This window comes from Flavivirga rizhaonensis (assembly GCF_004791695.1).
In the GTDB taxonomy this organism is placed as follows: Bacteria; Bacteroidota; Bacteroidia; order Flavobacteriales; family Flavobacteriaceae; genus Flavivirga; species Flavivirga rizhaonensis.
Genome location: NZ_SRSO01000020.1, coordinates 57,672 through 103,837, shown reverse-complemented (window position 1 = coordinate 103,837; position 46,166 = coordinate 57,672). Strand labels below are relative to the sequence as shown.

Genomic DNA, 46,166 nt, shown 5'->3' with positions numbered 1-46,166 from the left:
GAAAGATTACAGGAGAAAATTACAGAAATGGTTAACCAACTGAACCCAAAACTCATAAAATCTATCGCAGCTAATTCTTTATTCTCTAAAATGTTTTTTGAGTATTTTTAAATCAGAAATGGTATTATATAGACTTGCTTAGTTTTAGGATCTGTTTGTAATGTATTACCATAGCTTGAGGTAAATTCGTTTGGTTTCATTTTATGTCTTTATTATTTAACGAATCTAAGTTCTGCTTTTGTGATCAAAATGATAAACACATATGTGTGCTATTTGATTTTGGTAAATATCCAAGCAAAATCATATAAAAACTATTATAATACAAAAGGGCGTCTTAACATAAATTAAGACGCCCTTTCCTTTAAACTAAACTAAATATATTTAATGCTCATTCATTCTAAAATCAGAGTAAGCACTCATACCATGTTCATGACCATCTAGTCCTTCTAATTCTTCTTTTTCAGAAACTCGTATTCCAACAGTTTTCTTAAGTGTAAATATGATAAGGAATGATGTTACTATACAAAATCCTGCATAACATGCAACACCTAATAATTGTACTAAGAAACGATGCTCTGGGTTGGTTGAAAAAATACCAACAGCAAGCGTACCCCAAATACCACAAATTAAGTGAACCGCTATAGCTCCAACTGGATCATCTAATTTAATAGCGTCAATAAAGCTTACTGCAAATACTATTAAAGCACCAGCAATAGCACCAATTATAATAGCACTTTCTGGAGTCATAACATCTGCTCCTGCAGTAATACCTACTAAACCACCTAAGATACCATTTAAGAACATCGTTAAATCTAAATTCTTATATCTTAAGAATGATACAAAAGCAGCTACCACACCACCTGCCGCCGCAGCTAAACATGTGGTTACTAAAGTTAAAGACGTTAATTCCGGATCTGCAGAAAGTACAGAACCTCCATTAAATCCAAACCACCCTAACCAAAGAACTAAAACACCTGCAGTTGCTAAAGGAATGTTATGTCCAGGAATCGCCTGTGGCTTACCATCTTTAAATTTACCAATTCTAGATCCTAGCAACCAAACAGCTACTAAAGCAGCCCATCCTCCTACAGAGTGTACTAGTGTAGAACCAGCGAAATCATAAAATCCTAATTCATCTAAGAATCCACCACCCCATTTCCATGATCCGGCAATTGGATAAACCAATCCTACATATATTACCGTAAAGATCATAAATGGTCCAATTTTCATACGTTCAGCAACAGCTCCAGAAACAATAGTTGCAGCAGTTGCAGCAAACATCCCTTGGAATAAAAAGTCTGTCCACCATGTATATCCTCCATCTGCATATTCTGGAGTCATACCATTTTCTGGTGGTGAAATACCAGGAACTATAGATCCTATATATCCGTTAAATTCACCTGGATACATTAAATTAAACCCTATTATATAGTATAATAAAAGTCCAATTGTAATAATAAAAATGTTTTTAAATAAAATATTGATTGTATTTTTTTGTCTGGTCAATCCTATTTCTAAAAATGCAAAACCCGTATGCATAAAGAAAACCAGTGCTGTACAGACCATCATCCATACATTATTTGCCGTAAATAATTCCATAATATAAATTTTTTAAATGATGATTGTTATTTTAAAGTGTCTCCACCTTTTTCCCCTGTTCGTATTCTGTAACATTCATTAATATCTGATACAAATATTTTTCCATCTCCCACTTCACCTGTTCCAGCCGAATTAAGGATTGCCTGAATTGTTACTTCTTCAAAATCATCATTTACAACGATTGATAAATGTCTACGTTGAATATCACTTGTACTATACGACACCCCTCTATATACATGTCCTTCTTTTTCATTTCCTAAACCAGTAACATCCCAGTAAGAGAAAAAGTTCACTCCAACATCGTGCAATGCCTCTTTAACAACACGATATTTAGATTTTCTAATAATTGCTTCAATTTTCTTCATGATTGTATTATTTAGTTTTGTTAGAAAGAATAAATAGCAGCCAATGTGAAAGCAGCTAAGCTTTTTGTTGCCTCTAAATCTGAATCAAAATAAACCTCTTCAGAATTGCTATCTAAACGTAATTCAGGTTTTATGATTAAGTTTTCTAAAGTATAACTCCCCGTTAAAGTAACTGCAAATACATTTGGTTCGTCTGTTGCACCATCGATCATCCAGTTAAAATACTCTCCTCTTAAACCAATTGAGAAATTATCACACGTTGCAAGTTGTGGATATAAAGCAGCACCGTAAAACCCATTTCCATCATTATCTGCATAAGCCCCATTAATACCTAAGAAGAAATCATCAGACAAATCAAATCCTCCTGTATAATCAATTTCAAATCCTAATTTAATTCCAGAATCATAATAGAAATTTAAAAACTGGCCTGCATATCCTAATTGAGCTCCCAAAGCATAATCGCCAGTAGTATTGCTATCAATATCTGTAGCATTCATTACAGCTAACATTAAACTAAAGTCATCAGATAAAGCAAAATCTGCTTTTAAACCAACATGAGAGAATGGTCCATTAGAGAATAAATAAGACGTACTGTAGTTAAAGTTTGCTGCTGGCGAAATAACTTCGTATCCTAAATACGTATTAAATCTACCTAAGGTTAATGTTGTTCCTTCAGTTACATTCCAGTAAGCATATAACTGATTAATGTTATTTCCTGTAATTGCAGAATTTCCTCTTGGTCCAAAAACCACGTCTGCAACCACCCCTGTTTTTTCACCTTCATAACTAGCTATAATATTTGCCATACCTAAAGCAAATCCAGTCTCATCGGCAAAAGAAGTTCCAAAAGACTGAAATTCATCGCCTGATCCAAATATAGCTTGATCTGAAGATGTTAAGTTCGTTTTGTAATAAGTATCAACTGTACCGCTTATAGATACTTTCTTTTTAGAAGCCTCTTCTTCTTGTGCAAATAAAACTGTTGCCATAAAAAGCATCGAAAGAGTAATTAATTTTTTCATAATTGTTTTCATTTTAGTTATTGACTTTTTAGTGTTTATTTTCTAATTCGAGAGGCTAAACTATGTAAAAAACATTTATACCCCATAAAAAATAGGGGTATATGGTTTAATTTTATCAATATTTCATTTTTTACCCTATTTTTTTATAGGTATTATGTTTATAATGTAATTTTTTGGATTTTTAACAACTCATTTATTTAAGTGATTGTCAGTATTTTCCAAATTTTTATGATATTATTTACATTAATTTGATTATTTGTTAGTATTAATTCACATATCTGTATTTATTCATAAAAAATCATAGATTGAATATTTATTAAAAAACACCTTTAATATTGATATATAATTATTTTTATCTCAACTTCGTTTATATAATCGGAATAATGAAATAGGCTCTATTGTAATTCAAATCTTAGTACATATCTTAGCTCTTCAACTCGATTTTTAAACCAAAGTTTGTTGATTATGCTGAAGAAACAAGGACTGTATTTACCCGAATTTGAACACGAAAATTGTGGCGCAGGTTTTATTTGTAATCTTAATGGAGAGAAAACAAATCAAATTATTCATGACGCCTTAGAAATTCTCGTAAAGCTAGAACACCGTGGCGGTGTAAGCGCAGATGGAAAAACCGGTGATGGAGCTGGTTTATTAATTGATATCCCTCATGATTATTTTAAAAGAGTTTGCGATTTTAATATCCCAGCTCAAAGGGAATATGCCGTAGGTATGGTATTTTTACCAAAAACATCAAACCAATATCAATATTGCAAAGACACATTTGAAAATAAAATAAAGGCTCAAGGACTTTCCATCTTAGGATGGAGAGATGTTCCTGTTGATTCGACACAATTAGGGCAAATAGCCTTGGCTTCAGAGCCTAATATTGAGCAGCTTTTTGTCGGCAAAACTGAAGCTATTAGCGAAGCCGATTTTAAAGCTAAATTATACGCTGCACGTAAGATTACCGAGCACACCATTAGAAAGTCAAAAATTTCTGAAAGCACCTATTTTTATGTGCCAAGTTTATCAACCACGACCCTAATATATAAAGGTATTATAATGCCCGAAGATATTGGCCCTTATTATACCGATTTACAACAGCAGGATTTAGTAACACGTTTAGCATTAGTACATCAGCGTTTTTCTACCAATACGATGCCTACTTGGGAATTGGCACAACCATTCCGTTTTATGTGTCAGAATGGTGAAATTAATACACTTCGTGGTAATGTTAGTAGAATGCGTGTTCGCGAAGAAATCATGAAAAGTGATGTTTTCGGACATCAAATAGACAAGTTATTCCCTATCATATTACCAGGTAAGTCAGATTCTGCCTCTATGGATATGGTAGTTGAATTATTAACACACACAGGAAGATCATTACCAGAAATTATGATGATGATGATTCCTGAAGCATGGGAAAAACACAAAACCATGTCTGAGGAAAGAAAAGCATTTTATGAGTATAATGCTTGCTTAATGGAACCATGGGATGGCCCTGCTTCTGTGCCTTTTACGGATGGTGATTACATAGGCGCATTGTTAGATAGAAATGGACTAAGACCTTCTAGATACACCGTTACCAAAAGTGGTAAGCTAATTATGTCGTCAGAAATTGGTGTGGTTGAAATTGACGCTGAAGATGTAGAAAGACATGGTCGATTAGAACCTGGAAAAATGTTCCTGGTAGACATGAACAAAGGCCGCATTATTGAAGATGAAGAAATTAAGAGTAAAATTGTTTTAGAAAGACCTTATAAAGAATGGTTAGATAAAACGAGATTGCATTTAAAAGACGTTCCTTATACAAACGAAACGTGTCCAATTGAAACTATAGACATTAAAACACGCCAACGTTTATTCAATTATACGTTTGAAGACATTCAGGAGGTTATAACCCCTATGGCTGTTGTAGGTAAGGAAGCTTTAGGTTCCATGGGAATTGACACGCCATTAGCTGTTTTATCAGATAGGCCCCAGTTAATTTCAAACTACTTCAAGCAATTATTCGCACAGGTTACCAATCCTCCGTTGGATGGTATTCGTGAAGAGATTGTAACCGATATTAGTTTAAACCTTGGTAAGGACAGAAATATTTTCAGCATTACAGAAAGACAGTGTAGAAAACTTAGAATTCAAAACCCTGTTATTTCTAATGCCGATTTAGAAAAAATAAGAAGTATTTCAATTGAAAGCTTTAAAGCTGAAACCATTGAAATCTTATATCCAAAAGCACAAGGTCTTAATGGTCTTGAGGATGCTTTAGAAGATATTATCAAACAAGTTGAAAAAGCACTAGAAAGAAAAACAAATATCATAATTCTTTCAGACAGAGGTGTCAATCAAGAATTCGCTCCTATTCCTGCTTTATTAGCATGTTCTTATGTAAACCATCAAATGAACCGTTTACGTAAGCGTTCTTACTTCGATATCATTATTGAATCTGCAGAACCTCGTGAACCTCATCATTTTGCTACCCTATTTGGTTATGGTGCTAGTGCCATTAACCCATATATGGTGAACGAAATCATCAGAATGCAAGTAAAAGAAGGCTTCATTGTTGATATGGACGAGCAAAAAGCGGTTGATAATTTTAATAAAGCAATCGGGAAGGGGATTTTAAAAATCATGAACAAAATTGGAATCTCTACACTACATTCCTATAGAGGTTCACAAATTTTCGAAATTGTTGGTTTCAACTCGCAATTTGTTGAAAAATATTTCCCTTATACGGCTTCTCGAATTGAAGGTATTGGTTTATATGAAATTGAAAAAGAAATTAATGAACGTTACAAGCAAGCATATCCTGATAACACAATTGATAAACGCTTAGGTTTAAATATTGGAGGAGACTACAGATGGAGACGTAATGGCGAAAGACACTTATTTAACCCTACCACTGTTGCTAAATTACAACAAGCTGTTAGGCTGAGTGACCAGGCGAGTTATGACGTTTACTCAAAAGCAATCAATGAACAATCGGAAAACTTAATGACCATTCGAGGGTTATTTGAGTTTGATAATTTAGACCCTATTCCTCTGGAAGAGGTAGAGCCTTGGACAGACATTGTTAAGCGCTTTAAAACTGGGGCAATGTCTTACGGGTCTATTTCTAGAGAAGCTCATGAAAATTTAGCGATAGCCATGAACAGAATTGGTGGTAAATCAAATTCTGGTGAAGGTGGGGAAGATAGAAAACGTTTTCAAAAAGATATAAACGGTGATAGCCGTAACTCAGCAATAAAACAAGTAGCATCAGGCCGTTTTGGAGTGACCTCACATTATTTAACTAATGCGAAAGAAATTCAGATTAAAATGGCTCAAGGCGCAAAACCTGGAGAAGGCGGACAATTACCTGGAGAGAAAGTACTACCATGGATTGCCGCAGCTAGAAACTCGACGCCTTTTGTTGGTTTAATTTCGCCACCTCCGCATCACGATATTTATTCTATTGAAGATTTAGCACAATTAATTTTCGATTTAAAGAATGCCAATCGAGAAGCAAGGGTTAATGTTAAATTAGTATCAGAAGTAGGCGTAGGAACTATTGCTGCAGGAGTCTCAAAAGCTAAAGCCGATGTCGTTTTAATTTCAGGCTATGATGGTGGTACTGGAGCATCTCCTTTAACATCATTAAAACATGCTGGGTTACCCTGGGAGCTTGGTTTGGCAGAAGCACAACAAACACTAGTATTAAATAAATTAAGAAGTAGAATTGTTGTAGAATGTGACGGACAATTAAAAACAGGCCGTGATGTAGCAGTTGCCGCTTTATTAGGTGCCGAAGAATTTGGATTTGCTACAGCTCCGTTAGTTGCATCTGGTTGTATTATGATGCGTAAATGTCATTTAAATACGTGTCCGGTAGGCATAGCAACTCAAGATAAAGAGTTACGTAAAAACTTTAAAGGCACACCAGAACATGTTATAAACTTCTTCTTCTACATCGCTGAAGAATTAAGAGGCATTATGGCACAGTTAGGTTTCAGAACCGTAGCAGAAATGGTTGGTCAAACACATAAGATAAATGCAAACAAAGCCATCAAGCACTACAAAGCTAAGGGCTTAGATTTATCTAGCATTTTACACAGGCCTTCTGTTTACAGTCAGCTTACTATAAGAAACACAGAAATACAAGACCATAACTTAGAGAGCGTTTTAGATCATACTATATTAAAAGACTCTCATAGAGCTTTATATAGAAAAGAGAAAATGAACTTAGCATATCCAATAAAGAATGTTAATAGAACCGTTGGAGCTATTGTAAGTAATGAGATCTCAAAAATTTATGGCCATTTAGGGTTACCTGAAGATACGTTAAACATAAATTTCACAGGTTCTGCTGGTCAAAGTTTTGGCGCATTTGGAGCCCACGGATTAACATTTACTGTAGAAGGAAACACCAATGACTATTTAGGCAAAGGATTATCTGGAGGTAAATTAATCATCAAAAAACCGGCAAAAGCAGATTTCATAGCAGAAAACAATATTATTGTTGGTAATGTTTGTTTATTCGGTGCGGTTCAGGGAGAAGCTTACATCAACGGAATTGCTGGTGAACGTTTCGCAGTACGAAATTCTGGAGCAACTGCGGTTGTAGAAGGTGTTGGTGATCACTGTTGTGAATACATGACTGGTGGAAAAGTAGTTGTTCTAGGTAATACGGGACGAAACTTTGCTGCTGGTATGAGTGGTGGTATTGCTTATGTTTATGATCCGGAAAATAAATTTGCAAACGGTTTATGTAATACAGAAACTATTGAATTTGAAGATATTTCTGCGGAAGATGCTGCAGATTTAAAAGCATCTATAGAGAAGCATATACTTTATACAAACAGTAATAGAGGTAAAGATTTATTGGCAGACTGGGATACCAGTTTAGGTAACTTTGTAAAAGTAATGCCAATTGAATACAAGCGTGCCTTAAAACGTTTAGAGACTGAAGAACAAATGGTAGAAGAACTAACAACAGCATAGTGTCATGGGAAAAGTAACAGGATTTAAAGAATTTGAAAGACAAGATGAAGCATACACGCCTGTAAAAGACCGTGTAAAACATTATAAAGAATTTACAGTTCCTTTAAGCGAACCAGAAATAACAAAACAAGGATCACGTTGTATGGATTGTGGTATCCCGTTTTGTCATAGTGGTTGTCCATTAGGAAACTTAATACCGGATTTTAACCATATGGTGCACCAAGGCGAATGGCAAAAAGCTTCTTGGCTGTTACATTCAACAAATAATTTTCCTGAATTTACAGGTCGTTTGTGTCCAGCTCCTTGTGAAAAGTCATGTGTATTAGGTATTATTGAAGATCCAGTATCTATCGAAAATATTGAAAAGAATATTGTAGAGCGTGCTTTTAAAGAAGGTTGGATTAAACCACAACCACCAAAAACACGCACAGGAAAAACCATTGCTGTTGTAGGTTCAGGGCCTGCTGGTTTAGCAGCTGCTCAACAATTAAACAGAGCCGGACACACAGTAACTGTTTTTGAAAGAGATGATGAAATTGGAGGCTTATTACGCTATGGTATTCCTAATTTTAAAATGGAAAAGGAAGTTATAGACCGTCGTTTAGCTATTTTAGAGGCTGAAGGCATCACGTTTAAAACGAATGTAAATGTTGGTGTTAATTCTGATGTTAAAGAATTAAAAGCTTTTGACTCGGTTGTTCTTTGTGGAGGTGCCACTGAAAGACGAAGCCTACCTACTCCAGGTATTGATGCTGATGGTGTGGTGCAAGCTATGGATTTCTTAACACAACAGACTAAAGTATTATTTGGGAAAGACGTTAAAGATCAAGTATTAGCAACCGATAAAAACGTTATTGTTATTGGTGGTGGTGATACAGGATCAGATTGTGTAGGAACATCAAATCGTCACGGGGCGAAATCGGTAGTGAATTTTGAAATTATGCCAAAACCTCCTGGACATCGTTCACCAACCACGCCTTGGCCTTATTGGCCATTGCAGTTAAAAACATCTTCTTCTCATCAAGAAGGTGTTGAAAGAAACTGGTTGATCAATACTAAGGAATTCATAAAAGATAAAAACGGTAAATTAACAGCTTTAAAAACGGTTAACGTTGAATGGAAAATGGTTCCTGGAGAGCGCCCTCAACTCATAGAGATTGAAGGCACTGAAAAAATATGGCCTTGTGATTTAGCATTATTAGCTTTAGGATTTACTGGCCCTGAAAGTACTTTAGCTGATAAATTAGGTATCGAAAAAGATGCACGCTCTAATTATAAAGCTGAATACGGAAAATACCAAACAAACATTCCAAATATTTTTGCTGCGGGCGATATGCGTCGTGGACAGTCACTAATTGTTTGGGCTATTTCAGAAGGTAGAGAAGCTGCTCGTCAAGTAGACCTTTATTTAATGGGTAAATCAAATTTACCATCTAAAGATATGTCTGGTGACTTGGTTGCTATGTAACAATTAGAAAAAAATAGTTTAAAGAGGCTGTCTGAAAAGTCAAGACAGCCTCTTTTTTATACTTATACAATTCTTTAACCTTTCTACCTCATTTTATTGCTTCTACCGTAAATTAAGATTAATCTAATCTAACTCAAATTAGTTGATAATAATTTAACAGTACTTCTCTCTCTTTTAATATAGGTTTTATATATTTACAATCCCTTCTCAAATCTTCATTTTCTAATTTTCTTATTTTGTGCATTTTTAATCGCTATTAACCAATAAAACCAACCACCTTAATGAATACAAAAAAAGTACTTGTATTTTTTTTAGTGTTTTTACCTTGTTGCATCATCTTCTCTCAGGAAAACACTATTGACATTAAATACAAAAGAAGCTCTCTTCACACATTAATGATAACTGATGATACCAGAGAGCATAGTGCGGTAATACAAGATATATTCACAAATGCACCTTTAATAGATAAATTCAACAATCATATTGTTAATCTTAGAATGATTCCTAAAACGGACTCTGCTTTCATCTACACACCTCCACCGGTCGAAACTCCTAAGAAAAAAGGGTTTATGTCAAAAATAACTAGTGAATTAAATGTTGGAGGTAATAAAGAAGAAAAAGAATTTCAGCATTTAGCAGCTTTAAACTACTTAAACACCAACAATATTGCTAAAGCCATGGTTGCTAAATGGTTTAACAGAAGTGAATCTGGAGGGTTCAATATGAATTTGATAGCTGAACGCGGATATTATAACGCATCAGATTTAGATGTTAAAATAGCTAATAATAGTGAACGTGGTTCTGCACTATTAGCAGATGCCGGAGAAGCTCTTATAAAAAGTACATTTGTAATTGTAAATGATTTTAAATACACAAATAAAGAAGAAGTAGCAAAAAAGGCTAAAGGTATTCTTGCTAGTGTTTCTACCGCAGCCTCTAATTATGGTAATAGCGATGTGGCACTCATAGCAGATGCTACTGCTCAAGGTGCCGATACTTTTGGAAAAGGATATGTTATAAAAACAAGAGCTCATTTATATAAACTTGTTTGGAATGAAGAAACTGCTTCAATTTTCTATAATGATTTCTGGAATGAAGAAGGTAACATAGACATAGAAAAGAAAAAAGCTTTTGATGAAACGGACATCTTTAAATTAGAATATATAGGTACTGAAACTTCTTGGGCAGATATACAAAGTACTTCGTTAAGTAAAAAAACAAACGAAGAATTAATAAGCAATGCAACCATAAAGGCCATAGACCATGTTATTGCTAAACTGCAAAGAAAATATGAAGTTTTCAGAACAAAAACACCTCTTATAAGTTCAGAACCTTTGGCAGCTAAAATTGGTTTAAAAGAAGGCTTAGAAAAAGGTGATAAATATGAGGTTTTAGAGCAAATACTAGATAAGAACGGGGTGACAGTGTTTAAACGATTGGGTGTTATAAAAGTAGAAAAAGACCTTATATGGGATAATAGACACAACGCCAATGAAGAAAACCCATCTGATCTAGAATACACAACATTTAGTGGTGGTAAGAAAAAATACTATGCGGGTATGCTTATCAGACAAATAAATTAGTTCATCGAATTTTAAACAATCACAAATAATATGAAATTTAAAAACATTTTAATGCTGGCTGTATTGCTGGTCCTAGGAACGAATGTCAACGCCCAATGGAAAAAAAATAAAGCCAATGAGGACACTAAAATATGGCGATACGATTTAGAATGCGAAGGTATCGCAAAACAAGGTTCTAAACTTGTAAAGGTATGGTCGTATTCAAAAAACCCTAAACATGCTATTTCCAGAGGGATGAAAAATGCCGTTCACGGTATTATTTTTAAAGGTTATGCAGGTGGTGGCCAAGGTTGTACACCTTTAAAACCATTAGTAAAGTCTGTAGATAAAGAAGAAAAATTTAAAGCTTTTTTTGATGCTTTTTTTGCAGATGGAGGTGAATATTTAAAATATGTTTCAGCAGCAACAGACGGTAGCATTGCGCCAGGAGATCGCTTAAAAGTAAGTAAACGAGAATATAAAATAGGGGTTATAGTAAATATCCAGTTTGACCAACTTAGGAGACGTCTTGAAAGTGAAGGTATTTCTAAAGGTTTAGCATCTGGATTCTAATTAAAAAAAACAAATCATGAAAAGAATATTGCAATTAGGAGTTTCAATTACATTTTTACTAATAAGTGTTACTGTTTTTAGTCAAGCTAAAAAACCAACACTTATGGTTGTACCAAGTGATGTTTGGTGTGTTAAAAATGGATATATAATGACTTTTGACGACCAAGGTACTATTGTTAAAATACCTGATTATAAAAAAGCACTTCAGGAAAATTCAGAACTTCTACAAGTTATTAGCCATATTAATGGTATGATGGCAGAAAGAGGTTTTCCTCTTAAAAACATGGAATCTGCTATAAAAACTCTAAATTCTAACGCTGCCGAAGATAATCTACGTACATCTAAAAATTCAGGCGCAGGGATTAATGAGAGTCCTATTGATGCTTTTAAAAAAGTAGCTAAAGCAGACATCATTATACAACTTACTTGGACAGTTAATAAAACAGGCCCTAAAAAGTCAGTAACATTTAACCTTCAAGGCTTGGACTCTTATACAGATAAACAAGTAGCAACAGCTGTTGGTACTGGCGCTCCTTCTTTTTCTGCAGAATTACCAGTTTTACTTTCTGAAGCTGTTTTAGCTCACATGGATACCTTTACTGCATCTTTACAAACACATTTTGACGATATGTTTGAAAACGGAAGAGAAATTATTATTCGCATTCAAACATGGGATGATTGGGATGGCGATTTAGAGACCGAATATGACGATGAGGAACTAGGTATTATTATTGAAGATTGGTTAGCAGACAATACCGTTAAAGGTAGATTTAGTACCACAGATATCACCGAAAGCATGGCATTGTTTGAGCAAGTAAGAATCCCTCTTTACAATGAAAAGGGTAGAGCTATTGATGCAAGAAGATACACCAGTAAATTGAGTAAATTCTTAAAGAATGAACCGTATAACATTCCTAACAAATTAGTTATGAAAGGTCTGGGTAGAGCAACCATAATTTTAGGTGGTAAATAATATAAAAAAATAATCATGAAAAAAATAATATACACCTTATTCCTTATTTGTTCGCTAACATTGGTAGCTCAGGATAACACCAATTATGATGGTATTTTTATGGGTTCATATATCCCAGAACAAATGGAATACATTCCTTCGTCTGCAAAAAGAATGCTGGGAAACAAACTAACTCAAATCATCACAAATAAAGGAATTAGCGATAACAACTATAATTCACGGTTTATTATAACACCCAATATAGCCGTGTTAACTAAAAATGTGACACCTACCGCACCACCTAAAGTTGTTTTAAACCTAGAAGTTACGCTTTATATCGGTGACGGTATTGAAGGGACTATGTTTACAAATGAAACTCTAGAAGTTAAAGGAGTTGGTACGAATGAAAACAAAGCATATATCGCTGCTATAAAGCAAATAAAACCAAAGAGCCCTGTAGTACAAGCATTTGTAAAAAAAGGAAAAAAACGAATTATTGAATATTACAACGATAATTGCAATCTGGTTATTAAGAAAGTTGATGCTTTAAATGGTCAAAATAAGTTTGACGATGCTTTAGCAATTTTAGCGGGAGTACCAGAAGCAAGTTCTTGTTTTAATAAAATAAAAGCAAAAATGCTTACTACCTATAATAAAAGTATAGAGTATGATTGTAAAACTAAGTTAGCCGAAGCACAAGGTATATTGGCTGCTAATCAAGATATTGATTCAATTAATGAGGCAACAGCTTTATTAGCGTCAGTAGAACCTAATGCACCATGCTTTAGCAAAGTTAAATCGGTATTCTCAAAAATAGCTGCTAGAGTACAAGAATTAAATGATAGAGATTGGAATTATAAATTAAAAGTTTTAGATGTTGAAAAATCTAGAATTAGAGCTGCAAGAGACGTAGGGGTTGCTTATGGAAAGAACCAAAAGCAAACTACTTATAATGTAAGAGGCTGGTATTAAATTATTATTAAGATATCTACTTAATTCTTATATAGATATTTAAATTAAAAAATGCGAACTTTTCAGTTCGCATTTTATATTAATCTACATTCTTTAACTTTTTTAAAAAACCCGCTTTGTTACTTAAAGATACTTTAACACGACTTCCATTACTTAATATAAGGTAAGCTAGTTTTCCTTTTGTATATTTTTTAACATGCTCCAAGTTAACTAAATAAGATTGGTGTACTCTATAAAAATCATTTTCTAAAAGCAAGTTTTCGTATGTTTTCAAAGTTTTAGAGCTTGTTATTTTTCCACTCTTAATAGTATGGACATAGGTGTAATTAACATCGGCTTCACAGTATAAAATATCTAAAACATTCAATTAATGACTGCTATGGCTAAAAAAGTCTTTGACAAATTCTTTGGAGATAAAGGCTATATTCTAAAGCCCTTTCTGAACTTTTGTTTCAAGATGGTATCCAACTCATTATAAAAGTTAGAAAGAATATGAAAACACAAAATTTATCTGATGTGGATGCTTTCCTTTTAAGAAAAAGAGCTTTGGTGAAATCTGTCAATGATGAACTTAAAAATATGTATAAAATAGAACATACTAGGCATCGCTCTGTAAAAGGGTTTTTGGGCAATATTGTGGTAGCATTAACCACCTATTGTTTCTTTCCTAAAAAACCTTCGCTTAATATAACGCCTATAGAATCTAATCAATTATGTCTATGGGCAGCTTAAACATTATTCACGTACTTTTAACAAGATATGTCAATTAATAAAAATGATTGGATAAAATCAAAAAAGCATTATTCATCACGTTAATTAACTAAATGCGATGGGTTTATTCGTATTTACAGTGCAACTAAGAAGGTATTTATCCCTGTTTTACTAGAGATTTAGTTTTGAAACCTGCGATTTGTTTGATGTTAAAGGAATAGACTTAAGCATTAAGAATAGTATCATCTTGTCTTTTTTCAATGCTTCTCTAATTTTATTGAATGCTATACGCATTTGTGACTCTACAGTTTTTATAGATATACCCATTGAGTCTGCTATTTCGCTATATTTTTTGCCTTCAATTTTATTAAGTTGAATTATTTTTTTACATTTTGGAGGCAACAAATCAATAGTTTGCTTCATTTTTTCAATGCGTCTTTCTAAAAATTCATTATCTTCTGAAATACGAGATCTTAAAGCCCTTTCCCAAACAATATCCAAAAGTTTTTCTTTTCGCTTTATTTTTTTAATGCTGTCAATATACCTATTATAAGCTATGGCATAAAGATAGCTTCGAGGTGATTTTTTTTCATCTAGTTTTTCGCGATCCTCCCAAAGATTTATGAAAGCTAGCTGAACAACATCTTCAGCTTGCATCTTGTCATGACAGAAGGTTATTATATAAGCCACAAGGCGATCGTAATAACATTCAAATAATAATTTAAATGCCTTTTTATCTCCTTGTTTTAATTTCGATACTAAGACTAAATCGTCCATAAATTTTAAATACTTGTGTTTGAAGACTAAATGGATGTGAGGCGAAAAATAATAAAAAAATACAAATTTCTTTAAGGGTTTTTTAAGATTTAAAAGCATTAGCTATAAATGTAATAAAAAAAACACTGTCATTTTCTTAATATCATAATATGAAAAAACTTTTCTCCAAGCTTCTTACTCAGACAATTACGGATGAAGAGCTAATTGAATTACAAATTTGGTTAAACAATCCAAAAAACCAATCAACTCTTGAAGAATTTGTTCAAGATTATCATGATTTAAATTTAGCGACGATAAAAAATAGGGTGAATGAAGCCTATGGCAAAGTATTAATTAGACTTGAACATAAAGAAAGATCAGCAAAAAAGATATTTTCTCTGTGGCCTGTATATGCAGCTGCAGCATCATTAGTACTTTTTATTTCAATCTCATTTCTTTTTAGCACTGATAACAATGTAATTCATGAAATTGAAGTGCCAACAACAATTGCCGATAATGAAATTTTAATAGGCACAGATAAAGCCATTCTTACATTAGAAGATGGATCTAGTATTGCGTTGGAAAAAGGTCAAAGCTATAATTCTTCTAATGTAAAAAGTAATGGGAAAACATTAGTTTATAAACCTGAAAATACTAAAAAAGCTGAAATTACTTATAATTATTTAACAATACCTAGGGGTGGACAATACCATATAAAACTATCTGACGGAACTGAAGTTTGGTTGAATTCTGAATCGAAACTAAAATACCCTGTAACTTTTGTTAAAGGAGAAACACGTCATGTAGAATTAATATATGGAGAAGCTTATTTTGAAGTATCTCCCAGTTTTAATCATAATGGGAGTAAATTTAATGTGCTTACGAAACTTCAAGAAGTTGAAGTTTTAGGAACAGAATTTAATATTAAAGCGTATAAAGACGAAGATTATATTTATACAACTCTAGTTGAAGGTAAAGTAAATATAAATCGTAATGATAAATCACAAATGTTATCTCCAAATCAACAAGTAACTCTAAGCCTCAAAGATCATAATATGAGTGTTAATCAGGTTGATGTCTATAGTGAAACATCTTGGAGAAAAGGGCTCTTTAGTTTTAAGAGTATGCCATTAAAAGATATTATGGTTGTTTTGTCTCGCTGGTATGATGTTGATGTCGTATTTGAAAGATCTGATTTGGAGAATATTAGATTTAATGGTGTGCTGAAAAAAAATCAAAAATTAGAAGATATATTAACAATTATCCAAGAAACTAAATTTATTAATGCCTATGAAATAACAAATAAAACGATTATGATAAAGTAAAAAAGAAGGGAATAAAGTTTATACCTCCACAGTACTCCACTTTTTCCCCCTTAAGATTATTAATTAATTAAAATGTTTAATCAACTAATACACAAATTTATGAAATTTAAATTTACTAACTACCTTTTCTTCAGAAGAAAAGAACTCTTACAGTTTATTATGAGAACGTTTGTTTTCCTGTTTTGCACAACAGTTTTTAGTTTTTCTCCAATCGATATTTTTTCGCAGAATACTAATATTACAATCGAACAGGATAAGAAAGTAACAATCGACGAAATTTTTGACCTCATTAGGAGTCAAACAGACTACACATTTCTCTATCAAGAAGACTTATTTAAAGGAGTTCCTAAGGTCCTTCTTAAAAAAGGGAAGATTAGAGCTAATAGATTATTAAAAACAGTTATTTCTAAAAAAGACTATAATGTTGAACTTACCGATAAAAACACAATAATAATAAAGGAAGTCCCTGTCATTGAAACACCTCAACAATACAACATTACAGGTACTATTTTAGATGCAAATGGGCAACCATTACCAGGAGCAAATGTTCTTGAAAAAGGAACCACAAATGGAACACAATCAGATTTTGACGGGAGGTTTAAGATTACAGTTAGTGGTGAAAACGCAGTACTGGTCATTTCCTATGTTGGTTTTGGAAGTAAAGTGATTTCTATTAATGGTCAAACTACAATTTCAGTAACATTATTAGAAGACACTGCCAGATTAAATGAAGTGGTAGTAGTTGGTTATGGTATACAGAATAAAAGAGCAGTAACTTCAGCCATTGCTACTGTAACTGCTGAGGATTTGGGAGAAAACTCTAGTGATTCTTTTACAAGAGCTTTGTCTGGTAAAGTTGCTGGGGTACAAATTCAACAAACTAATGGGGCGCCCGGTGGAGCTATTAAAGTTCGTGTTAGAGGAACAGGGTCTTTAAGTGGTAATGATCCGCTTTATGTAGTGGATGGCTTCCCTATTGAAAATTCAGATATTGGTAATTCAGATCAAGGTTTTAACTCATTATCAACAATTAACCCTGATGATATTGAGTCTATTCAAATTTTAAAAGATGCCGCCGCTTCTGCTATATATGGATCCAGAGGAGCTAATGGCGTAGTAATAATTACAACAAAGCGCGGAAAAAGTGGAAAACCTCGGTTTAATTTTAGCTCGTCCATATCGACACAATCAGTACATAACAAAGTAGATTTATTAACTGGAGACCAGTTTTTAGATTTTCTAAGAGAATCTTGGACAAATGCATCGGCAACAACACAACCTGGTGTGCCACTACTAAACTTACTTAATAATGAAAGTCAATATAGAGGCGTTAATACAGACTGGCAAGATGTTATATTCCGAAACGGTTTAGTACAAAACTATCAATTATCTGCCTCTGGTGGTACAGATAAGTTTCAATACTTCGTTTCAGGTGGTTATATGGAGGAAGAAGGTATTATCATTGAATCTGGTTTAAAAAGGTATTCATTACGAGCTAATTTAGACGCACAAGTAACAGATAAATTAAAAATGGGTGTTAGCATTACACCAAGTTTTACGCAAAATGATGAAGTAAATGCCGAAGGGCACTGGGCAGGGAATGGCGTTATTCTTTCTGCTTTAATTGCATTTCCGTTCTTACCTGCAGATGCTAGTACAGAAGAATTTGTAAATAACCAATCAGATTTAGCGTGTTGTGGTACGCCCAATCCAGCATTAATTGCTAGGGAAAGAGATACAGAGAGTACAGCTCTTAGGTTATTAGCAAATAGTTATTTGGAATTTGAAATTATAGATGGATTAAAAGTAAAGACGTCTTTAGGTTTTGATTATACAGATTTTGAAAGAAACGATTTTAATCCAGCCAGAGCTATAAGAAATGGTAATAATACTAATGCAAGTTCAAGAAAGCTAGGTCAGAGAAGTTGGCTGTCGGAGAACACATTAAACTACACGAAATCTTTTGATAAACATAATCTGAATATACTCGGTGGATTTACATATCAGGAATATAGAGACCAGAATAACTTTATATCGGCTTCAGGTTTGCAGAATGAAGCGATAAGAACAATCACCGCATTTGATAAAGTAAATAGAGCTGAGTCATTTGTACAGGAATGGAGTCTGGTTTCACTTTTAGGAAGGTTAAATTATTCTTATGATGATAAGTATTTTTTAACTGCTGCCATTCGTCGTGATGGTTCCTCTAGATTTGGAGCAAACAATAAATATGCTACTTTCCCATCAATATCTGCTGGATGGTTAGTATCTGATGAGGATTTTTTACAAGATTCTGAAAAAATTAGCCTATTAAAATTAAAAGCCAGTTACGGGAAAACCGGAAACAATAGAATTGGAAATTATGCTTCTCTAGGATTGTTAGGAGGCGGTGTTAATTATGTTTTAGGTAGTGGTAATGGAACTAACATAGGAGGGTTAGTGCCTGCATCTGTTTCAAACCCAGATTTAACTTGGGAAACCACAAAACAATATAATATAGGTGTAGAATTAGGGCTATTTAAAAACAGAGTGGCTTTTACTGTAGATTATTTTAATAGTGAAACGGAAGATTTATTATTGAATGTTCCTATTCCAGTTAGTTCAGGATTTGGATCATCTTTACAAAATATAGGAAGAATAGAAAATAAAGGTTGGGAATTTTTAGTGCTAACTAAAAATTTTACAGGAGATTTTAGTTGGAGTACAGACTTTAATATAACATTCACTAAAAATAAGATATTAGAACTGGGTCCTGAAGGTGATCCTATTCGATCTGGTAGTGGACGTGGTGCTCTTTTCTTAAATGAAATTGGAGGAGAATTAGGAGCTTTTAATGTGTATAAACAGATTGGAATTTTCCAGACTCAAGATGAAGTAGATAATAGTGCTACTTTTCCAAGGCCTACATTTCCTGGTGATATAAAATATCAAGACACCAATGGAGATGGCACTATTTCTGATGCCGATAGAGTTGTGATTGGTAGTAACAGACCCGATTATATTTGGGGATTGGTAAACAATTTTTCTTATAAAAATTGGGATATGAGCATTGTTATTAATGGATCACAAGGTAATCTGGTACATAATGTACAAGGTGCTTTCGTCCTTGGTTTGCAAGGTTATATGAATCAGTTTGCCAGTACACTTGGTCGCTGGAAATCGGCTAGTGAACCAGGAGATGGCCGTACACCTCGTGCCACTTTTGATACTACAGGAAACAATTCTGTTGCAGAAACTTCAAGATTTGTTGAAGATGCTTCTTTTACGAGAATACAGAACATCACTATTGGCTATAATTTTCCTTCCACTGTTACCGATAAGTTAAAATTAAACTCGTTAAGATGTTTCTTCTCAGGAAACAATATTGCAACTTTTACAGATTATCAAGGATATAACCCTGAGGTGAGTTTTGCAGGAGGAAGTGCATTATCTGGTGGAGCAGATTATGGAACTTATCCATTAGCTACTAGATTTACTTTAGGCCTAAAGGTTGGTTTCTAATTTATTTTTTAATTTATAAATAAAGTAATTATGAAAAACATAAAATTCTATATAATGTCACTAGGTTTATTCTTAGCTTTATCCTGTGACGATAACTTGGATTTAGCTCCTCTGTCGCAGCTGAGTTCTTCTAATTTTTATCAAACCGAGGCTGATTTTGAACAAGCTATCATAGGTGTTTATAGTGGTCTTAGAAATGAATTTAATAATATATATGTATTTGGAGATATTCGTTCAGATAATACGGTTCCTGTTATTTCAGGTTCTGTTACTACCTTACAGGATTTCGATAATTTCACTATCGACCCCTCTAATAGTATAATATCCAGTCAATGGAGAAACGCATATATTAATTTAAGTAGAGCTAATATTATACTGGATAAAATTGATGGTGTAGATATTGATGAAAGTGTTAAGAATCGCATAAAAGGAGAAGCCTTGTTTGCTAGAGGGGTAGTATATTTAAACCTCGTTCGTATCTATGGTAATGTTCCTTTGGTATTAACAGAGATATCCGCGCTTGAAGCTTTGGAATTTCCGCAAAGTTCACCTGATGCAGTATATGCTCAAGTTGTTGCCGATTTAAGTGCAGCAACTGGTCTTTTACCTGTATCTTACGGAGGTAGTGATATTGGTAGAGCTACTAGTATAGCAGCCAATGCTGTTTTAGGACGTGCTCAACTAACCAATGGCAATTATGCTGCTGCAGAGACAGCATTACGCGCTGTAACCGCTATGGAAAGTGGAGGTACTGTTAGCTTGCTTCCTGATTTTGCTGATGTATTTGATACATCCAACGAATACAACGCCGAAATTATTTTTGCCACAAGATTTGCAAATGATGGTATTAATGGTAATGGTTTTAATTATGGTTTTGCCAATGCTCTAGAGCCAAATAACAAAGCGACAGGAACGACGTTGTTTGACGCATATGAAGTTGGTGATCTTAGAAGAGATCTCACTTTAAATACGACTGCTGCCCCTGGAGAAATATTGACATATAAATATGGTCCACCTGGAGATAATGGTCATGGAGAGAGTGATTGGCCCGTAATTCGTTATTCTGATGTGTTACTTATGTTGTCAGAAGCCTTAAATGAGCAAGGCTACACAGCAAATGGTGAGGCATTCACTTTATTGAATCGTATAAGAAATAGAGCTGGTTTAGCAGACTTGACTTCGGCAACTATTACTAATCAAGCTGATTTTAGACTTGCTATGGAACAGGAAAGACGTGCTGAATTGGCCTCAGAAGGGCATAGATGGTTTGATCTGGTAAGAACCGGTAGGTACGAAGCGCTTCTTGGAAGCATGGGTGCCAAATCAACTAGTAACTTGTTCCCTATACCTTTAGGCGAAATTGTTAAAATAAATGATCCAAGTATTCTAACACAGAATCCTGGTTATTAATTTGAAGCATAAAATATTTAGTTTAGTCTTTAGTTAGTTATAGTAAAACAGGAAGTCCAAAATTCAACCTGATAATTGGTTTCCTGTTTTTCTTTTAATAGAACTCTAGATCTTCACAAAAACATTTATTAATTTTTAAATTCAAATATAATATGACCTTTGGTATTAGAAAGATTTTTGTCTTTTCAATAATTTTATCTATTTCTATATATGCATCTGGACAGAAAAGTTGGAAAGAAATTACCTCGGTAAAACATTTAAATGAGAATTATCCTGATCTTATTCAAAAGATGTTGAATCAATTTAATCTTGATTATCTTGGTTTAGAACGTGTAAAAACAGCCTACGAAAATGACGATATATTAAATGCGTGTAATTTCCTCTTAGAATATTACAAAACAGCTAGCGCTTCAAAACATTTAATAAAATATAAACCTATAAAAACTAATAAAACAGATTTAGTTGCAGACACTATTTTAAAAAATATATTTACTGTACAAACTGTTAAAGGTCAAGTTCCATGGAATGAAGATGGACATCGCGATTGGTATTATAAAGGTCCCAATAACGATGCAGAATGGGCATGGTTATCAAATAGACACGAACAATTGGAACAAGTTTTTGAAGCTTATTTAGAAACAGAAAACCCTAAATATGTGAATTATATTGACCAATTTTTTAGAGATTTTATCATTAAAAGTTTGCCGTATCCCTCGAAAAGGAGTTCTGGTTCAATTTGGAGAGGTCTTGAAGTTTCTTTTAGAAATAAGAGGTGGACTCGTTTGTTCTTTGGTTTAATTAATAATGAACAGTTTTCACCAGCAACTCAACTTTTAATACTAAGCAGTCTTCCAGATCATGGAGATTATAACCGTAATTATCATGCAAGAGGAAATTGGCTTACAATGGAATTATCGGGTTTAGCGGTTGTTGCATCAAACTTCCCAGAATATAAAAAATCAAACGAATGGTTGGATTATGCTATAGACAAAATGAGTGAGAGTATAAAACACCAGGTTTATCCTGATGGTGTTCAGAAAGAGTTGGCTTCACACTATCATCATGTAGCATTAGAAAATTTTGAAGAATTCAAGAATACATGCGAAATAGTTGATAAAAAAATGCCAGATTCATATACTAAGACTTTAGAAACAATGTATGACTATTTAGCAAAATCGGTTCGTCCAAATGGTTATGGTGCGTTGACAAATGATAGTGATCTAAATAATAATAGGAATGCCTTATTAAAAGCAGCAATAAAGTACAAACGTCCTGATTGGGAATACATAGCATCAAATGGGAAGACAGGGATCAAACCTAAAGATAAGGGGTCACACTTTTACTCTTGGGGAGGTCAATTAATTTCCCGAAGTAATTATTCATATAATGCGCATTGGTCACTGTTTGATATTGGTCCATGGGGTACAGGACATGAACACAGTGATAAACTTCACCTTTCTATATCAGCTTATGGAAAGGACTTTCTTGTTGATTCGGGTAGATTTGCCTATACTGGTGAGGTTGCTAAAAAATTTCGAGCTTATGCCATAGGTAGTGCCAGTCATAATGTTATTTTGATAGATAGTAAAGGGCAAGATAGAGGGCCTTCTGAAATAAAATCGCCTTTAAGTAATGATACTTACAAAATAACGGATGAATTTGATTTTGCAACCAACTCATTCGAGTCTTATAAAGGTTTAGAAGGAAAGGCTAAGCATATTCGTTCTGTGTTTTACGTCCGTGGAAAATTCTGGGTTGTAGTAGATCGAATAGAGACCGACAGACCTAGGCAAATAGAGGCGCTATGGCATTGGCATCCTAATAGAAAAGTAGAGCATGAAGAAACTATTGTAAAAACAGGAGATCTAAACGGTAACTTGGCTATTATTCCTGTAGGTAAAAAAGATTTTAAAATTGAATTGATTAAAGGTAGAGAATTCCCTACGCCTCAAGGTTGGTATAGTTCAGAATATAACGTATTTGAGCCAAATGTAGCTAGCTCATACGTTACCACTATTAAAAATGATGCTACTTTTGTGTGGATACTTCAACCTTACGAAAAAGAAATGACTGAAATAATGACCAAAATAACCTCAGAAAACAGAGACGAAATAAAAATTGAAGTAAAATCTAAAAAGAATAGATACCAAATCAATATTCCTTATTATAATAGTAACAAAGCTACTTTAATAAAAAAGTAATTATTTAAATTTATAACACATACATAAGATGAAAAAATTAAAATTTCTTGTTGCAGTCGTACTATTAGTATCAATAAACTTATCTCAGGCTCAGAAAATAAAACCAGCTAAAGTTAAAAAAGTGATGAAAACAGTAGCCGATTGGCAAATAGATCATTATCGTGACGCATTTAGTTCTAAAGAGCCTCACCATCCCTTAGATTGGACTAATGCTGCTTTATATGTTGGTATGGTGAAATGGGCAAAAATGGCAGAAGATACCAAGTACTATGATTGGCTAAAGAAAATAGGAGATAAGCATAAATGGAAACTTTATCGATACAAATATTTTGGAGACGATCAAGCAGTGGGACAAATGTATCTGGATCTCTATAGAAAGTACCGTGATGAAAAAATGATTAAACCTACAAAAGAGCAATTTGATTTTATATTATTACATCCAGCAAAGACTTCTTTACAATGGAATACTCCTTATTGCTTAGACAGGTGGAGTTGGTGTGATGCCTTGTTTATGGCACCACCAGTATGGGCTAAATTGTATAATATTACTGGAGACAGAAAATATCTTGACTTTATGATGTCTGAATATAAAGCTACGACCGATTTTTTATTTGATAAAAAAGAAAATCTTTACTATCGTGACGAAAGCTATATGGCTAAATTGGATAACGGTACTAAAATATTCTGGTCGCGTGGTAATGGTTGGGTATTTGCTGGTTTATCTAACATAATGAACGAGTTAAACCCAGAGAGTGAAGAGTATCGGTATTTCTTAGGTATCTATAAGAACATGGCTAAAAAGTTGGTTGAAATTCAAACGCCTCAAGGACATTGGGCTATGAGCCTATTAGGGCAAGAGTTTTATCCAACTCCTGAAACTAGCGGTACCTCTTTTTATATTTACGGGTTAGCATGGGGTATAAATCAAGGCATTTTAGATGTTGAAACTTATGAGCCCTCAGTAAAAAAAGGATGGAACGCATTAGTGAGCCATGTTACTAAAGACGGTATGTTAGGATACGTTCAACCTATTGGTGCTGCTCCTGGTAAAGCTTGGCCCAATAAAAGTGAGGTGTATGGTACAGGCGCCTTTTTAAGTGCAGGTACAGAGGTATATAAAATGTACAAGGGAAAGTAATTTTCTGATTTAGAATAAAATTTTAAAAACATAGATAAAAGAAAAAGGCTGATGAAATTAGTTGCTAAAAATTAAGTGCATTAGAAGAAACTGAAAGTTGCTGTCTTATTGCAGTTGAATGCTATGTTTAATTAATGGTAATCTTCAAATGCTCCTATTGTATTTTACTACTGATTTAATTATTTAATAAACAAAGTTAGATAGAGAACGAAAACTGTTATTAATTAAAAATATTAATATTTTAGCTATGGAAGTATTTGGAACTAGTAAAGAATTTTTATTCGGAAACAAAATTGAATGGGAAACCGTTGGTGAGGGAGTACAACGCCAAATTATGGGATATGATAATAAGATTATGCTCGTTAACGTAAAATTTGAAATTGGTGCGATAGGTGCTATACATGAGCATTATCATTCACAAGTAACCTATGTTGAAAGCGGTAAATTTGAATTAACCATTGGAGAGCAAACCAAGACCGTAAAAGGTGGTGATGCATTCTATATTCCGCCACATGTTTTGCACGGCGTAGTCTGTATAGAAGAGGGGAGACTTGTAGATGTGTTCAGCCCAATTAGAGAAGATTTTATGATCAATAAATAATTTTGAAGTAGTCTATAAACAGAATAAACAAGTTAATGGTTTTCTAGCAATTATATTTTGTGACTCTCTTAAAAAAAGAATAGATAATTATAGGAATCGTACTTCCCTTTGTATAAAACACTTTTGTGAGATTCATAATTTAATTAATCTACATTCTTTAACTTTTTTAAAAAACCCGCTTTGTTACTTAAAGATACCTTAACACGACTTCCATTACTTAATATAAGGTAAGCTAGTTTTCCTTTTGTATATTTTTTAACATGCTCCAAGTTAACTAAATAAGATTGGTGTACTCTATAAAAATCATTTTCTAAAAGCAAGTTTTCGTATGTTTTCAAGGTTTTAGAGCTTGTTATTTTTCCACTCTTAATAGTATGGACATAGGTGTAATTAACATCAGCTTCACAGTATAAAATATCAGAAACATTCAATACATGAGTACCTTCTGAGGTATCAATTGTGATTCTCTTATTAGGACTTTCAACGTTTATATTACACATAAACACTCTGATTTTTTGATCTAAATTTTTTATAAAAAGATCGTTTTTCATTCGCTTCATGACTTCCTCAAAGTCATCTATTCTTTCTAAAAAAACAAACCTTATTTCATTATTGATTTCTGGGTTCATAAGCCTTTTATAATCTCCTATATCTTTTCTTGATTTATATTTAAAGCATAAAGCAAATCAATACAGGGCTGCATTTGAAGACTTAATTTGTGAGATTAAGAAATATTCTTGTGAGAGTGGTCATTTTGTTTGCAGCAACCTATGTCAAAAAAACATTTATGCCTTTTGGAATTTTTATCGAGTCTCCAAAAGCTTGTTCTTCTTTTAAATACATGGCTAAATAGTATTCTTGAAACGACTTGTGAGCAAAATAAAGTTTTAACTCTTGCTCAATAGTCCTTCTGGAAAATGAAATGAGCACTGTATTCAAGAGTATTTCTCTTATGCTAAGTGAATATCCAAGATTGGTAATTATTGATTTTAGCGTACTTTCTAAAATATGCGAATTCATTAAAAGTTCATTATTCTTTATAACCATCATTTTACTCGCAGCTATTTTTAGAACATGCTGCAAAACCTGAATTATTTCTGTTCGATCGTGTTTTTTTTCCATACGGAGTTGCCTGCCAGTTTTATAATCTTCGAAAACACCTTTTCTATCAAACGCAAATTTTTCGTTTAAATAATTCTTATAAAGCGTTTTCAAATTTTTACTCTCAATCATACCATTAAGACTATCTCTAATAATCATATTCAAAAAAAGAGGTCTTTTAGGAATGTCTCCATATAATCTCTCATAGTTATCATTTTTAATCACTTCCTTAAGTTTGATAATGTTAGACTCTGTCGATAGATCATTAACTTCCATAAAATATTCTATATATTTTAAAACCCCTTCTGAAGACCATTCTTTTAGCAATATGCCACCGTATTTAGATGAGTCCTTTAATATTGATGACAAATCTCCGGTTCTATCATCCCAAAATTCTTTTCTAACTGATACTACACAATCTGCCTCCAATGACTCTAAGCAATTTAAAATTCTCTTTAACCCTTGTAAAGAATAGGATTCTATATGCTCATCCAAACCATCAAAAAACAAGACAACACTTTGGTCTTTAAGTAAAATACCTCTGAGATATCTAAACTTTAGCTGTTCAGCAATATCTGTTTGGTTAAACTCTTTTTCATATAAAATTGAGTATATCTCTTTCACAAATAAATTCGTTGATTGAAAACAGTTTTTGCTTAGCTGGTTTGTTGGTAGATATAAAATTTTATGCTCTATTGGGACAATTGATGTCAGATACAACAATAAAGAAGTTTTTCCGAAACCAAATTCACTTATTATAAAACTAATATTGGTCTTTCTCGTCAGCTTCAAATTACCTTTTTCTATATTCAATCGGTTTCTAAGAATTCCCAATGAATGATCATTATCAAATAGTTTTCTTTTTATGAATTGGGAAGGATTATTTTCAATGCGATTTACATTAGAAAATATATCGAAATCACTTAAATTGGGAATAATATCGACCTCCTCAAAGGGAACTTTTGGGTAATAATTTTTTATATTTAAAGTCCGAAATGCTTGATTTCTATAAAATAGATTTTTTTCAAAAAAAAGATCATAAACTTTTATGGATATTGATGTTCCCACATATAAAATAAATTCTTCAATATCAAAAAAATCTAGATAATAGTCTTCCCTTTCATAGTTACTCACAATCAAATCAATTATATTCAGTTCTTCTTTTGTTAGCACTATATTGGCAATAATTTTTATGTAAGAAAGTGGAGCATCTTTTCGCCTCTCTTTATCTTTTTTTACTTTTTCTAAAATGCCTTTTAGTATAGGCTCTATTGAGTCACACTCTGCTGCTTGTTGTGAAAAGTTTAATATGATAAAAGCAGAACGCAATTCTTCTCCTTCAGTAGCTTTAGCAACATTAACGTAATCGAAAAGTTCATTATGTGCCTCTATTGATGGATAAGTAGCTTTTAACATTTTACCGACCTTGATTGAAAACAATTTTTGATCTTCTCTTAAGTAAGTAAATACTTTATATAAGTATTCATCATAAGTAAATCGAAAATCTCTAAAATTTAATTTTAACGCTTCAATAGCTTGATTACCATTTACAAAATCCTCATAATTTTTATAACCAAGAAATCTACTAATGGCACTTAAAAGATTTGAATCTGGTATTGCTACTTCAATTTCTTCGTCTTTCACATATTTATCATACAGCCGGGTCAAATTTTTAGATGAAGATCCTTTAACTTTCCCATATTCATCAGGGTCTAATCTTTTTGAAAGTTTTGTAGCCTTTGCATTTTTTGTTCCTGCTCCTGTTTCAATACGAATCTTTTCAAATGCCTGCTTAAACAGTTCTTTTAAATAAAACATATTATTTATTTAGAACTTTGAGAATTCGGTGCAAGGTCTCCTTTAAAATTCTTTTCAACATAAACATTAGATTTTCCTTTTTGATTGATCTGATGAAAGTTAATAATATTCAACTTATTTGATTCGATTCCCTCCCTTAAAGCATTTGAGACATTAATACTTGAGAGTTGATTATGGAGTTCTTCATTGACTAGAATCGAATCCGTTGAATTAATGGAGTTTAATAAGGCCTTTGTATCTTCTCTTTTCCATTTTCCTAAACTAATTAACAAAGCAGCTCTAAATGATATAGTCATTAATGAAATTATACCGTTAATTCCATTTAAAACATAATCTTCTTTTTTAGTGTTACTTAGGTAGTTTCTAAAATTAGAAAACAAACCCAAAAATGTTTTTTGACTATCTTCTAGTAACCTCAGAAATTCTTCTTGAGACATGTTCTCATCCGAGAAATAAAATAATGTTATTTTTTCGCTTGCCCGTTCTACTATTTCTATGCCTAAATTCTTTCCTGTATGCAAGATGAAAAAATTTGTATAGGCTCTTGTTATTTCATCAATTAAGAGTTGATTTCCTTCAGAAATAAATATTTCTATTTCATCTGTTTGTAATCTATATTTTATACAACCTCGTTCTATGATAATTTTTCCTGTTGATTGAAGTTGTAATATATTTTCTTTATGTTCTTTGATAATACATGAAATATTTGTGTTATCAAAACTAATATTTCCTAAAATTAATTCTTCATTAATGTTAAATTCTGTATAAGCATGAAAAATTCGGTTTTCGTTTTTTCCTGAGAAAACTAAAACCTTTTTTACAAATATATTATTGAAAAAAGATTGCTGTTCTAATTTTAAGTCTCTAAAGATTGTTTCTCCATAGAATTCGCAATCAGAAAAATCAATTATACTAGAGTTAACACTACATTTTTCGAACAATGAAAACTTATGGAAAGTAGAATGAATTTGTAATGTACTCTTTTCTTCAAAAAACACATTCTGAAAAAAAAATTGTTCCTTAAAATGACAATTTGTAAGTAATAAACTGCCTTTAAATTTAGAGTGATTAAATTCCACAAAATCGTAAAAAAAAGTATCAATTATTTCAAATGTATCAATCACTTGTATACCTGAAAAGTTTACATCTTGTTTTATTTTACAATTTTTTATAAGAAAATTCTTTATAAAAATACAATCTCTAAAGTCAAAAGATTTTTTTTCATTATTGCTAGCTACTTCTACTTCAGACATTATTACATCATCACAAAAAGTTGCATATTGCAAGTAACATGGAGCAAGCTTATCAAGGTAATCGATAGGAATATTTTCTCTTTTAGAAATAAAATGAACTCCAATAAGGTTTCCTTTTTCTTTTTTCTCTTCATAAATGTCTATAAGTAAAGAAAGTAATCTATAAAAATCACTTTCCCTTTTCCACTTTATATCCTCACTATGAAATACACACTTCCCCTTACTGTCTAAGGTATCTAGATGTTTTAATGAATTTAAATTGATTAATTCATAATAATTACAAGATTTTATGTAATCATTTTTATTATAGTTTACTTGGGGAAATGTATAATTACACATTACTTAAGAAAATTTAAGCGGTCCAGAATTATTCTCTAAATAGATATTATTTTTCCCTTGTTGATGAATTGCTCTTGTTCCAATGTTCTTATTACTCTTATCTTCTTCTGTCACCTTTCTGTTTTTAAATACATAATCTTCATAACTTTCGTAAGAACGTTCTTGATTTGAAAGTTCCTTACTTATCGCATCTAATAGCTCAACTTTTGGGTTTATTGGGTCGTCATTACCATCAATATATTTATCAAAATACCTAGTTAAATTCCTATCACTTATACCTGTAATATTATATTTCAAAAGTTGATTGGAAAGATATTTTACAATACTATTTTTTGTTGTGTACCCCTTTCTATCCTGTATATTTTTAAACACTTCTATAAATAACTCTTTTTTCATTCTGTATTAAGTTTAGTAATTCATTCAAATAGTTTCTTAATATAAGAAACTATTGACAAAAGTTGGACAAAAACTTGTCATTTTCTTCTATTTCCTGTCTAAAATTTTGAGAACTAAAGAACTTCCTTTGTACAAGAAATATTTCAAGAACGTTCAAATCTCAATTTGCAATAGAGATTTAAATCTTTTTAAAAAGTAAAGAAGAAAAAGCAAGGCAGCGTGACTGTCTGGGAGGAAGTTACAAAACCTTGCTTTGACTTCTTTAATTCTCCCAGACCAGAAATAGTCTCCCAGTATTTCAAAAAAATGAATTCAAGCAAACCTTTCGAATAATCCTCGAACAGGAACTGGTTTGCCTAATTTTTAAATACTGAAAAAATGAAAACAGTTAAATTAATAATAGTTATATATATATTAGGCTTTTTAGCATCATGTAGTGTTGATAATGTAATAATATCAGAACCTCAAAAATCAAATGTTTATGCAACTGGAGATCAAGGCGATATTGTAGGAGACCCTAACGATAAAAAGGGACATATAAAAATACAAGATTCCATTATCAATAAAATTAAAGCTACTGGAGATCAAGGCGATATTGTTGGCAACCCAGGTAATTAGAACATTGCCCAACAGCAATAAGTAATAATACCCTGCATTAATTTGTAGGGTATTATTTTTTAAATAGATTTGTAACTATATGATTCGATGGTATTTAAAGTTATTTATAACCTTGTTCCTAGTTGTTAATTGCACGACCAATTCTTCTAAATCTAGGTTGAATAAAGATATAACATTATTAAGTAAAATTGATTCGCTTATAAATCAATCTAACAATCGTTCTTTAAATGACTCTGTTCGATTTAGTCATACTATTAAAGCAAAGAAACTAGCCGAAAAACATCATATTGATAGTCTTGTTGCAAAATCATTATTCCAATTGGTAAAACTCTCGTACCCTTTGAAACCCAAAGATAGTTTCTTACACTATTATCCGTTGTCTCTCAATTTTTCAAAGCTCATTAAAGATACACTACATATTGCCCAAACACATAGTTTTACAGCATATTTCTATCAAAAACATCAAATTATAGATAGTGCATACCATCATTACTATCAAGGTTCCAAGTACTTTAAATTTTTGAAAAATAATTATCAAACTGGAAAGATGCTTTTGAATATGGCAATTATTCAAAAAAACAAGCGAGATTATAAAGGAAGTGAAGAAGTGACCAGGCAAGCATTAGAATATCTTTCGAAAACAAATAATAAATTATACATAGGGTCTGCATATAATAATCTGGGAATAACCAATAATGAGTTAAAAAAACTTTCAGTTTCCATAAAATATCATAAAAAAGCGCTAGCGTTATTAAAAACATTAAAAGATAAACCAATCCTAACTGTAGAGTCCATAAATAATATCATTGTAGCTTATAAAAATAATGGAGATTTTGATAATGCCTTTACATATTTTGACAGCATACAACCGTATAAAAAATTATTAGAAGAGCACCCAATAGTCAAAGCCAGGGTTTTAGATAATATGTCCCATACAAGATTATTGAGTGGAAATACAGAAAATGTTTTAAAAGATATGGAAGAAGCCCTTTCTATACGAAAGCGAAAAAATCATTTGACAGGAATAATGATTAGCCTTCTACATTTATCCGAATACTATCATTTTATCAATAATCCTGAAAAATCTTTCCAATATGCTTTAGAGGCAAAAAAATTATCTGGAGATTATCAAAACCAACGAGATGTATTAAATGCTTTACGCATCCTTACACTAAATAAATTTGGAAAAGGCAATGTTAGCTTTATTGAAGAGTTTTATTCTACACTCGATCAAGTAGAAAAGGTAGAAAATTCTGTAACTGATGAATTTGCCAGGATCCGACTTGAAGTCGATGAAAATCTAAAAGAAAAAACAAAAGCCCAGAAGAAAGTTCAGGAACAAGAACAGGAAATTAAAAACAATAGGATTATTATTACTCTAATTAGTGGAATTACCATTCTTATACTTATTGTTCTGTATTTAATATGGCAATCTTCCAAATACAGAAGAGAACTGTATAAAGAATTCAGCCATAGAACAAAACAAAACCTTACTTCTATCAAAAGAGGAATATCAAAATTAAAAACGAATGATAAAAGCAACTCTCATGTAAAAGAATTAGAGGCTTCAACAGAATCTCAACTAATACTTCATTCCCTCTTGGAGCAGAGTAACTATCATACACATGTTGATCTCAATGATTATTGTAGTATTTTAATTAACACTTTAATTTTTATATACCCAGATTATAAAGTATCTAGCCATTTTGAGTTAACACCGATTAAAATAACTTCAAAAAAAGCATCTTTGATTGGTAAAATCATTTCCGAATTTATTACAAATGCTTTTAAGCATGGGTTTTCAGTCAGAAAAGAAAATAATATCGATATTGTTCTAAATGTAAGTGACAAAAAAGTGATAAACATATATGTTTCAACAAATGGGAAAAGATGGGATCCTAAATCTGCTATGGGAAAAGGAGACGGAATGATATTAATGTATTCTCTTTCGAAAAAAATTCCAGCAGAGCTGTATATTATTAATGAAGACAACAAAACCAAACTTAATCTAAAACTAAAAATTGATTAAATGGAAACGGTAAAAATATTGATAGTAGAAGACGATTATGATACTGTTCTGTACTTAAAAGATTTACTTATTAATGTTGGGTATATTATTTCAGGCATTTTTCCCAAGGGAGAAGAAGCCATTGATTTTGTAAAAAAAAATACAGTTGACATTATCTTGGCTGACATTGATCTTGAAGGGAAAATTGATGGCGTTAAAACAGTTGAAGAAATAAAAAAAATTAAAGATATTTTTGTAATCTATATTACTGCCTTGAAGGATAAAAAAACATTTAGAAGAGCTAATGCGACTTTTCCGGATTTTTTTCTATCAAAGCCCTTTAATAAATTTCAACTACTAGATGTAATAGACAAGATAATTAGCTCTGATGATAATTATTTAACATCTTTTAGTGAAAATTACTTTTTTATTAAAGAAAACGGAACTTATGTCTATAAGAAATATTCCACCGAATCAGTCAATTATATTAAGGCAGATGGCAGTTATACGCATATTTTTTTCAAAGATACTCCAACACCAAAAATCACTCTAAGTAAAAATTTTAAAAAGACTTTAAGTATTTTAAAAGTAAAAAGCATTTTAAGAATACATCGTAGCTATGCTATAAATATTAACGAAATAGAAACGATTGAGGAAGGAAAACAAATAAAACTTATTGGGTGTGGAGAAACTTTTGTTGTACAAAATTGTTACAAAGAATCTTTCAATAAACTTATTAAAAAATTGTAAAACCTATACTTACAATTCAACAAAAGTGTCCATAATTATACTCAAAATTGAATTAACTTTAAGAGAAACAAAAATTTAAACTTTGTTCTCATCTTTCCAACCAAAAATAAATCTCACTGGAGCTATTAAAAGAATTCCTTTTTTTAAGCAACTGAGGTGAATAGTAAAAAACCCATATGAAATCATATTAATAGAACTCCATTTATAATGAATAATAATTAGATAATAGCAAATAATAATTCTAGATAGTTTTTAGTGCTTTTCTGAGATAGGTTTAACAAAAGTTAAACTTATAAACTCAGTAAAATGAAAAATGCTATTAAATTACTCTCATTGCTATTTATTTTAAATCTAGTGCTTTTTTCTTGTACAATACAAGATGAAACAGATGATTCTACCGAAGTCGTTACAATCGATCCAAACAAAAAAGATCCAAACCCTCCAATTGATCCTAACGACTAGTACTGGTCTATTTTAAACCAATTTCAAAGTGTTTTTTAATATACTTTGAAATTGGTTGATTAATTAATAACTAAATATATCCTTCTCTATTTCCGTTTATGTATTTAGTATAAATTGTAACTAAATGCGCTGTATTTTTTGCACCTATTCTTTTTGTTAAGTTTTTTATATGGGTCTCTACTGTACGATTACTTATAAAAAGCTGTTTAGCTATTTCTTTTTGTGTGAGTCCTTGTGATAATAAGTCCGCAATTTCTCGTTCTCTTTTTGAAATATCTAACCATTTTCCGATTTCCAGCATGGCTTTAATATTTCTATCAATATACTTTTCACCTTTCGCAACACTTGATAATGCTTCCAGGGCTTCTTCAATCCCCACGCGTTTATCTAAATAACCATCTACATTAATATCATTAAACAAGGTTTCATAGTTATCTATCTTTGCCTGTTGAGTTAGTATAATAATTTTGATTTCTGGATAAAACTCTTTCACTTTTTTTGCTATATCAAACCCTGTGTATTCTTGAGACTCAAAATTTAAATCCAATATTAACGTAGTAATTTTGCGCATAGATAAAATACGAAGTGCTTCTTGGTAATTGTGCACTATTTGCACACTATTAACTTGATTTGGATATTGTTTCAATAGAGATGACAAAGCTTGAGAAAAAATAAGAGAGTCGTCTACAATTAGTATATCAACTGTTTTAGTCATTGCATGGCTTTTTTAATGGAAAATTAACATAGACTTCTGTCCCAGATTCAACCTTTTTAATTGAACAAGAACCCTCAAGTATTTCACACCGTTGTTTTATATTCAATATGCCAATTCCTTCTTTCGAATTTTGCTCTATTCCTATGCCATTGTCCAAAAATATAAAATGCATTCTCTTATTCTCAATAAAACTATTTAAGGTAAGTTTAGTCGCATGCGAATGCTTTTCAATATTGTTAAGGACCTCCAGTAAAATACCATAGAAATTATTTTGAATTATCAAACTAGTAGTATCGAGTTCTTTTGGTAACGGCACCTCTAGTTCTACATAAACATTACCATATAATTGGAACTCAGAAAGTCTCGATTTTATAATATCAGTAAATTTCTGTTTACCGACTTGGATTTCTAAAGGATATAACCTATGCGAAACCACCCTTATTTGTTGGTTAACATTCTTTAGATCTTTAGTAATAGTATCTATAGAAGAATTAATATGTTTAGATCGTTTTAACGCCAATATTTTGAGTCGAAGTCCATCAAAATTAGTTGTAATAATGTCATGTAGATCTCTGGCTATACGTTTCTTTATTATTTCTTGTCCATTATAAATGGCTTCTAATTTTTCAATCTTTAGATGTTGCGCTATGCCTTTTTGCTTTTGGCGCAGAGCGTAATATAAAACTATCAGAGAAACAACAACGAATACCAAAATTATAAGTAAACGATTTTTATTCTCAATATCTCTATTCTTTTCAACCAATCTAAGCTCATTATTTTTATTTGTAAGTGTCAGTTTTAATATCTCATTCTCTTTGTTGGTATTATCAAACTGTATTTCTAGATTTTGAATAACTTCTGCTTGCTCCTTATTATAAATTTCTTTGTAAAGGTTGTTATAATGTAACTGATATTCGTACGCTCCTTTGTAATTCTTAATCTTATTGTAAAACTCAGATTGATTTTCATAATAATTTAGCGTCACAACTTTATCTGAAACTAATTGCGCCAAAGGAGACAAGCTATCCAAATACATTTCTGCCCTTTTGAAAGAACCTTCTTTTAAGTACAAATTAATAAGACCATTATAGCCGTACAAAAAAGATATGGTATCTGTTAAAGTCTTACTAAGCCTAATTGATCCTTTAAAATAATTCTCGGCTAACTTTGTTTCTCCAATAGTTAAATATGTATCCGCCAAATTATACATGGCCGTTGCTTTACTTTTATTTTTGGATTCAAGAAATTTTAATCCTCTTTTGTAATAGAAAATTGCAGAATCATATTTTTTTAAATTATCAGAAGTATTAGCAATATTAACATAAGTTCTACCCAAACCTTGCATATGATTAGTTTCCTTTTGATATTTAAGTGCTTTCTGATAATAATATAAAGCTTGATTGTAGTTCTTCAAATGATTTTGCACATTGCCTATAATTGAACAAACATCTGCTAGTTTTTTCTTATTATTAAAAATCTGAAAACCCTTATATGACTTAATCAAATATTTAAGTGCCTTTTCGTAGAGTTGTCTTTCCTTATAATTAATTCCGGCACTTAAATAAGCATTACAAGCCCCCTTATTAATTTCATGGTTATTAAATAAACCCAAGCTTGTTTCCAAATAAGGCATAATACTGTCATTTTGCCCCACAGCTTTTTTAATTAGTGATATATTAAAATATAAATCACCAGCAACAGTAGATATACTATCCCGTTTCAAACCTCTTCTATAATTGATTTCAGCTATACTATATTGTTGTTTTTTATGATAATAAACTCCTATTTTTTTATACAATATCGCTGCCTGTGCATGGCTATTATTATCTAAAGCCATTGCCAAACCCATTTGATAAGTATTTAAAGCCGCATCATGATCAGGGAGTTTATTTAAACTATCTCCTTTTTTAATGAATTGGTTTATCTCATAACTTTTATCATGGATGTTTGCTTTTTGAGCCTGTAAATAGTTAAAATATAAAAAGAAAAATAACAGAAATTGATGCAACTTCATTTGGTAAAAAATAACACTACTAAAGTAGGAGTTTTTTTTCTTAAATATTAGATTCTATTAAAATTACGGGAATTTACGGATTGTAATCACTCTATTTAAACTGTAATATTGACAAAAATAAAACGTAATGTTTTCTGCTTTAAATCTTTCGTTTATTCTACCTACAGATTATGATAATAATTATTAAACAATTATGAGGAAAATCTGTTTTTTAACAATTTTAGCAATTGCTTTATTGGCTTACTTATCAAATGATTCAAATAGTCCATCACAAGAAGAAACTTTCAAAAATTTAAATGATGTAGCTACCGCTAATCTTGAAGGAACGGAAATCATTATAGAAATCACTACAGAATATACTGTTACTAATAGCATATTTACGAATATATCAACCAAAACTATTATTACTCAGTAAATTTTGTAAGTGCCACTAAGGGGTAACATTCTAATTCATCTTGAGTGTTACCTCTTAAAATTTAAAATAGCTATTAATTAATCTCAAAAAAAATGAAAACAAAACAATTATTTTTAAGTGCAACTATGTTATTTGCTTTTATATGTAGCGCACAAACAACAATTACGGTAGATAACTCTATAGGTAGTAATGCCGAATATAGTGATCTACAAAGTGCCATTAGCGCTGCTAACAGTGGTGATGTTATTTATGTTCATGCTTCAGTAATTAACTATGGCATTATTACTGTAAATACACCTCTTACAATTATTGGCTTTGGGCATAGTGATTCTGATAAAGAAACTATGGTTAACGATTTAATTTTAGGAGCAAATGCATCCAATACAACCATATCTGGTTTACATATTACCGATGATCTTTATACTAGTGGCAATACAGGAATATCTAACGTAGTTATTGAAAACAATATTATTGACGGAAGTTTACTTTTCAATAATGGCGGAGTTGATAATGTTATAATTAGAGGGAATATTATATACGAAATTGGTAACACAAGTAGTCATGCAAATAACAATAACTATACAAACGCCATAATATCTAACAATATTATCACTTACTATATAGGTTTAAAAAATCACCAATCCATAACAATTAAAAACAATGTATTCTTAAGCCCATATTTTGGGTATCCAGTTTATAATGCTGACGATGATACAGGCAGTATTACATTACAAAATAACATTTTTTATTATAATACAAGTAGTACTTATGATCCAAATTCTGATGGGATCATTTTTGAAAACTGTTTAACATACAATATTGGATCGGGAAATGTAACTGCTTTAAACGGAACAAACAACCTTAACAATCAGAACCCAAACTTTGTTAGTGCGACTGATGATATTTTCAATCCCAATAGTGATGACTATCACCTCCAAGGAGGCTCTCCTGCTATTGGTTCTGGTGCAGGCGGTATAGATCTGGGCATTTATGATGGCAGTACCTTTATATTTAATAATTTCGGATATACCAATGGTATTCCAACAGTAAAAATCACCAATATTACTGATAGAATTGCTCCTGGGGCTAATTTAAGTGTTACTATTTCTACCAATGCCAATTAAGATGAAAAGATATTTATTAAGTGTATTTTCACTTTTAAGCTTTTGTTGCTTAGCTCAAACGATTACTTCTGCTGAGTATTTTTTCAATACTGACCCAGGAATAGGTAATGGAACTTCGTTATCGGTAAATAGTAATACCGGACAATTAGTACAAACATTCTCAATTGCTACAACAAGTTTAACCGATGGTTTTCATACCTTATATGTAAGGACTTTAAATAGTGATAGTAATTGGAGTTTGTATGATAAACAAAGTTTTTATTTGAAAAGTTTTAATACGTCTATCATTGCATCTGCCGAATATTTTTTCAATACTGATCCTGGTATAGGTAATGGAACTGTATTAAACACAAATAATAATTCAGGTCAATTAACTCAAGTATTTTCAATTTCAACTACTAGTTTATCAGAAGGTTTCCATAATTTTTATTTAAGAACCCAAAACAATGATGGAGACTGGAGTCTATATGACAGACAAATTATCTATATAAAAGATTTCGATTTATCTCCTGATGAAGTCTCCGCAGCAGAATATTTTATTGATAGTGATCCTGGGGTTGGTAATGGCACTTCAATTGTATTTGGGAATGCATCACTATCTTCTCAAACTTTAAATATTGATTCTACAGGTTTAGCAAATGGGGATCATCTATTTTATATTCGTGTTCAAGATACAAATGGAGATTGGTCCATATACGATACAGCACTATTTACTATTGATAGCTCATTAGGGGTAGATAATCATTTATTATCAGAAATATCATTATTGTCTAACCCTTTTGAGAATAATTTATCTTTAAAAATACCGAATAATATTCAAGTTCTAAAAACTAAAATCTATAACAATTTAGGTCAAACCGTCTATTCTAGTTTAGAAAATAAATCAACTTTAGAATTATATAACCTCGAAAGTGGACTCTATATTTTAAACTTAAAAACTAACTACGGAAATACTTCATTTAAAATTATAAAAAAATAGTTAAGTATTAATAATTCTCCTAAGCTATAATAATACAAATTAACTTAAAATTATTAATCTTTAAATCACAAGAAATGAAAAAATCATGTCTATTATTTATTCTTACTATATTAATTATTGGTTGTAGCGGTAGTGACGATTCCCCATCTGAAAATGAGTTAATTGACCCTACAGACTCAAACGCTCTTAGTCGGGTTTTAATAATGCCAGATGGAACACGATCAAATCAAGGAACCCCTCCAAGTCCTTCAGCTACCAATGAAGCTCCTTTGGTGTTAAATCAAGTTAGCTCTATAAATAGTTCAAATGGTTCAACATCTCCTCTAGCATTTTCATATTCTAATGTTAATGGCAACCTTGGAGGCTGCTATGTTCAAGTTGATGGGGCTGGCAATTACTTTACTGTACCGTATAATTCAAATTCTGCAAGTTCTGGAAACTTACAATTACCTTTAGGAATTCCAACAAATGTTGATGAAGGAACATTCTGTGTTAATTTTTGTGTTTATGACACCAATGGTTTTGTAAGTAATATTGTATATACTTGTGTAAATGTATTAAGATTAGGAACCGGTGCGCTTCAAATAAGTCTTTCTTGGAATAATAATACAGATCAAGATTTATATGTCACTGACCCTGGTGGTGAAATAATATCTTTCACAAATACTCGGTCTAGCTCAGGAGGAATATTAGATAGAGATGATATTGACGGCTATGGCCCAGAAAATATTTTTTGGCTTGAAGATGCACCAGACGGCACTTATAATGTTAAGGTAAACGATTTTGAGGACACAAATACTCCAAACATTTTTTACATTACTATTAATGGCTCAGGCCAAAGTAGAAATTTTGAAGGAACGACTCAAGGTGGAAGTACTGCAGATGTAGTTACTTTTACTAAAAATGGAGATAATTTAACCTTTATTGAATAATAATATATTAAAAAGAAATATCTACTTTCGAAGGTGTAGGTTGTTATTCCTAATTACTAGCAGAAATAATTGGGAATAACAATTAAAATTCTGATTATCAATTAAATAAAACCCAACTACCCGCTTTCAATTAAATCATCCTATTTTTAATAATACTTTACTTTCAAGAAATAAGTTTTTATATATTAGCGCTTTTTTAACAAAAACATTTATTCGCCCAAACCTTTCATCATCTAGCCTTCTTGTTTTAATGGATTGACAACCAAAAAATTGAATAAATGAAAACAAAAAAAGACTTCGTACCTTTTTAAAAGTCTTTACCTTCTTGATAACCTTATTACAAGCAAACCAATAACTAATTTAATTAATACAAGATGAAAAAAACAATGAAATTAATCATGGCTTTAGCCATAATGATGTTAGCATTTAATAACTGTTCTGAAACTAAAGACGCCATAGACACTCTTAATAATTTAGAATGCTTAGAGAAACTAACTAGATATAGCAACAATGAAGATGATTTAACTTGTTCTGAACAAATAAGTCAATTACAAAGTCTTAAGAATTCTTGTCCAGATGATGATGGCAGCATTCAAACATTAATAAATTTACTTGTAGAAACTTGTGAAGACTAAATTAAATCCTTTAAAACTTATTTCAAAAATGAAAAAATCAATTATTTGCCTATCTATTTTATCCTTATTTACAATACACTTAAGCTCTGCACAAGAATTTAATACGGGTACTAACGTTATTAATGCAGGTATAGGAATAGGTAGTAGTCTTTCGGTTTATTCGGGTGCATCAGAAAGTATTGGATATGGAATCTTTTATGAAAGAGGTATCTGGGATGTACCTGGTCCTGGTGTTGTTAGTTTAGGAGGGTATTTGGGATACAAAAGCTTTAAATATGACAGCTCTTCATATAAATTAAACTATACTATTATTGGTGTACGTGGTGCGTACCATTATAATGGTTTTAAAATTGATAATTTAGATCTTTACGCAGGTGTTATGGTATCTTATAATATTGTCTCCGACTCGTATTCTGGAAATAGTTTTAATAGCTATAATAGTGCAGCTGGTGTTTCAGGGTTTGCTGGTGCTCGCTGGTATTTCACTGAGAATATTGCAGTATTTGTTGAAGCAGGGTATGGCGTATCCATTTTAAACACTGGAGTATCTTTTAGATTTTGACCTTAGAATGGTAAAATACAAATTGCTATTCCTAATTATTTTCCATTAATAATTAGGAAATTTATAAAATGCGAACCGAAAAGTTCGCATTTTTTATTATGCATTACGCATAAACTCCTCAGCTTTTTTAACCATATTTTTACTGCCACAAATAAAAGGTACACGCTGATGTAATTCTGTAGGTTCAACATCCATAGTTCGTACAAACCCATCACTTGCTTTTCCATTGGCTTGCTCTGCTAAAAAGGCCATAGGGTTACATTCATATAACAAACGTAATTTCCCATTAGGATTTTTTGAACTCTGTGGGTATAAATAAACGCCTCCTTTAATCATATTTCGATGAAAATCAGACACTAAAGACCCTATATATCTTGACGTATAAGGCCTATCGTTCTCTTCCTCCTGACAATATTTTATATAATTCTTTATGCCTTGTGGAAAATGAATATAGTTTCCTTCATTAACAGAATAAATAGTTCCATTTTCTGGAAATTGCATATCTGGATGCGATAAATAAAATGAACCTATTGCTGGGTTCAATGTAAAACCGTTAACACCATCTCCAGTTGTATAAACCAGCATGGTAGAAGTACCATAAACTACATAACCAGCAGCTACTTGCTCACTGCCTTTTTGTAAAAAATCCTCTAATGTCACAGGAGTTCCAACTGGAGTCACACGTCTGTAAATTGAAAAAATAGTTCCTACAGAAACATTCACATCAATATTTGAAGAACCATCTAAAGGATCAATTAATACTATATACTTATTTTGGTGATTCTCATCTTGACTATTAATCGAGATGAAATCATCTTCTTCCTCACTAGCTATTCCACAAACAATATTTCTATTGGTTAGTGTTTGTATAAACTTTTCATTTGCATAAACATCCAACTTTTGTTGATCCTCTCCTTGGACATTCATATCCCCAGCTGCCCCAATAATGTCTACTAGCCCCGCTTTATTAACTTCATGATTTACTACTTTTGCAGCTAACCTAATGGAATTGATAAGACTAGATAATTCGCCAGAAGAATACTTAAAAGACGATTGGTTTTCAATAATAAATTCTCCTAGAGTTTGTTTTTTATGAGACATAAAATCAATGGTTTAATTTGTGCAAATATCCATTATTTTTTAATCAACTACAACGTTTTCGATAAAGATTAATGGTATTAAATAATGAACTTTAAACTATATTTGAAATGTCTTAAACAAAACTTGGTTATCTACCAATAATGTATTAGGACGTTATATTTGTTCTTTTTTAAAAAATTAAAATCTATACAAATAAAACAATTATTACAACCCTATGAACTATTCTATACGAAAAGCTGTAAAAGATGATATGCCCCAGGTATTTCATTTAATAAAAGAATTGGCAAGTTTTGAAAAAGAGGCTAATGCTGTTGAAGTTACTGTTGAAGATTTGCAAGCCGATGGATTTGGTGATACTCCTGCATTTAAATGCTTTGTAGCCGAAGTTAATAACACAATAGAAGGTATAGCATTGGTTTACAACAGGTACTCTACATGGAAAGGAAACGTATTGCACTTAGAAGATTTAATAGTAAGTGAAGCTATGAGAGGCTCTGGTTTAGGAACCGCACTTTTAGATGAAGTTATTAAATACGGACACAATTTAGGGGTAAAGCGTATTAATTGGGAAGTCCTTGACTGGAACGAACCTGCCATTGCTTTTTATGAAAAAAAGGGAGCCGATGTAAAACGTGATTGGTTTGTTGTTCATTTAAATGAACAAGGGATTAAAGATTATATATCAAAATTATAAAATGCAAGTATTTAAATTTGGTGGCGCATCGGTAAAAGATGCTACAGGTGTAAAAAATATAGCTTCTGTATTACAAAAAGTGGGTTATGAAAACACATTAATTATTGTTTCCGCTATGGGAAAAATGACCAATGCTTTGGAAATTGTCATTAAAAACTATTTTGAAAACAAAACGTTATTACAAAGCTCACTTCAAGCTGTAAAAAAATATCACAATGCTATTTTATTAGATTTATTTGAGAATGAAAGTCATCCCGCTTTTAAAAAAATAGCAACACTTTTTGATGAGTTAAACATTTTTTTAACAACTAATAAGTCACCAGATTATAACTTTGTTTACGATCAAGTCATAGGTTTTGGAGAACTGGTCTCAACTACAATAATAAGTGAATACTTAAACGCTATTAACATAAAGAATAATTGGATTGATGTTAGAACTCAAATTAAAACAGATAGTTATTATAGGCGTGCCAATGTAAATTGGGAAGAAACACAAAGTTTAATAACTTCAAAATTCAATAAAAATATTTTAAATATTACACAAGGTTTTTTAGGCAGCGATTCTAATAATTTCACAACAACACTAGGTAGGGAAGGAAGTGATTACACAGCCGCTATTTATGGTTATTGTTTAAATGCTGAAAGCGTTACTATTTGGAAAGACGTTCCAGGTGTTTTAAATGCAGATCCCCGCTATTTTGAAAATGCCCAACTACTTAACAAAATATCATATCGAGAAGCTATAGAGTTGGCTTTCTATGGTGCCTCAGTAATTCATCCTAAAACACTGCAACCACTACAAGGTAAAGAAATTGCATTGTATGTAAAATCATTCTTAAGTCCAGAAGCAGCGGGAACAAGGATTGGTAAAAATGTTAGTTTAGATCCTATGATTCCTTGTTTCATTGTAAAGAAAAATCAAGCTTTAATTTCATTATCTTCTTTAGATTTTTCATATGTAGTCGAAGAAAACATTAGTGATATTTTCAATTTACTGCACCAATATAAAATGAAAGTAGATGTGATTCAAAATTCCGCTATTAGCTTTTCTGTATGTGTAGATAACCTTTTTAATAATCTTGATAAATTATTACACCATTTAAGAGCAAAATTTAAAGTAACTTGCCACGAAAATGTATCTCTTTACACGATTCGCCATTACAATAAAAATGCCATTAATCAGATTGAAGAAGGTAAAACCGTGTTATTAAAACAATTAACTCAAGAAACCGTTCAAGTAGTAACTAAATAAACTATTTAGTACATTTACAGTTATGACCAAACAACAAAATACGGGACTAGTAACTGCCAAAGAAGTCGCAAAAGCTATCCAATTAGACAACTATGGGTTTATAGGTACTTTTATTGGTTGGGCATTAATGAAAGTTCTTAAAATATCTACTCTTAATAGAATATATAAGCGTAATAAACACCTTAGTGAGTTGCCTTTTTTGGATGGTATTTTAGATGACTTTCAAATTAAATTTGAAATTCCTGAAGAAGATTTAAAACGCTTACCAAAAGATGGCGCTTACATTACTATTTCTAACCACCCTCTTGGAGGTATTGATGGTATACTACTTTTAAAGCTTATGCTTGAGCAACGAAAAGACTTTAAAATAATAGCTAATTTTTTATTACATAGAATCGAACCTCTAAAACCATACATCATGCCTGTTAACCCTTTTGAGGATAGGAAAGATGTAAAATCTAGTATATCAGGGTTCAAAAATTCTATTTTACATTTAAGAGGCGGACACCCGCTAGGTATTTTCCCTGCAGGAGAAGTATCAACATATAGAGATGGCAAACTAGTTGTTGATAAACCTTGGGAAGAAGCAGCAATGAAACTTGTTAAAAAAGCCGAAGTTCCTGTAGTTCCTATTTATTTTCATGCTAAAAACAGCAAATTATTTTACAAGCTTTCCAAGATTAGCGACACTTTTAGAACTGCCAAATTACCTTCTGAGTTGTTAACTCAAAAACGGCGTACTATAAAAGTTAGAATAGGAAAACCAATCTCTGTTGCCAATCAAAAAGAATATACATCTCTTGATGATTTCTCTAGTTTTTTAAGACGTAAGACCTACATGTTATCAAATGCCTTCGAGGAAAAATCGAAGATTTTAGATAATATATCATCAACATTGAAGACTCCTAAAGCGCCTAAAAGCATTGTAACACCCGTTGACAATACGTTGATGACACAAGAAGTTGAAGCTCTTATTAAAAATAATTCCAGACTATTACAAAGTAAAAATTACCAAGTATTTTTAGCAGAACCAAAAAGCATTCCTAATATTTTGCGTGAAATTGGACGTTTACGTGAAATTACGTTTAGGGAAGTTGGTGAAGGGACAAATGAAGCCATTGATTTAGATACTTTTGATACCTATTACCACCATATGTTTCTATGGGATAATGAGAAGAAATTAATAGCTGGGGCTTACAGAATGGGCTTAGGATCTAAAATTTTTGAACGCTTCGGCATCGATGGGTTTTATTTGCAAGATCTCTTTAGGTTTGAACCTGAGTTGCATAAAATGATGAGTCAGTCTATCGAAATGGGACGTGCTTTTATTATTAAGGAATACCAACAAAAACCTATGCCTTTGTTTTTACTATGGAAAGGTATCGTACATACTACATTGCGTTTTCCTGAGCATAAATTTTTGATTGGAGGCGTTAGTATTAGTAACCAGTTTTCTAATTTCTCAAAATCGTTGATGATTGAGTTTATGAAATCGCATTACTACGACCCTTACATTGCACAATATGTACATCCTAAAAAAGAGTTTAAAGTCATCCTTAAAGATGCCGATAAAGATTTTGTTTTTGATGCTACTGAAGCCGATTTAAATAAATTTGACAAGATTATAGACGAGGTCGAACCAGGGGCTTTGCGTTTGCCCGTACTTTTAAAAAAGTACATAAAACAAAATGCTCGATTAGTTGCATTTAATGTAGACCCATTGTTTAACAATGCTGTTGATGGTTTAATGTACATTAAAATTGCCGACTTACCAGATAGTACCGTACGCCCTGTCATGGAAGAGTTTCAAGCTGAATTAGAAAGCAAACTGGAAAATAACGGAGACGCTTAAGCCAAGTTAT

The 46,166-nt window shown here is 31.8% G+C and carries 38 protein-coding genes and 1 pseudogene (1 of these 39 only partly in view); 26 read left to right on the top strand and 13 right to left on the bottom strand.

Going from position 1 to position 46,166, the window contains the following annotated elements; genetic code table 11:
* Nucleotides 1–381: 381 nt before the first annotated feature.
* From EM932_RS14215 to EM932_RS14205, 3 genes are read right to left on the bottom strand one after another with little or no spacing between them, the layout of a single operon-like run.
* Nucleotides 382–1,599, bottom strand: coding sequence for an ammonium transporter (locus EM932_RS14215; protein WP_135877858.1), 1,218 nt, complete (start codon nt 1,597–1,599; stop codon nt 382–384).
* A 26-nt stretch (nt 1,600–1,625) separates the two neighbouring features.
* Nucleotides 1,626–1,964, bottom strand: a complete 339-nt coding sequence (locus EM932_RS14210) for a P-II family nitrogen regulator (RefSeq protein WP_135877857.1) — start codon at nt 1,962–1,964, stop codon at nt 1,626–1,628.
* Between the two features lie 20 nt (nt 1,965–1,984).
* Nucleotides 1,985–2,986, bottom strand: a complete 1,002-nt coding sequence (locus EM932_RS14205) for an outer membrane beta-barrel protein (RefSeq protein ID WP_135877856.1) — start codon at nt 2,984–2,986, stop codon at nt 1,985–1,987.
* Between the two features lie 465 nt (nt 2,987–3,451).
* On the opposite strand from EM932_RS14205, the gene gltB reads away from it, so the two are divergent.
* The 6 genes from gltB to EM932_RS14175 all read left to right on the top strand — a co-directional run bounded on the left by gltB (nt 3,452) and on the right by EM932_RS14175 (nt 13,493).
* Nucleotides 3,452–7,966: a glutamate synthase large subunit gene (gltB, locus tag EM932_RS14200; protein WP_246041072.1), complete on the top strand. Its 4,515-nt coding sequence runs from the start codon at nt 3,452–3,454 to the stop codon at nt 7,964–7,966.
* Nucleotides 7,967–7,970: 4 nt separating this feature from the next.
* Nucleotides 7,971–9,434: a glutamate synthase subunit beta gene (locus EM932_RS14195; RefSeq protein WP_135877855.1), complete on the top strand. Its 1,464-nt coding sequence runs from the start codon at nt 7,971–7,973 to the stop codon at nt 9,432–9,434.
* A 281-nt stretch (nt 9,435–9,715) separates the two neighbouring features.
* Nucleotides 9,716–11,017: a hypothetical protein gene (locus tag EM932_RS14190; protein ID WP_135877854.1), complete on the top strand. Its 1,302-nt coding sequence runs from the start codon at nt 9,716–9,718 to the stop codon at nt 11,015–11,017.
* 30 nt (nt 11,018–11,047) lie between these two features.
* Nucleotides 11,048–11,569 (top strand): hypothetical protein, encoded by a 522-nt coding sequence (locus EM932_RS14185; RefSeq protein ID WP_135877853.1) that lies wholly within the window; start codon nt 11,048–11,050, stop codon nt 11,567–11,569.
* 16 nt (nt 11,570–11,585) lie between these two features.
* Nucleotides 11,586–12,542 carry a DUF6175 family protein gene (locus tag EM932_RS14180; protein WP_135877852.1) on the top strand — a complete coding sequence of 319 codons (957 nt, stop codon included), beginning with the start codon at nt 11,586–11,588 and terminating at the stop codon, nt 12,540–12,542.
* Nucleotides 12,543–12,557: 15 nt separating this feature from the next.
* Nucleotides 12,558–13,493 (top strand): hypothetical protein, encoded by a 936-nt coding sequence (locus tag EM932_RS14175; protein WP_135877851.1) that lies wholly within the window; start codon nt 12,558–12,560, stop codon nt 13,491–13,493.
* A gap of 79 nt (nt 13,494–13,572) precedes the next feature.
* Here EM932_RS14175 and EM932_RS14170 read toward each other — a convergent pair whose 3' ends face one another.
* Nucleotides 13,573–13,860, bottom strand: a complete 288-nt coding sequence (locus EM932_RS14170; protein ID WP_135877850.1) for a LytR/AlgR family response regulator transcription factor — start codon at nt 13,858–13,860, stop codon at nt 13,573–13,575.
* On the opposite strand from EM932_RS14170, the pseudogene EM932_RS14165 reads away from it, so the two are divergent.
* Nucleotides 13,852–14,225 (top strand): annotated as a pseudogene (locus EM932_RS14165) (transposase); the annotation flags it as partial. The gene EM932_RS14170 and the pseudogene EM932_RS14165 sit on opposite strands and share 9 nt — an antisense overlap.
* Nucleotides 14,226–14,375: 150 nt before the next feature.
* Here the strand turns inward: EM932_RS14165 and EM932_RS14160 are convergent.
* Entirely contained in the window at nt 14,376–14,981 is a 606-nt protein-coding gene (locus tag EM932_RS14160; protein WP_135877848.1) for an RNA polymerase sigma factor, read from the bottom strand.
* A gap of 149 nt (nt 14,982–15,130) precedes the next feature.
* On the opposite strand from EM932_RS14160, the gene EM932_RS14155 reads away from it, so the two are divergent.
* The 6 genes from EM932_RS14155 to EM932_RS14130 all read left to right on the top strand — a co-directional run bounded on the left by EM932_RS14155 (nt 15,131) and on the right by EM932_RS14130 (nt 25,136).
* Nucleotides 15,131–16,285, top strand: a complete 1,155-nt coding sequence (locus EM932_RS14155; RefSeq protein ID WP_135877847.1) for a FecR family protein — start codon at nt 15,131–15,133, stop codon at nt 16,283–16,285.
* A 99-nt stretch (nt 16,286–16,384) separates the two neighbouring features.
* Nucleotides 16,385–19,786, top strand: coding sequence for a SusC/RagA family TonB-linked outer membrane protein (locus EM932_RS14150; RefSeq protein ID WP_170179804.1), 3,402 nt, complete (start codon nt 16,385–16,387; stop codon nt 19,784–19,786).
* 30 nt (nt 19,787–19,816) lie between these two features.
* Nucleotides 19,817–21,196 (top strand): RagB/SusD family nutrient uptake outer membrane protein, encoded by a 1,380-nt coding sequence (locus EM932_RS14145; protein WP_135877845.1) that lies wholly within the window; start codon nt 19,817–19,819, stop codon nt 21,194–21,196.
* A gap of 152 nt (nt 21,197–21,348) precedes the next feature.
* Complete coding sequence (locus EM932_RS14140) at nt 21,349–23,397, top strand: alginate lyase family protein (protein WP_135877844.1); 2,049 nt, start codon at nt 21,349–21,351, stop codon at nt 23,395–23,397.
* Nucleotides 23,398–23,425: 28 nt separating this feature from the next.
* Nucleotides 23,426–24,535 carry a glycoside hydrolase family 88/105 protein gene (locus EM932_RS14135; RefSeq protein ID WP_135877843.1) on the top strand — a complete coding sequence of 370 codons (1,110 nt, stop codon included), beginning with the start codon at nt 23,426–23,428 and terminating at the stop codon, nt 24,533–24,535.
* Nucleotides 24,536–24,782: 247 nt separating this feature from the next.
* On the top strand, nt 24,783–25,136 hold the full coding sequence (locus tag EM932_RS14130; protein WP_135877842.1) for a cupin domain-containing protein: 354 nt from the start codon (nt 24,783–24,785) through the stop codon (nt 25,134–25,136).
* A 143-nt stretch (nt 25,137–25,279) separates the two neighbouring features.
* Here EM932_RS14130 and EM932_RS14125 read toward each other — a convergent pair whose 3' ends face one another.
* The 4 genes from EM932_RS14125 to EM932_RS14110 form a co-directional block, all read right to left on the bottom strand.
* Nucleotides 25,280–25,765, bottom strand: coding sequence for a LytR/AlgR family response regulator transcription factor (locus tag EM932_RS14125; protein ID WP_135877841.1), 486 nt, complete (start codon nt 25,763–25,765; stop codon nt 25,280–25,282).
* Nucleotides 25,766–25,904: 139 nt separating this feature from the next.
* Nucleotides 25,905–28,055 (bottom strand): NACHT domain-containing protein, encoded by a 2,151-nt coding sequence (locus EM932_RS14120; RefSeq protein ID WP_135877840.1) that lies wholly within the window; start codon nt 28,053–28,055, stop codon nt 25,905–25,907.
* 5 nt (nt 28,056–28,060) lie between these two features.
* Nucleotides 28,061–29,647, bottom strand: a complete 1,587-nt coding sequence (locus EM932_RS14115; protein WP_135877839.1) for a hypothetical protein — start codon at nt 29,645–29,647, stop codon at nt 28,061–28,063.
* Nucleotides 29,648–29,650: 3 nt separating this feature from the next.
* Nucleotides 29,651–30,043: a hypothetical protein gene (locus EM932_RS14110; protein ID WP_135877838.1), complete on the bottom strand. Its 393-nt coding sequence runs from the start codon at nt 30,041–30,043 to the stop codon at nt 29,651–29,653.
* A gap of 378 nt (nt 30,044–30,421) precedes the next feature.
* Between EM932_RS14110 and EM932_RS14105 the strand changes: the two genes are divergently transcribed.
* The 4 genes from EM932_RS14105 (at nt 30,422) to EM932_RS20915 (ending at nt 33,881) form a co-directional block, all read left to right on the top strand.
* Complete coding sequence (locus EM932_RS14105; RefSeq protein WP_135877837.1) at nt 30,422–30,661, top strand: hypothetical protein; 240 nt, start codon at nt 30,422–30,424, stop codon at nt 30,659–30,661.
* Nucleotides 30,662–30,818: 157 nt separating this feature from the next.
* Complete coding sequence (locus EM932_RS14100; protein WP_135877836.1) at nt 30,819–32,690, top strand: hypothetical protein; 1,872 nt, start codon at nt 30,819–30,821, stop codon at nt 32,688–32,690.
* Nucleotides 32,691–33,419: a response regulator transcription factor gene (locus EM932_RS14095; RefSeq protein WP_135877835.1), complete on the top strand. Its 729-nt coding sequence runs from the start codon at nt 32,691–32,693 to the stop codon at nt 33,417–33,419.
* Nucleotides 33,420–33,725: 306 nt separating this feature from the next.
* Nucleotides 33,726–33,881: a hypothetical protein gene (locus EM932_RS20915; protein WP_170179803.1), complete on the top strand. Its 156-nt coding sequence runs from the start codon at nt 33,726–33,728 to the stop codon at nt 33,879–33,881.
* Nucleotides 33,882–33,951: 70 nt separating this feature from the next.
* Here EM932_RS20915 and EM932_RS21355 read toward each other — a convergent pair whose 3' ends face one another.
* Both EM932_RS21355 and EM932_RS14085 read right to left on the bottom strand, forming a co-directional pair.
* Complete coding sequence (locus EM932_RS21355) at nt 33,952–34,596, bottom strand: response regulator transcription factor (RefSeq protein WP_135877834.1); 645 nt, start codon at nt 34,594–34,596, stop codon at nt 33,952–33,954.
* Complete coding sequence (locus EM932_RS14085; RefSeq protein ID WP_135877833.1) at nt 34,589–36,610, bottom strand: tetratricopeptide repeat-containing sensor histidine kinase; 2,022 nt, start codon at nt 36,608–36,610, stop codon at nt 34,589–34,591. The genes EM932_RS21355 and EM932_RS14085 overlap by 8 nt, the downstream gene beginning before the upstream one ends.
* Before the next feature lie 193 nt (nt 36,611–36,803).
* Here EM932_RS14085 and EM932_RS14080 point away from each other — a divergent pair, with 193 nt between their 5' ends.
* The 6 genes from EM932_RS14080 to EM932_RS14055 all read left to right on the top strand — a co-directional run bounded on the left by EM932_RS14080 (nt 36,804) and on the right by EM932_RS14055 (nt 41,257).
* Nucleotides 36,804–37,025, top strand: coding sequence for a hypothetical protein (locus EM932_RS14080; protein ID WP_135877832.1), 222 nt, complete (start codon nt 36,804–36,806; stop codon nt 37,023–37,025).
* Between the two features lie 92 nt (nt 37,026–37,117).
* Nucleotides 37,118–38,149, top strand: coding sequence for a right-handed parallel beta-helix repeat-containing protein (locus EM932_RS14075; protein WP_135877831.1), 1,032 nt, complete (start codon nt 37,118–37,120; stop codon nt 38,147–38,149).
* A 1-nt stretch (nt 38,150) separates the two neighbouring features.
* Nucleotides 38,151–39,128 (top strand): T9SS type A sorting domain-containing protein, encoded by a 978-nt coding sequence (locus EM932_RS14070; protein WP_170179802.1) that lies wholly within the window; start codon nt 38,151–38,153, stop codon nt 39,126–39,128.
* 74 nt (nt 39,129–39,202) lie between these two features.
* A complete protein-coding gene (locus tag EM932_RS14065; RefSeq protein WP_135877829.1) occupies nt 39,203–40,060 on the top strand; it encodes a YfaP family protein in 858 nt (285 codons plus the stop codon).
* Nucleotides 40,061–40,434: 374 nt separating this feature from the next.
* Nucleotides 40,435–40,695 (top strand): hypothetical protein, encoded by a 261-nt coding sequence (locus tag EM932_RS14060; RefSeq protein ID WP_135877828.1) that lies wholly within the window; start codon nt 40,435–40,437, stop codon nt 40,693–40,695.
* 28 nt (nt 40,696–40,723) lie between these two features.
* Nucleotides 40,724–41,257, top strand: coding sequence for an outer membrane beta-barrel protein (locus EM932_RS14055; protein WP_135877827.1), 534 nt, complete (start codon nt 40,724–40,726; stop codon nt 41,255–41,257).
* A 96-nt stretch (nt 41,258–41,353) separates the two neighbouring features.
* Here EM932_RS14055 and fbp read toward each other — a convergent pair whose 3' ends face one another.
* The gene (gene fbp / locus EM932_RS14050; RefSeq protein WP_135877826.1) at nt 41,354–42,358 is read right to left on the bottom strand and encodes a class 1 fructose-bisphosphatase; all 1,005 of its coding nucleotides are present in this window, start codon (nt 42,356–42,358) and stop codon (nt 41,354–41,356) included.
* Nucleotides 42,359–42,572: 214 nt separating this feature from the next.
* On the opposite strand from fbp, the gene EM932_RS14045 reads away from it, so the two are divergent.
* The 3 genes from EM932_RS14045 to EM932_RS14035 are packed head-to-tail and all read left to right on the top strand — an operon-like array spanning nt 42,573 to nt 46,156.
* On the top strand, nt 42,573–43,052 hold the full coding sequence (locus EM932_RS14045; RefSeq protein WP_135877825.1) for a GNAT family N-acetyltransferase: 480 nt from the start codon (nt 42,573–42,575) through the stop codon (nt 43,050–43,052).
* 1 nt (nt 43,053) lies between these two features.
* On the top strand, nt 43,054–44,304 hold the full coding sequence (locus tag EM932_RS14040) for an aspartate kinase (protein WP_135877824.1): 1,251 nt from the start codon (nt 43,054–43,056) through the stop codon (nt 44,302–44,304).
* A gap of 22 nt (nt 44,305–44,326) precedes the next feature.
* Nucleotides 44,327–46,156: a GNAT family N-acyltransferase gene (locus EM932_RS14035; RefSeq protein WP_135877823.1), complete on the top strand. Its 1,830-nt coding sequence runs from the start codon at nt 44,327–44,329 to the stop codon at nt 46,154–46,156.
* Here EM932_RS14035 and EM932_RS14030 read toward each other — a convergent pair.
* Nucleotides 46,153–46,166, bottom strand: partial view of an arsenate reductase ArsC gene (locus tag EM932_RS14030; RefSeq protein ID WP_135877822.1) — the final stretch only. It continues 412 nt past the right edge of the window; only the last 14 of its 426 coding nucleotides appear in the window; the start codon falls outside the window, past its right edge; it ends in the stop codon at nt 46,153–46,155. The genes EM932_RS14035 and EM932_RS14030 overlap by 4 nt on opposite strands.

Bases quoted from the DNA above. Each gene is read 5' to 3' on its own strand.
- EM932_RS14135 (WP_135877843.1), top strand. From the start codon at position 23,426: ATGAAAAAATTAAAATTTCTTGTTGCAGTCGTACTATTAGTATCAATA.
- EM932_RS14040 (WP_135877824.1), top strand. From the start codon at position 43,054: ATGCAAGTATTTAAATTTGGTGGCGCATCGGTAAAAGATGCTACAGGT.
- EM932_RS14060 (WP_135877828.1), top strand. From the start codon at position 40,435: ATGAAAAAAACAATGAAATTAATCATGGCTTTAGCCATAATGATGTTA.
- EM932_RS14075 (WP_135877831.1), top strand. From the start codon at position 37,118: ATGAAAACAAAACAATTATTTTTAAGTGCAACTATGTTATTTGCTTTT.
- EM932_RS14115 (WP_135877839.1), bottom strand. From the start codon at position 29,647: ATGTGTAATTATACATTTCCCCAAGTAAACTATAATAAAAATGATTAC.
- EM932_RS14150 (WP_170179804.1), top strand. From the start codon at position 16,385: ATGAAATTTAAATTTACTAACTACCTTTTCTTCAGAAGAAAAGAACTC.
- fbp (WP_135877826.1), bottom strand. From the start codon at position 42,358: ATGTCTCATAAAAAACAAACTCTAGGAGAATTTATTATTGAAAACCAA.
- EM932_RS21355 (WP_135877834.1), bottom strand. From the start codon at position 34,596: ATGACTAAAACAGTTGATATACTAATTGTAGACGACTCTCTTATTTTT.
- EM932_RS14080 (WP_135877832.1), top strand. From the start codon at position 36,804: ATGAGGAAAATCTGTTTTTTAACAATTTTAGCAATTGCTTTATTGGCT.
- EM932_RS14035 (WP_135877823.1), top strand. From the start codon at position 44,327: ATGACCAAACAACAAAATACGGGACTAGTAACTGCCAAAGAAGTCGCA.
- EM932_RS14095 (WP_135877835.1), top strand. From the start codon at position 32,691: ATGGAAACGGTAAAAATATTGATAGTAGAAGACGATTATGATACTGTT.
- EM932_RS14070 (WP_170179802.1), top strand. From the start codon at position 38,151: ATGAAAAGATATTTATTAAGTGTATTTTCACTTTTAAGCTTTTGTTGC.
- EM932_RS14105 (WP_135877837.1), top strand. From the start codon at position 30,422: ATGAAAACAGTTAAATTAATAATAGTTATATATATATTAGGCTTTTTA.
- EM932_RS14190 (WP_135877854.1), top strand. From the start codon at position 9,716: ATGAATACAAAAAAAGTACTTGTATTTTTTTTAGTGTTTTTACCTTGT.
- EM932_RS14125 (WP_135877841.1), bottom strand. From the start codon at position 25,765: ATGAACCCAGAAATCAATAATGAAATAAGGTTTGTTTTTTTAGAAAGA.
- EM932_RS14175 (WP_135877851.1), top strand. From the start codon at position 12,558: ATGAAAAAAATAATATACACCTTATTCCTTATTTGTTCGCTAACATTG.
- EM932_RS14065 (WP_135877829.1), top strand. From the start codon at position 39,203: ATGAAAAAATCATGTCTATTATTTATTCTTACTATATTAATTATTGGT.
- EM932_RS14085 (WP_135877833.1), bottom strand. From the start codon at position 36,610: ATGAAGTTGCATCAATTTCTGTTATTTTTCTTTTTATATTTTAACTAT.
- EM932_RS14120 (WP_135877840.1), bottom strand. From the start codon at position 28,055: ATGTTTTATTTAAAAGAACTGTTTAAGCAGGCATTTGAAAAGATTCGT.
- EM932_RS14055 (WP_135877827.1), top strand. From the start codon at position 40,724: ATGAAAAAATCAATTATTTGCCTATCTATTTTATCCTTATTTACAATA.
- EM932_RS14160 (WP_135877848.1), bottom strand. From the start codon at position 14,981: ATGGACGATTTAGTCTTAGTATCGAAATTAAAACAAGGAGATAAAAAG.
- EM932_RS14195 (WP_135877855.1), top strand. From the start codon at position 7,971: ATGGGAAAAGTAACAGGATTTAAAGAATTTGAAAGACAAGATGAAGCA.
- EM932_RS14205 (WP_135877856.1), bottom strand. From the start codon at position 2,986: ATGAAAAAATTAATTACTCTTTCGATGCTTTTTATGGCAACAGTTTTA.
- EM932_RS14210 (WP_135877857.1), bottom strand. From the start codon at position 1,964: ATGAAGAAAATTGAAGCAATTATTAGAAAATCTAAATATCGTGTTGTT.
- EM932_RS20915 (WP_170179803.1), top strand. From the start codon at position 33,726: ATGAAAAATGCTATTAAATTACTCTCATTGCTATTTATTTTAAATCTA.
- EM932_RS14130 (WP_135877842.1), top strand. From the start codon at position 24,783: ATGGAAGTATTTGGAACTAGTAAAGAATTTTTATTCGGAAACAAAATT.
- EM932_RS14185 (WP_135877853.1), top strand. From the start codon at position 11,048: ATGAAATTTAAAAACATTTTAATGCTGGCTGTATTGCTGGTCCTAGGA.
- EM932_RS14110 (WP_135877838.1), bottom strand. From the start codon at position 30,043: ATGAAAAAAGAGTTATTTATAGAAGTGTTTAAAAATATACAGGATAGA.
- EM932_RS14215 (WP_135877858.1), bottom strand. From the start codon at position 1,599: ATGGAATTATTTACGGCAAATAATGTATGGATGATGGTCTGTACAGCA.
- EM932_RS14155 (WP_135877847.1), top strand. From the start codon at position 15,131: ATGAAAAAACTTTTCTCCAAGCTTCTTACTCAGACAATTACGGATGAA.
- EM932_RS14045 (WP_135877825.1), top strand. From the start codon at position 42,573: ATGAACTATTCTATACGAAAAGCTGTAAAAGATGATATGCCCCAGGTA.
- EM932_RS14145 (WP_135877845.1), top strand. From the start codon at position 19,817: ATGAAAAACATAAAATTCTATATAATGTCACTAGGTTTATTCTTAGCT.
- EM932_RS14140 (WP_135877844.1), top strand. From the start codon at position 21,349: ATGACCTTTGGTATTAGAAAGATTTTTGTCTTTTCAATAATTTTATCT.
- EM932_RS14180 (WP_135877852.1), top strand. From the start codon at position 11,586: ATGAAAAGAATATTGCAATTAGGAGTTTCAATTACATTTTTACTAATA.
- gltB (WP_246041072.1), top strand. From the start codon at position 3,452: ATGCTGAAGAAACAAGGACTGTATTTACCCGAATTTGAACACGAAAAT.